At 47.7% G+C, this 57,671-nt stretch carries 46 protein-coding genes and 1 tRNA gene (1 of these 47 running past the window's edge); 13 read left to right on the top strand and 34 right to left on the bottom strand.

Features of this window, described 5'->3' with window-relative positions; all coding sequences use genetic code 11:
* The 5 genes from GC097_RS13635 to GC097_RS13615 form a co-directional block, all read right to left on the bottom strand.
* On the bottom strand, window positions 1–381 hold the 5' portion of the coding sequence (locus GC097_RS13635) for a chromate transporter (protein ID WP_171683847.1). It extends 828 nt beyond the left edge of the window; the window shows 381 of its 1,209 coding nt (coding positions 1–381); its start codon is at window positions 379–381; its stop codon lies off the left edge, out of view.
* A gap of 207 nt (window positions 382–588) precedes the next feature.
* The gene (locus GC097_RS13630) at window positions 589–1,473 is read right to left on the bottom strand and encodes a hypothetical protein (protein ID WP_171683846.1); all 885 of its coding nucleotides are present in this window, start codon (window positions 1,471–1,473) and stop codon (window positions 589–591) included.
* Between the two features lie 184 nt (window positions 1,474–1,657).
* Window positions 1,658–2,074: a hypothetical protein gene (locus tag GC097_RS13625; protein ID WP_171683845.1), complete on the bottom strand. Its 417-nt coding sequence runs from the start codon at window positions 2,072–2,074 to the stop codon at window positions 1,658–1,660.
* 531 nt (window positions 2,075–2,605) lie between these two features.
* Window positions 2,606–2,866 carry a hypothetical protein gene (locus tag GC097_RS13620; RefSeq protein ID WP_171683844.1) on the bottom strand — a complete coding sequence of 87 codons (261 nt, stop codon included), beginning with the start codon at window positions 2,864–2,866 and terminating at the stop codon, window positions 2,606–2,608.
* Between the two features lie 169 nt (window positions 2,867–3,035).
* Window positions 3,036–3,704: an O-methyltransferase gene (locus GC097_RS13615; protein ID WP_171683843.1), complete on the bottom strand. Its 669-nt coding sequence runs from the start codon at window positions 3,702–3,704 to the stop codon at window positions 3,036–3,038.
* A gap of 131 nt (window positions 3,705–3,835) precedes the next feature.
* Here GC097_RS13615 and GC097_RS13610 point away from each other — a divergent pair, with 131 nt between their 5' ends.
* The gene (locus tag GC097_RS13610) at window positions 3,836–4,741 is read left to right on the top strand and encodes a LysR substrate-binding domain-containing protein (RefSeq protein WP_171683842.1); all 906 of its coding nucleotides are present in this window, start codon (window positions 3,836–3,838) and stop codon (window positions 4,739–4,741) included.
* Between the two features lie 333 nt (window positions 4,742–5,074).
* On the opposite strand, the gene GC097_RS13605 is transcribed toward GC097_RS13610, so the two are convergent.
* From GC097_RS13605 to GC097_RS13595, 3 genes are all read right to left on the bottom strand, one after another.
* Window positions 5,075–5,452, bottom strand: coding sequence for a response regulator (locus GC097_RS13605; RefSeq protein WP_171683841.1), 378 nt, complete (start codon window positions 5,450–5,452; stop codon window positions 5,075–5,077).
* Between the two features lie 246 nt (window positions 5,453–5,698).
* The gene (locus tag GC097_RS13600) at window positions 5,699–6,799 is read right to left on the bottom strand and encodes a response regulator (protein WP_171683840.1); all 1,101 of its coding nucleotides are present in this window, start codon (window positions 6,797–6,799) and stop codon (window positions 5,699–5,701) included.
* Window positions 6,792–9,914, bottom strand: a complete 3,123-nt coding sequence (locus tag GC097_RS13595) for a hybrid sensor histidine kinase/response regulator (RefSeq protein WP_171683839.1) — start codon at window positions 9,912–9,914, stop codon at window positions 6,792–6,794. Before GC097_RS13595 ends, GC097_RS13600 begins: the two co-directional genes overlap by 8 nt.
* 158 nt (window positions 9,915–10,072) lie before the next feature.
* Here GC097_RS13595 and GC097_RS13590 point away from each other — a divergent pair, with 158 nt between their 5' ends.
* Window positions 10,073–11,086 (top strand): ABC transporter substrate-binding protein, encoded by a 1,014-nt coding sequence (locus tag GC097_RS13590; protein WP_171683838.1) that lies wholly within the window; start codon window positions 10,073–10,075, stop codon window positions 11,084–11,086.
* A 42-nt stretch (window positions 11,087–11,128) separates the two neighbouring features.
* Here GC097_RS13590 and GC097_RS13585 read toward each other — a convergent pair whose 3' ends face one another.
* On the bottom strand, window positions 11,129–12,505 hold the full coding sequence (locus GC097_RS13585; protein ID WP_171683837.1) for an MFS transporter: 1,377 nt from the start codon (window positions 12,503–12,505) through the stop codon (window positions 11,129–11,131).
* Between the two features lie 119 nt (window positions 12,506–12,624).
* Here GC097_RS13585 and GC097_RS13580 point away from each other — a divergent pair, with 119 nt between their 5' ends.
* Window positions 12,625–12,972: an ArsR/SmtB family transcription factor gene (locus GC097_RS13580; protein ID WP_171683836.1), complete on the top strand. Its 348-nt coding sequence runs from the start codon at window positions 12,625–12,627 to the stop codon at window positions 12,970–12,972.
* 53 nt (window positions 12,973–13,025) lie between these two features.
* Here GC097_RS13580 and GC097_RS13575 read toward each other — a convergent pair whose 3' ends face one another.
* The 8 genes from GC097_RS13575 to GC097_RS13540 all read right to left on the bottom strand — a co-directional run bounded on the left by GC097_RS13575 (window position 13,026) and on the right by GC097_RS13540 (window position 23,820).
* Window positions 13,026–14,996 carry a heparinase II/III domain-containing protein gene (locus GC097_RS13575; protein ID WP_171683835.1) on the bottom strand — a complete coding sequence of 657 codons (1,971 nt, stop codon included), beginning with the start codon at window positions 14,994–14,996 and terminating at the stop codon, window positions 13,026–13,028.
* A 16-nt stretch (window positions 14,997–15,012) separates the two neighbouring features.
* On the bottom strand, window positions 15,013–15,849 hold the full coding sequence (locus tag GC097_RS13570) for a response regulator transcription factor (RefSeq protein WP_171683834.1): 837 nt from the start codon (window positions 15,847–15,849) through the stop codon (window positions 15,013–15,015).
* The gene (locus tag GC097_RS13565) at window positions 15,833–17,641 is read right to left on the bottom strand and encodes a cache domain-containing sensor histidine kinase (protein WP_171683833.1); all 1,809 of its coding nucleotides are present in this window, start codon (window positions 17,639–17,641) and stop codon (window positions 15,833–15,835) included. The genes GC097_RS13570 and GC097_RS13565 overlap by 17 nt, the downstream gene beginning before the upstream one ends.
* A gap of 111 nt (window positions 17,642–17,752) precedes the next feature.
* Window positions 17,753–19,003 carry a Gfo/Idh/MocA family protein gene (locus tag GC097_RS13560; RefSeq protein WP_171683832.1) on the bottom strand — a complete coding sequence of 417 codons (1,251 nt, stop codon included), beginning with the start codon at window positions 19,001–19,003 and terminating at the stop codon, window positions 17,753–17,755.
* A 49-nt stretch (window positions 19,004–19,052) separates the two neighbouring features.
* A complete protein-coding gene (locus tag GC097_RS13555; RefSeq protein WP_171683831.1) occupies window positions 19,053–20,240 on the bottom strand; it encodes a glycoside hydrolase family 88 protein in 1,188 nt (395 codons plus the stop codon).
* A 91-nt stretch (window positions 20,241–20,331) separates the two neighbouring features.
* The gene (locus tag GC097_RS13550; RefSeq protein ID WP_171683830.1) at window positions 20,332–21,864 is read right to left on the bottom strand and encodes a type 2 periplasmic-binding domain-containing protein; all 1,533 of its coding nucleotides are present in this window, start codon (window positions 21,862–21,864) and stop codon (window positions 20,332–20,334) included.
* Window positions 21,865–21,967: 103 nt separating this feature from the next.
* The gene (locus GC097_RS13545) at window positions 21,968–22,837 is read right to left on the bottom strand and encodes a carbohydrate ABC transporter permease (RefSeq protein ID WP_246294214.1); all 870 of its coding nucleotides are present in this window, start codon (window positions 22,835–22,837) and stop codon (window positions 21,968–21,970) included.
* Window positions 22,838–22,842: 5 nt separating this feature from the next.
* Complete coding sequence (locus GC097_RS13540) at window positions 22,843–23,820, bottom strand: ABC transporter permease (protein ID WP_171683828.1); 978 nt, start codon at window positions 23,818–23,820, stop codon at window positions 22,843–22,845.
* Window positions 23,821–24,084: 264 nt separating this feature from the next.
* Between GC097_RS13540 and tgl the strand changes: the two genes are divergently transcribed.
* Window positions 24,085–24,897 carry a spore coat transglutaminase TGL gene (gene tgl, locus GC097_RS13535; protein ID WP_171683827.1) on the top strand — a complete coding sequence of 271 codons (813 nt, stop codon included), beginning with the start codon at window positions 24,085–24,087 and terminating at the stop codon, window positions 24,895–24,897.
* Window positions 24,898–24,994: 97 nt separating this feature from the next.
* Complete coding sequence (locus GC097_RS13530; protein WP_171683826.1) at window positions 24,995–25,489, top strand: hypothetical protein; 495 nt, start codon at window positions 24,995–24,997, stop codon at window positions 25,487–25,489.
* Between the two features lie 96 nt (window positions 25,490–25,585).
* Here the strand turns inward: GC097_RS13530 and GC097_RS13525 are convergent, their stop codons facing one another.
* Window positions 25,586–26,494: a winged helix-turn-helix domain-containing protein gene (locus GC097_RS13525; RefSeq protein ID WP_171683825.1), complete on the bottom strand. Its 909-nt coding sequence runs from the start codon at window positions 26,492–26,494 to the stop codon at window positions 25,586–25,588.
* Between the two features lie 199 nt (window positions 26,495–26,693).
* Here GC097_RS13525 and GC097_RS13520 point away from each other — a divergent pair, with 199 nt between their 5' ends.
* On the top strand, window positions 26,694–27,971 hold the full coding sequence (locus GC097_RS13520) for an MFS transporter (protein WP_171683824.1): 1,278 nt from the start codon (window positions 26,694–26,696) through the stop codon (window positions 27,969–27,971).
* Window positions 27,972–28,029: 58 nt separating this feature from the next.
* Here GC097_RS13520 and rpmF read toward each other — a convergent pair whose 3' ends face one another.
* The gene (gene rpmF, locus GC097_RS13515; RefSeq protein ID WP_047680282.1) at window positions 28,030–28,206 is read right to left on the bottom strand and encodes a 50S ribosomal protein L32; all 177 of its coding nucleotides are present in this window, start codon (window positions 28,204–28,206) and stop codon (window positions 28,030–28,032) included.
* 210 nt (window positions 28,207–28,416) lie between these two features.
* Between rpmF and GC097_RS13510 the strand changes: the two genes are divergently transcribed.
* Window positions 28,417–28,596, top strand: a complete 180-nt coding sequence (locus GC097_RS13510) for a hypothetical protein (RefSeq protein ID WP_171683823.1) — start codon at window positions 28,417–28,419, stop codon at window positions 28,594–28,596.
* Here the strand turns inward: GC097_RS13510 and metE are convergent.
* A complete protein-coding gene (gene metE / locus GC097_RS13505) occupies window positions 28,593–30,878 on the bottom strand; it encodes a 5-methyltetrahydropteroyltriglutamate--homocysteine S-methyltransferase (RefSeq protein WP_171683822.1) in 2,286 nt (761 codons plus the stop codon). The two genes, GC097_RS13510 and metE, sit on opposite strands and share 4 nt — an antisense overlap.
* A 109-nt stretch (window positions 30,879–30,987) precedes the next feature.
* Complete coding sequence (locus tag GC097_RS13500; protein WP_171683821.1) at window positions 30,988–31,890, bottom strand: LysR family transcriptional regulator; 903 nt, start codon at window positions 31,888–31,890, stop codon at window positions 30,988–30,990.
* A gap of 129 nt (window positions 31,891–32,019) precedes the next feature.
* Here GC097_RS13500 and GC097_RS13495 point away from each other — a divergent pair, with 129 nt between their 5' ends.
* From GC097_RS13495 to GC097_RS13480, 4 genes are all read left to right on the top strand, one after another.
* Window positions 32,020–32,280, top strand: coding sequence for a hypothetical protein (locus GC097_RS13495; RefSeq protein ID WP_171683820.1), 261 nt, complete (start codon window positions 32,020–32,022; stop codon window positions 32,278–32,280).
* A 157-nt stretch (window positions 32,281–32,437) separates the two neighbouring features.
* Entirely contained in the window at window positions 32,438–33,448 is a 1,011-nt protein-coding gene (locus GC097_RS13490; RefSeq protein ID WP_171683819.1) for a YeiH family protein, read from the top strand.
* A 159-nt stretch (window positions 33,449–33,607) separates the two neighbouring features.
* Window positions 33,608–34,024: a hotdog fold thioesterase gene (locus tag GC097_RS13485; protein ID WP_171683955.1), complete on the top strand. Its 417-nt coding sequence runs from the start codon at window positions 33,608–33,610 to the stop codon at window positions 34,022–34,024.
* Between the two features lie 615 nt (window positions 34,025–34,639).
* On the top strand, window positions 34,640–35,806 hold the full coding sequence (locus tag GC097_RS13480; protein ID WP_171683818.1) for an RCC1 domain-containing protein: 1,167 nt from the start codon (window positions 34,640–34,642) through the stop codon (window positions 35,804–35,806).
* 110 nt (window positions 35,807–35,916) lie between these two features.
* Here the strand turns inward: GC097_RS13480 and GC097_RS13475 are convergent, their stop codons facing one another.
* The 4 genes from GC097_RS13475 to GC097_RS13460 form a co-directional block, all read right to left on the bottom strand.
* Window positions 35,917–36,840: an AEC family transporter gene (locus GC097_RS13475; protein ID WP_171683817.1), complete on the bottom strand. Its 924-nt coding sequence runs from the start codon at window positions 36,838–36,840 to the stop codon at window positions 35,917–35,919.
* 95 nt (window positions 36,841–36,935) lie between these two features.
* Window positions 36,936–38,462, bottom strand: a complete 1,527-nt coding sequence (locus GC097_RS13470) for a tripartite tricarboxylate transporter permease (protein WP_171683816.1) — start codon at window positions 38,460–38,462, stop codon at window positions 36,936–36,938.
* A gap of 1 nt (window position 38,463) precedes the next feature.
* Window positions 38,464–38,925, bottom strand: a complete 462-nt coding sequence (locus GC097_RS13465; RefSeq protein WP_171683815.1) for a tripartite tricarboxylate transporter TctB family protein — start codon at window positions 38,923–38,925, stop codon at window positions 38,464–38,466.
* Window positions 38,926–38,991: 66 nt separating this feature from the next.
* A complete protein-coding gene (locus tag GC097_RS13460; RefSeq protein ID WP_171683814.1) occupies window positions 38,992–40,068 on the bottom strand; it encodes a tripartite tricarboxylate transporter substrate binding protein in 1,077 nt (358 codons plus the stop codon).
* 218 nt (window positions 40,069–40,286) lie between these two features.
* On the opposite strand from GC097_RS13460, the gene GC097_RS13455 reads away from it, so the two are divergent.
* Both GC097_RS13455 and GC097_RS13450 read left to right on the top strand, forming a co-directional pair.
* The gene (locus tag GC097_RS13455) at window positions 40,287–41,894 is read left to right on the top strand and encodes an ATP-binding protein (RefSeq protein ID WP_171683813.1); all 1,608 of its coding nucleotides are present in this window, start codon (window positions 40,287–40,289) and stop codon (window positions 41,892–41,894) included.
* Window positions 41,891–42,610: a response regulator gene (locus GC097_RS13450; RefSeq protein ID WP_171683812.1), complete on the top strand. Its 720-nt coding sequence runs from the start codon at window positions 41,891–41,893 to the stop codon at window positions 42,608–42,610. The genes GC097_RS13455 and GC097_RS13450 overlap by 4 nt, the downstream gene beginning before the upstream one ends.
* A gap of 199 nt (window positions 42,611–42,809) precedes the next feature.
* Here the strand turns inward: GC097_RS13450 and GC097_RS13445 are convergent, their stop codons facing one another.
* From GC097_RS13445 to GC097_RS13405, 9 genes are all read right to left on the bottom strand, one after another.
* The gene (locus GC097_RS13445) at window positions 42,810–45,536 is read right to left on the bottom strand and encodes an alpha-mannosidase (RefSeq protein ID WP_171683811.1); all 2,727 of its coding nucleotides are present in this window, start codon (window positions 45,534–45,536) and stop codon (window positions 42,810–42,812) included.
* A gap of 3 nt (window positions 45,537–45,539) precedes the next feature.
* A complete protein-coding gene (locus GC097_RS13440) occupies window positions 45,540–48,647 on the bottom strand; it encodes a beta-galactosidase (RefSeq protein ID WP_171683810.1) in 3,108 nt (1,035 codons plus the stop codon).
* Complete coding sequence (locus GC097_RS13435; RefSeq protein WP_171683809.1) at window positions 48,644–49,963, bottom strand: glycoside hydrolase family 125 protein; 1,320 nt, start codon at window positions 49,961–49,963, stop codon at window positions 48,644–48,646. Before GC097_RS13435 ends, GC097_RS13440 begins: the two co-directional genes overlap by 4 nt.
* A 53-nt stretch (window positions 49,964–50,016) precedes the next feature.
* The gene (locus GC097_RS13430) at window positions 50,017–50,919 is read right to left on the bottom strand and encodes a carbohydrate ABC transporter permease (RefSeq protein WP_171683954.1); all 903 of its coding nucleotides are present in this window, start codon (window positions 50,917–50,919) and stop codon (window positions 50,017–50,019) included.
* A gap of 42 nt (window positions 50,920–50,961) precedes the next feature.
* The gene (locus tag GC097_RS13425; RefSeq protein WP_171683808.1) at window positions 50,962–51,900 is read right to left on the bottom strand and encodes an ABC transporter permease; all 939 of its coding nucleotides are present in this window, start codon (window positions 51,898–51,900) and stop codon (window positions 50,962–50,964) included.
* 72 nt (window positions 51,901–51,972) lie between these two features.
* The gene (locus GC097_RS13420) at window positions 51,973–53,451 is read right to left on the bottom strand and encodes an ABC transporter substrate-binding protein (RefSeq protein WP_171683807.1); all 1,479 of its coding nucleotides are present in this window, start codon (window positions 53,449–53,451) and stop codon (window positions 51,973–51,975) included.
* 152 nt (window positions 53,452–53,603) lie between these two features.
* A complete protein-coding gene (locus tag GC097_RS13415) occupies window positions 53,604–55,124 on the bottom strand; it encodes a response regulator transcription factor (protein WP_171683806.1) in 1,521 nt (506 codons plus the stop codon).
* A complete protein-coding gene (locus tag GC097_RS13410) occupies window positions 55,117–56,946 on the bottom strand; it encodes a sensor histidine kinase (protein WP_171683805.1) in 1,830 nt (609 codons plus the stop codon). The genes GC097_RS13415 and GC097_RS13410 overlap by 8 nt, the downstream gene beginning before the upstream one ends.
* Window positions 56,947–57,558: 612 nt before the next feature.
* A tRNA-Gly gene (locus GC097_RS13405) sits at window positions 57,559–57,630 on the bottom strand.
* Between the last annotated feature and the right edge of the window lie 41 nt (window positions 57,631–57,671).

Below are 57,671 nucleotides of genomic sequence, written 5' to 3'. Positions count from 1 at the left end.
CCCGTGAATCCAGCCTGCGCTGCCAATATCGAATCCTTGCAGCAGAAAGGCGAACAGCACCAACGCAATCACCGATGGCAAAGTAAAGCCAAGCCATGCTGTCAATCCGCCGAGCAACCCGGCGCGGATGACCCCAATGGCTATGCCAACCTGACTGCTGGCAGGACCGGGCAAAAATTGGCATAGCGCGACCAGATCCGCATAGCTTCTTTCGTCCATCCATTTACGGCGCCGTATGTATTCGTTATGAAAATACCCGAGATGAGCAATCGGCCCTCCGAATGAAGTGACACCCAATTTGGCAGATACAGCCAATATTTCGAGAAGAGCTCCCGGATTCCTTGCGGGCTTAGGTTGGACAGCCGCATCATCTTTTTCCACGAATCATCATACCCCCATACCTTTTTCGAACCCCAATGCCGCTTAATAACTATGCACAAAAAATAAACAAGCGGCTACTTATCCATAATAGCTAATCTTCTTTTGAGCGGCAAACATATAAAATTAACATAAAGCCTCCCCACCTCATTTAGAAGGTAGGGAGGCATTGTTGCAGGAGCTTCACTGGGATTGATTAAAGCTGGTTTACTATGCAAATTCACTGCGTAATCGTTCTTCAAAATATTCATCCATATACGTTTTAATGAAACCGTCGCGTTTTTCCGTATTTTCTTCCTTCTTGAAGAGGCCGCTCCTTCTTAGCCGTTCTTGCTCCGGCTGTTGACTCCACAGATCGCGGGCTTCCTTTTCAAGTGCGAGGTTGATTCTACGAATTGTCAGATATTCGTTGGTTCTTTCGCTGCGCTCTTTTTCATAATCCGGCGCAGGGGGAATAAGCTTCTGTATTTCCTCGTTTTGCCGCTTCAGTTCTTCATAATGCAGAAGTTCAAGCTTCCTCTGATCTTCGTGCAGGACCTTCACTTCTGCCACAATCTCGCGCTGACGGCGCTGTTCCTCCTCCCTATCAGGCGGTGCCGGCAGCATCGTTCTTAGCTCCTGGTTTTGGGATAACAATTGCTTATTTTGGTGTGACAGATCCGTTACAAGACTACTTAAGTGGGAAACGCCTTCTATTAGCGGTTTCATAGCGGTATGGATGCGTTCTTCAAGCAGCACCGCAAGCCCCTCCTCAAACATCTGTTTCATAGCGTCGGAAGAACGTTCGGATACCGCTGGAGGAGCAGGAGGGACGACAGGAACGGGTAGCGTTCTTGTCGCGTTCTTGCGAACATGGTTCATGGTTGAGCTTGCAGCAGTCTTCATGCTTTGACCAGCATCCAGACGCTGTTTTAAGATTTCAAATATATCAATGTCATGTTGCGTAAAAATCCGGTTGCCATTATCCTCTTTGCGGAATTTGTACCCTCTTGCTTCGAGAGCCATCGCATATTTGCGTAAGCTTGAATCGCTTACCCGAAGATGTTCGTGTACTTGTTTTGGACTATAAACCAATTCTAAATCTAAATTCACCATTTGATCATCTCCTCATCATTTCCAAGGTTACATGCTCCTAATAGTATTCTAGATTCATATAAATGAAATTACAGTCGAAACGAGAGTGTCGAAATCTGTGTTATTGAGTGAAGATCAGACCCTTGATTTAAGAGCATTTATCAGCGTATTCTCCGTATTATTTTAAGGCTCTGTACCCTATCACTTATGGTAGGGTTGGCCAACCTTCCTTACTTGAACTTGAATAACTACTAATTAACCATTTGTTATTAATTAACTCTAAAGTAATGAAATCTGTATAGGCTTTCTGTTTATCTTTAACTTGAACTTTAACTTTTGCCTCCTTATGTAAAGGATCTAGATCTTTGATCTTTTCTATTTGATATCCCAATATTTCACCGTAGTAAAATCTGTAATTGGCGAGGCTACCTGCATTATTATTTTTCATAAATTCAGAAACACCGTCCATGCCTTTTGCGTAAACATCATAAAAATGACTCAACGTTTCTTTGGATAATCGATTCTTCATTGAGTTAGGATTGTCTTTCATATCATACATAAACACAGAGATAGATAAAATAATTACGACACATACAGACACAATGATCATATTTTTTCGCATCATTCTTCTCCTTCCTCATTATATTGATTGTCCCACTGGTTGCCCAAGAGGTCACTACGTGCTGCTAGCCATGTAAATACCTGGACCTTTCTTTGTTACTTCTAAACTTGCACGCAGATTAAAGCGACCAGCACCTTCATATTAATAAATTGTATATACTTCCATTATTTAGATATCTCTTTGGAAGATATATTCGACTGAGTGTTAACCCTTACCTGCAACTAGCAAATAACTAATACCGGTTCAGCTTGTGGGAACTTCATTCCCTTATTTCGACGAAATGTGAAATTTCAGGTGCCAAAGGGGAACTGCAGGTTCTTATTTCAGCTCAATTCGCTAACGATCTGTTCAGATGGTGAAATAGCGGACTCTAGTTCCCTTTCCCTCGCCAAAAGGGCTGTTTAGGGAGAAATAAAGCCCTGTAGTTCCCCCTACCTTCCTGCGGGGCATGGAGACTAGACGTTTCTGCTAATCCGCTGCATTTCTTTCCGTTTCGGGCGGATTAACGAACAACAAGCAGCAGGAGCTCGCTTAGGAATATTTCCCAAGAAATATTCCTGCCAAGTTCATGCCAGCGGCAGAGGACACTTCCGCCATAAAAACAAACAAGCAGACACCTGACGGCACCTGCTCATTTGTTAAATTATATGCCTCCGCTGGCCTTCCGAGGCTGACGGCGCTTCCTATGGCTACCGTGTCAGCAGCCCCCACTCCCGAGAGGTTGGACGCCTGGTATGCCTCTCCTCTGCGGACCTCATTGTCGTTATTTCCGATAAATGAGCTTAATCTCATCAGGGACGGACTCCAGATTCGTTACTAGACCAATCGACAGCATAAACACGCTCTGATCTCATGAATAACTGCTCAAGCGTCCGCTAGAATTCATCATTAGCTGAAATCCTTTGAATAAAGCCTACACTGTCCGTTAGCACAAGCAACTCACAAGCAACTCGCCTAAACACTATTTTACAATCCCCAATACAAAGCCATCATAACCTTTACTGCCAACAGTCTGAATAGCCGTTGCGTTAATCTTCGGTTCCTCAGCCAACAGATCATAGAACTGCCTTACTCCCTGGACGCGGGGATCTTGACTTCCTTCATTAATAATCTCGCCTTCGCGAATAACATTATCGCCAATAATGACAGTCCCAGGATGGGAGAAATGCAGCGCCCATTTTAAATAGTTAGGATTATTAGGTTTGTCGGCATCAATAAAAATCATATCAAAAGGCTGAACGCCTTCCTCGTCCATCTGCGCCAATTGTTCCAAAGCATCCCCTACCCGAAGCTCAACCATATCGCTCAACTGCGCAAGGGACAGGTTCGCCGCTGCCACCTGGGCATGAACCGGGTCGAGTTCCAAAGTTACTAATTGTCCACCGGAAGGCAATGCACGCGCCAACCAAATTGTACTGTATCCCCCCAGTGTCCCGATCTCCAGGATTCGTTTGGCGCCTTGCATTTGCGCTAATAAATTCAACAGTTTACCTTGCGTAGGTGTAACATCATATGCAGGCAGCCCTGCTTGTTGATTCGCAATCAGCGCTTTTTCCAGTACAGCGTCATGTGGAATCAGGCGCTCCGTAATATACTGATCTACTTTTTCCCATGTGTTCGATTGATTCATCCTTCTCATTCCTCCTCTTTGCTCCTTACTTTCTACTCCATTGTATGCCAGTTTGAATCATAAGAATAATATATCTTTTTCACTTATTTATACTTATAATATATAAATAAGAAGCAAAGGGAGTATACAGGATGAATTTGCATGCACTGCGTTTATTTCATACGGTCGCAACGACTGGAAGCGTGACGCGCGCTTCCGAACTGTTAAATATAAGTCAGCCCGCCATTACCGCTCAGATCAAAAAATTCGAGAAGGAAATGATGCTCCCATTGCTCAAACCTCAGGGAAGAGGAATCGCTCTCACAGATGCCGGCGAGGAACTTGCGTTACTTGCCAAAAGACTCTTCGCGGTTGAACAGCAAATCGAACAATTCGCCCACAATTACCGTAACGGGACGAACGGGTGCATTCGATTAGCCGCAACGTATTTACCCGCTCACTTCCTCATCCCCGCTTGGATAGCCAAGTTTAAGCAGCAGTATGAGCAAGTCGAAATGATCATCACCACAACCAACTCAAGTGATGCCCTCAAACAACTTTTGCATGTAGAGGTTGATATCGCAATTTATGGAGGGATCGCCGAGGCTTACCCGGATACGATTCAGACGGAAGAATTGTTCCAGGACGAGCTGTGGTTTGTCGTTGCTCCTCATCACAAATATGCAAATCAGCAAGTTTCTCTCTCCGAAATGATGAAGGAACCTTTTGTCATGCGTGAAGAAGGAAGCTCGACGCGGGAGAGATTGTTATCCTTATGCCGGACGTACAATTCCTCCGTTCCCACCATTTCTTTGCAGTTTAACGGACTGCATGAAGCGATTACTGCTGTTATTGCCGGGTACGGCGCGAACTTCGTCTCGTCATTGGTTGTCCGTGAATATGTGGAACGCGGAGAGCTGTCCCGTGTTTACGTGGAAGGAATCCATCTAAAAAATTCAATCGCCATCTGCACACGCAAAAATGAGCCCTTATCCGCTTCCACGATGAATCTTATCCGAATGATCCGCCAAAATCCCTATAACAAATCGTTCTTGTGATCTGTGAGCGCTTCATCATTGGCGCGCCGTTAACTGAGCGGGAACTATGATCCACTATTTTCCAGAAACTCGACACTTTTGCAAGAAGGAGGGAACTGCGATCCTCTATTTTATCAATTTCCGGAAAAAATACGCCATTTTTTCGCAAATAAGACCCTGTAGTTCCGTTTGACACATGAAATTGAGGATTTAGCTCAAATAGCGACATGTAGTTCCCTCTCACACTTTACCAAGACGCAAACTATGCTCCAAACAAAAAAAGGCCATCCCAAAAGCAGAACATTCTACTTTCGGGACTGCCTGAAAATGATCCTTGCAGCTGTGTGCTGAAGATTATCGCGCTATTTTCGGAAGAAACAACTTTTTCATCGCATCGGCAAGTCTTTCCTTATTGAAGGGTTTGACGAGAAAGTCTTTAGCGCCTGCTTGAATCGAATCTACGACCAGCTTCTGCTGCCCCATTGCCGAACACATAATGACTTTGGCTTGCGGATCGAAATGTTTAATTTCAATAAGCGCCGCAATGCCATCCATCTCAGGCATTGTGATGTCCAATGTGACTAAATCCGGTTTGAATCTCTTGTACATCTGTACCGCTTCCAGGCCGTTCCTGCCCTCCGCCACGATCTCGTACTCCAAGTCCATAAGCATATCCTTCAACATAGCTCTCATAAAAGCCGCATCATCAACAATCAAAATTCTTTCCTTCACCGTTCATCATCTCCCTTTTTTGAAAAGTGACAGCCCTGTATCATTGTCATCGATCCTTCGATTGTCCTCCTTGGATTTTCGATATCAGGTTCCATAATATTACAAATTACTCATTGACTAGCATGTTAACATACGCTTCTCTCAAGATTCTCACAAGATTTTCGACACATTCCGATAAAAACACCAAAGGACCCTCCCGAAGCAGAATAATCTACTTTCAGATAAGCCCCTTCGCCTTCATGCAACCTATAAATACGCGGACACTCTATCTCTCATTGCTTTCGGCAGCTCGACGCCCAGTTCTTGCCGGTATAGCGCATCAAAACTGCTAAAGTGCTTGAGTGCTCGCTCCGGCCTGCCGCTGGAAGCGTAGACGTCCATTAGCAATTGATTCATGTCTTCATCCAGCGGATAGATTGACAAATACACATCCATCCGTTGTTCCGCCTTGCCCCATGCCTGATCGGCCATATCCCGGCTGGCCAAACTTCTCAGAAGAGCCGTATACTGCTTGGCATAGCCTTCCTCCAACTGAGACTTCCACAGATAATCTTTTCGATCTAAAAGAGATCCGCGGTACAGCGAGCATGCGCGTTCCGCTTGAGCGTAATCGTGCGATCCTTCCCGCACGGCTATTTGAAATTCAATTAAATCATAACGAGCTTGCAAGGGATCCAGCATATAGCCATCATTCGTTTTCACGATATCCATGCCTATCTCTTGTTCTTTGAGCAGCTTTTTCAGACGATAAATCGTATTGTGCAAGTTGTGAGAGCCTCTGTCTTCCGGCATATCCGGCCACAACATATCGGCCAGCTGCCACTTGCTCATATCTTGTTTCGGATGGCACAGGAAATACGCAAACAATTCCTCCGTCTTTCGCGTCGGCCAACGGACAACCGTACCGTCCGGACTTCTGACGTCGAAGCCCCCAAGACAGCGTACCAGCGCCCCGCGTTCTTGTTTTTCCTCCGCTGCTGCGGGACGCTCAAGCTTGAGCAGCCGATGGGTCAACCTTTCAATGGCATCCGGAGTGACCGGCTTTAACAAATAATCGAACGCGTATACTTTAAATGCATCTACCGCATAATCTTTATAAGCCGTCGTAAATACGACTCGCGTATGCTCTGAGATTTCATTCAATCGCTGAGCGAGTTCAAGTCCGTTCATCTTGGGCATTTCCACATCAAGGAACGCAATGTCGGGCCTCAGTTCCGGCAACCGTTCAAGCGCCTCATGCCCATTGCTGAAAGCCCCGACAATGTCATAATGGCCGTTGCGCCCGATAATGACTTTCATAAGCTCGAGAACCGGCTTTTCATCTTCAACTATGATGACTTTAAACAATCTCAGCCCCCCTTTCTTCCATAGCGGCATATTCAGTAGATGTGAACGGCAAATACATCACAACTTTCGTTCCGCGTCCCAACTCGGAGCTTACCGTTACGGTCGCGCCCGGAATGGCATCCAACCGCTTGCGGATGTTTGAAATGCCAATCCCGCCCGTACTTGACCTTCCGCTGGCGATCCGGTAAAGCAAATCGTCGGGAATCCCCACGCCATCGTCATGGACGGACACCTGCAAATAGCGATCCCCTTCCTGGATGGATAACGTGACGGTGCCGTGTCCGTCTTTCTCGAACAAGCCATGACGAATCGCATTTTCGATAAACGGCTGAATACATAAGGATGGAATAGAGATATCCTTAAGATTGTCGTCTACATAATAAATCACATCGAACCGTTCGCCGAATCGCGCTTTTTCGATCTCGACATAGGCGTCAATCAATTCCAGTTCACGCCCTAAACTGACGTATAACTCATGCCGGTCCATGTCCAAAATGTATCGCAAATACTGGCTGAGCTTCGATAACAAATAGGCGGCCTTCTCCCCGTCCGTATAACAAAATGAAATGACGCTGCTCAGCGCATTATACAGAAAATGCGGTTTAATCTGAGCCTGATGAAAAGCAAGCTCGCTCAGTATCGCCTCTTGAATGGACGTCTTCATAGCAATCAGCGTATGAATGCGGGCAAGCAGCGTTTCCGCTTCAAACGGCTTCGTCAAGTAATCGTTAGCCCCTGCCCTGAAGCCGAGAGCGATATCTTGGGGCGTATCCTTGGCGGTCGCGAACAATATCGGCAGGTCGAGAATGGAGTGGTGCGCGCGCAGCAAACGGCACAACTCTATGCCCGATATCCCGGGCATCATGACATCGAGAATAACCAAGTCTATCTGCGGATACTCCTTGATTTTGGCCAACGCTTCTTTGGCCGAGAATGCTGTAACCACGTTGTACCGGTATCTTTTTAAAATGTTCAGCAATGTGTATATGTTGGAAGCTTCGTCATCCACAATCAAAATCGTAGATTCATGCTCTTCCAGTATGTCCAGCGTATCGCGGCTCTGCACGATTCTGCCTGAGTCTGCGTTCATGTCCGAATCGGAAGTTCCCTCGTATAATGGCGCTCGCTCATCGGCGCTGGGCAGCGAAAAAGTCATACGCGTTCCCTGACCCGCCTCAGACCACTCGACTCCGATTTGCCCTCCCATGCGTTCGACGAGCTTTCGGCTTATGTACAGCCCAACCCCCATGCCGGTGTACCCGTCATCCGGCAAAACTTGATCGAGTTGTTCGAAATACCCGAAAATTTCCGAGTGCCTGTCGCGGGGAATTCCAGTGCCCGTGTCCTCGACCGAAATCGATACGATTCCCTTACTAACACTCGCTGTAATGACGATGCTTCCTTGATTCGTATGTTTGATAGAATTATGAATCAAATTGTACATAATTTGGCGCAATCGATTCTCGTCCGCTTCGGCCCATACATTCGGAGGAACCTGATTATCCAGCCGAACGGCTTTGCCGGCGAGCTCAAATTGTAAAACATCGAATACGATCTGCGTAACTGTCCTTACATCCACAACGGTCATATGCAATCGAAGCTCGCCCTGCTTCAGACGAGAGACGTCAATCAAATCGCGCATCAGCATCGAGAGTTTGATCGAAGTATCTTTGATCAGCCACAGGCTTTGCTTTTGCTTAGAAGATAAATTATGTTCATCATCATCCAGCAAATGGGAGGTAATATTCATAATCCCGTGAAGCGGAGTTTTGACCTCATGGGAGGTATGCATCAAAAACTCGTCTTTCCGTTGGTTGGAGACCATAAGTTGATGCGTCAGCAGCTCATTTTTTTCGTAGGCGTTTTTAAAACGTACGGCCAGTAAAATGTTCATTAATGTAATGAAACAAATAACCCCTACTTTGCTCATGAGATCGGAAGCAACTGCGTTCTCCGCATAAAGCGAACCATCAATCAGAAACACTAACAAAGAAACGATTGCAGCAATGAACAGCAGGATTTCTTTCCTTTCGGATGAGCCTCTCTGACTGCGCAAGTACAAGTGAATCATTCTGGTAAGTATATAGAGCGGAACAAGTCCAATGTAGACAAAAAAGGCATATCTGACTTCATTGTAGAGTGAATAAGGCAGAACGAAAATGACCGCTACATACATCACAATCGGCGAGGTTAGCCACAGCAGCTTTCGTCGAGGGATTAGCCGGTTGTCCAGGGAACAGAAAAACAAAATACTTAAGAGCGAGCTTACGAATTGGCTTACATCCAACGCTTTGTAAACGATATCGAATGGAATGCCCGGCATCAGCCGCTGGAAAATCTTTTCGCCAAACAGCAATTGAACGGCGGAGAGGGAGAACAAATACAGCCCGCTGAGCAAATAGGTTTTCTCCTGCCGGCGCAGAAAATAGAAGCTAATGTGATATGTTCCGAACATAACCAATATAAAAATGACCACCATATCGCTACCGATCAGTATGTTATCCAACTGCGCAATATCCTTATGTCCTCCGAACTGGATCGAGTTGACGATTCCCCCGGTGAAAAACTCATAGTTGGACACTTGAATAATCACTTCAATTTCCTTGGCATCGGTATGAAAAAATGCGCTATACGGCGTATTGCCGGGAGCATGCGCTTCTTTCACCTCGGCAGGCCGGCCGCTCTCTCCCTGCAGCTGCCCGTCAATATACAAACGGTGCGACATCCGGATGCTTCTCAATTTCACTCCATAGATATCGTCGCCGTTCGCATGAACAAGTACCTTGAGGCGGTAGGTTGCATAACCTTTCCTGCTCATGCCGCCTTCCTTATTCTTCCCTTTCCAAGTGCCGGGTACGGCTAAATACGCCGCATCCGGTCCAGGTCCAGCACGAAAATCTGCCGGTTCCAGAAGCTTTCCTTCGTAGAACTCCCACTCTCCATCCAAGGAGACCAATCCCTGTCTATGAAAATCCCAGCTTGTTAAATCCAACACGCCATGTTTCGCGGACTGTGTCGCCTTATTCGGAATAGATTGGGCATATATGCCTATGAATAAGAGAACAGAGAGAGAAAAAACAACGGCGAGAGCAATGAGCTGGCGAAGCTTGTACATGAAGACTCCCTCTTTCTCAATAAATAACCAGTAAGACTTCTTATCCTATCATTTCATACTCCCAAAAAACTCACAAGCCTTGACAAGGAGCACGGTAACGAATACAATTCATTTGGTAATGATAATCGTTCTCATAATAATTGGAGGTTAGAGTATCCATGGTATCAAGAAATAGGATTGGGGTACGCAATTTTGGGGGAAGACTGCTCGTTCTGATCATGGCGTGCATGCTCATTCTTGTCGGTTGTGGACAACAAACAGAAACCAAGACCGCTGATAAAGCGGCAAATAATGAGCCTAAAGCGTCAACGTCGCCAAGTGCTCCCGTCGAATACACAGTTAAGCACGCTATGGGCGAAACTAAAATTACAGGAACGCCTAAGAAAATCGTTGTTCTGACGAACGAAGGAACGGAAGCCGTGCTGAGCTTAGGTATCAAACCTGTTGGCGCCGTGAAATCTTTTACAAGTACCGGGGACTGGTATGACCATATCAAATCGGATATGACGGACGTAAAAGTCGTAGGCGACGAGAATCAGCCGAACCTGGAGCTCATTGCCTCCTTAAAGCCGGATCTCATTCTCGGCAATAAATTGCGACAAGAGAAAGTTTATCAGCAATTATCAGCGATTGCCCCAACGGTATTTTCCGAAAAACTAATGGGCGACTGGCAAGTTAATTACCAGCTGTATGCCGAAGCTTTGAATAAAAAGGCGGAAGGCGACAAAATCATCGGCAATTTTGAAAAGCGAATTTCCGATTTCAAACAAAAAGCCGGAGATAAACTTAATACGAAAGTATCCATCGTTCGCTTCATGCCGGGTAAAGTGCGGATTTATATGAAAGACACCTTCTCTGGCGTCGTGTTGAAAAAGCTTGGATTACAGCGCCCTGCTTCGCAGGATCAAGATAAGTTCGCCGACGATGTACAAAAGGAACGCATTCCGGATATGAACGGCGACGTGCTGTTCTACTTCACTTACGAGAACGATAAAGGCGAAGGAAACAAAATTGAGCAGGAGTGGATGAATGATCCGCTTTGGAAAAACATTGACGTCGTGAAAAATGGAAATGTACATAAGGTAAGCGACGCCGTTTGGAATACGGCAGGAGGCATTAAAGCCGCTAACTTGCTGCTTGACGACTTGGAAACTTATTTCTTGAAAAAATAAAAAAAATGACTCGGGGAACCTATTCCCGGGTTATTTTTTTATTTAAGAAATTGTCACCTGCTGCTTTCGCAATGCGGATCGAAGGTATCCGAGCGCACACACAATTGACAGAATAACAATAAGTGTTAGCCCCCAATAAACATTGCTGTATGCATGTGCCAGAGGGAGATCCTTCTGCCAAACAAGAGCGCTGGCTGTCGCGGCCACACCAAATGCGCCGCTGAAAAATTGTAGAAGCTGAAACAGCCCAAGTCCCGAGGCAATCTGCGTAGGGAGAAGTAATCTCGACATTTCATTCGATATACTGCTCGTTAAGATCGTGTAACTGACGCTCATCAACATATAGATGAACATGATCGAGAAAAATGAGGTGCCCTCAAACAACGCAAACAGGATGACCGATGCCAGAAGAAGCAATGGCGTGTACCGGATAATGGAGCTATTCCCGCGTGTATCAATGATACGCCCAACTTGACGGGAAATGACCATCGCTAAGAAGGAACCAGGGAAAATCACCAGACCGGCTTGGATCGCACTCAGGTGATACTGTTTAACAAGCATTTGAGGCATGAGGAACAAGGTTGCAAAGCTGCATAAATACGCTGCGATTCCCACGGCTCCTAGAATGAGAAATGAGCGGTTGGCGAATAATGACGGGAGTACAAAAGGATCTTTTGCAGAGCGAATGCGCACAATAAATAAAGCTATCGAAATAAGTCCGGCCAGGAGCGCTATCCAAGAATGATTCGTTAAATATAAAAGAAGTCCGGTAGTACCTATACCGATGAATAGTGCACCTATAACGTCGAAAGAACCTTTACGCGGCTCTTCTCTAGGAATGAGCCTGATATAAAGAGGCACTAACAGCAAAGTGACTGCGGTTATGACAAACAAAAGATGCCAGCCCAAAAATTCCACGATAAATCCGCCGACAACGGGACCGAAGCCTAGCCCAAAAGCTACCGAAGACATAATCATGGCCATTGCTTTCCCGCGGCGTGCCATCGGTATATAACGGGATATTAAGACTAAAGACAATGCAGGGATCGAGCCCGCTCCCGAAGCTTGAACAATGCGCACGATGAGCAGCACCGCAAAGCTGTTGCTGAATAGTCCGGCAATAGCGCCGAGACTCAGCGACAAAATTCCGATAATGAACAATCTTCGTATCGGAACGAAATCAGCAAGCCGGCTGTAAGTAATGGATGAGATCGCGAATACAATAGAGTAGCCCGTAACAATCCACGAAGTCGATGATGCCGATAGTTGGAAAGCTTTTGCTACATCCGGCAATGCTAAATTAAACATCATCGTATTCATGATGACGAGTACGATCGTTACGCCAAGCAATAGGAGAACAACTCCTTCTTTCATTACGCTTCCCTCTTGCGCATGATTTGAAACGTTCAATTTTTTCATAGCAGCTGTTCGCCTCCACTTCAATTTCTAAAATTCGATAATTATCGAACAATAGAATAATAACATGGGTTATGCTATAATTCAATCATAAACTCGAAAAAAGTAAGGGGGGTCCCTTCATGAAATTTTTATATCATCCAGACCGTGCAGATATTCATTTGTCCACCGTTTTATATGCGTTAAGCGATCCCGTGCGTTTGTTAATTGTTTCAGAACTCCGTGATGTGAGCGAACGGGCTTGCGGAGACTTCGAAGTTCCTGTTGTAAAATCGACAATGTCCCATCATGCTCGCACTTTAAGAGAGGCCGGCGTGGTGAATGTTCGCGTCCAAGGGACCCTGCGGCTTATATCCTTGCGAACTGAGGATCTGGAACAGCGCTTCCCAGGATTGCTTTCATCCATACTGTCTGCTTACGATACTTCCGATGAGAAAAAAAAGCTTCTTCATCCGGAAAACGCGAAGTAATTAGACATCAGCAAAAATCCGTATTCCCTGAGCGGATACGGATTTTACAATGCCTATTCTTCTCTCCTGCATGCGTTCAAGCTTGAAGTGCAAAGCGGTTCGTCGCCTTTCGCACAAGCCCGAAACACGGAAACAAATGACGTCTCCCTCACCTTGCGCACTCTGCGGATCAACGTGCTCCGGCGTTTGACATGCGCCATCCCCGGTGATTCGGCCAAATACCACTCCTCCTGTGCCAAGTTACCGGAAAAACGGCCGATACCATACATCTGCAGCCGCTCATGCCCAGCATCCGTCTCGTTCCATTTCCACTCCAGCATTCGAGGATCATCGGGCAAACCGGTTAGCCTGCGGATTTCCTTCAAATAAGAGTATCCGTCGGAATCGGACAGCTCCACAGAAGAAACAGGCTCATACCCGATGGACGATGGAAGGACCGGAACGCCGGGGGTATGAAATACCCAATCCACATCCTCCTCACGGTCGCAAAAGACCTTGCATTCATCGATGAACAGACCGCTCGCAAGCGTGATGATTCTCTCCAAGCGTACACCCGCATAGGCGTCCTCCACCTCAGCGCAAATTCGAACCGTGCCGTCTCGCTCGTCCGTCTTTACATCCCGCAAAACTCCCGTAGAAGGACTCTGTGAGCGGCCTCCGACCACAATGGTATTGTGAGCAATCGTTTGCCGGAACCAAGCATCGTGCAGTGGGTGGCTGTACCCCAACATGCCGGCATCCGTCAGCCAACAGCGGCCTCCTGCATAATAAATCACGTTCAGTTTGTCGAAGTGGCCGTGCCAACCGCCATGCTCTCCATAATCGACTAGCGCCGCTTGCGCCGAGGCTCCTTTTCCAATTGTCACATAAAGCATGCCTGGCTTATTTAAGTTGATCACACGGATATTCTGAATGGCCGCTTTGCCGCCAGACTCCTCCGCTTCCAGGATATCTCTGCCATAAAGCAGACTGTACAGGGAACATCTTTCCGAGTGTTGAAGGGTGTCTTCTCCTAAGCCGTACACTGCATAAGCGAATTCATACAAGTCTGCATGCTGCCTCAGGTCGGTTTCCATTGAATCGTGAATGGCCGGAAACGTGTAGTCTGGCAAATGAGCTTCAAGGGGGATACGAAACATGAGCTGGAATTTCCTGTCCTCGTTTAGCGACACGTCGAATGCTGCGGCAGAGTGAACTGTCGCGATCAGCGCGATCAACGTATAGAAATGATACCCCCACGATCCTTCAAACCAAAAGCCTTCTTTTCCCACACTTTGTTCCATTTGAAAATGAAACCCATTGTGAGGATCGTTCAACGCCCTCTCGAGCAATTCTCTATCGCCCAACGCTTCGGCGATCACAGCAGCCGCTGCATTGTGATAGCTCTGCCAGTTCGACTCCCCGCGCGGATTTCGCTCTATCACGGCAATTACAGGCCAAAACAGGTTCAACTCGATGCCCCGCATCTCCGCATCCGTCCACATTTGGCAGCACTTAAGTATCGTGAAAGCTTGAGCAAGCGGAATCACCCACATTGCTTCGCTAAGTGTCTGATTTTGTACCCTTGCTCCGTATCTTCCCGCTTCGCTGCCGCTTTTACCAAAAATATCATGCAAATCATAAGCAGCATAATGTTGTGCATAAAACAAAATTACCTGCTTTGCCCACTCGGCATATGCGATTTCATCGGTTGCGGCGTACAGCAGAGCAGCGGTCAGAGCACGATTGCTGCATGCTGCATGTTCCTCAGCAATAACGACCTCGTCATATGGCGAACCGCTCATCTCTCGCTGACAAAGCGGGCACTTGTGGACAACACGCGTGACCGTCTGAAGACGGGTTCCGTCAGCCGGGCAGACATAGGCATGACTCCAGCCTCCTCCGGAGAGCGGAATAACCGGAGGAACTTCGACGACGGATTTCATCTGTTTCATTTGATAAGCAAGTGCCTTCCGCACGGTTGTTTCGGTTCGGATGCGCGAACGAAATTGTTCCAGCCACGCCGCTGAGTGCAACGGATACATATACGTGAACCTCCATTTAAAGGGTTTCCGGATTAGCAAGCCCACTCAACTGATGATGGGATAGCTTATACTCCTTCGGACTCATGCCGACCATTCTTTTAAATACTTTATTGAAATGACGGTAATTTTCCATCCCAACCTGTTCGGCAATTTGAAATGTTCGAAGATCGGTTGTCAGCAGCATGCGTTTAGCAGCTTGAACCCTCATCGTCATCATATATTGGGTGTACGTTTGCCCTGTCGTTTTCTTAAACAAAGAACTGAGATAAGGAATGCTGTATCCTACTTTCGCAGCCATGTCTTCCAAGGATATCGATACGGACAAATCAGCCCTCAGCTGTTCGATTACATTCAACATGATCGCATTGACAGGACTTCCTTGCTCATAGCTCACTTCCGCTATGCCTGCGTCGGTATTTTGTTCGTTTGCTTGTATTTTTTGCCGATCGTCTTCCCGCCTGCAAATTCGCGGAATGAAGTTTTTGAGTGTGTCGGCGAGCAGGTTCTCTTGGAGCAGACAATCTTCCTTAATCAAGTAGGATGACGCGCCTAATTCAATGGCCTTTTGAGCAAAATGGAAATCTTTGTGACAAGATAAAATAATCGTCTCCGGCATATCCGGTTGCAACTGTTTCAACGCTTGAAGCATTTCAATTCCGCTCATCACCGGCATCGTTATATCAGTAATCAGAAAATGAGGTTGAAATTGTTTGAACAGTTCAAGCCCTCTTCTTCCGTTGACAGCCTCTCCTACGAGCTCAAACCATTCCTTTTCTTGGGCAATCATTTGTTTGAATACATCGCGGGCCGGTTTCTCATCCTCAACGATCAATACCTTATATGGAGCCGTCATGCGAGTGTTCCTCCTTAGCGAATTCCAATCGATGCCTTGGAATAAGGATGGACACGATTGTCCCTTCTCCTTGAGCATTACTTTCAATTCGAAATTGAGATTGCTCCCCGAACAGCAGTCTGACGCGTTCTGATACATTTTTAATTCCTATGCTTTCCCCGCGATCTTCGTGCTGAATATACCGTCGCAGCTGTTCTAAGCGGTCCGGCTCCAAGCCTAATCCATCATCTTCAATTTGGAGCATGACCGTTTCTTCCGTGAACGGAACCGCTCGAACAACAATGGTCCCTTGATCGGTTTCTTTGCCGAAAATACCGTGAAACAATGAATTTTCGATCAAGGGCTGCAATAAGAGCTTCGGAATTAGCATGCCTTTCAATTGTTCGTCAATTTCCGTTCTCACAATAATTTGGCAATCATACCTCAATTGCAGCATGGCGATATAATCGGTTATGTAATGAAGTTCCCCGGAAAGAGGGACAAGCTGTGCATAGTTTTCCATCGAGTAGCGCAGCATGGAAATGAGTCTGTGCAGCATGCTTCTGATTTTGTTGTAATCTTTCAACATGGCGAACATGCTGATTGTATTTAATGTGTTGTATAAGAAATGAGGATTGATTTGGGCCTGCAGCGCCGTTATTTCACTGCGTCGTTTCAATTCTTCCGATTGCTGTAAATTTTCCATCAGCGTATTCAGGCGAAAGGCCATATTATTCAGCATCATACCCAGCTCGCCAATCTCATTTTTCGGATAATCCGAATACGAGTTGGAGAAGTTGCCCTGCTGAATCGATCTCATATGCCGTTTGAGCCGCTGAAGCGGCCGATACAGATTGTAACCGATCACTAGTGCACCGATCAGTCCAAAAAGCATAAGCATCATTAACAAGATCAATGCCGTTCTCGTAATAAACCGCGCACTCTCCGACAATTGATCAACCGGTATTTCAGAAATGACACTCCACTTATGAAAGTTACCGGACTGTTTAATCGAGAACAGGGAGTGATCAACGACGAACTGTTCGCTATGTTTGCTTTCGTTCCAACCCTCTATGGCCTGTTCGATCCGCTTGGAAATTTCTGTTGAAGAAGCCGTGCTCGTCGTGGCAATGACTTTGTTCTCGCTCGTGACAATGTATACGGCTCCGTCGGGACCCAGATTGATGTTATGAATCGCCTTTTGCAAAGCTTGCTTCGGCAGCGTAATGATCAGCATTCCTCTGTAGCCTGTCCCATTGGAATATGTGAGTTTTCGCATAAAGAAGCTGTTGTCGGCAAGAAAAGAATTCTCCGTGCTGGGCGTATCGATTAATTGAAATGCCTTGTTCGATGCTTCCATAGAGTGGATAAGCTCCTCATAACGTGATTGCGCTAAGGGAGCTATCGAATCCGTTGTAGAAATGACTTCACCGGAATCGACAGAATAGATGCTGATATCCGCTATATCCCCGATCGTCGTTTTTCCCGTATCCAACGTTCTCAGCAATTCCTGCATCTGAATCACGTAGTCGAAGTAGCTGTCCTTTGCATTCAAAGCGTTGGTGATGACCGGCGAAAGTCCGTATTGGTTGCTTAATTGTTGAATACGCACCATCGTATTATCGATTTGTTCGTTCAACTGGTTAACGACTTGAAAATTCAGCGCGTTCACTTTCGCCATCACCGTTTGGTTCGAAACATGTACCGTTACATAGGCGAAAATAGATAAGGGAATAGCAGAAACCAGAAAAAGGATGAAAATAACTTTAACAAAAAAACTTCTTCTAATAAAACGCAGAAATGATACTCTCATTGTATAATCGCGGCCTTTCCCTATCATCCGAGAAACGATATCAATGCTCTCTTGGAGTCTATTTTAGCACATGGCGGATAAGGCCATACATGATCATTCTGCTAGTTCACTTTAAGAAAGCGAGCCGGCAAACTCAGCCAGTTCGATCGATTTCCCCTGATTCAAGCGGGAGTGTTCCGCTGCAAACGCCATCAGATGACTCCGAACGGAGGCCGCAGCGGACGTTAAGCTTTCTTCTCCATTGTAATCGCGCACTTCTTGTAAAAAGCTGCGGACGATTCCGCTATCGCCGCCGCCATGCCCGCTCGTTTGCTTCGGAAGCATAATCTCCGTCTTCTCATGCGTGACAAAATCCATCAGGATAATCTTGTCATCCTCACCGCGAATTTCACCGCGGGTGCCCATAATTTGAATACGGCGCTCCTGATCGCGAGTAAAACCGCTCATGCTGAAAATAGCGGTAGCGCCGCTCGCAAATTCCATATTCACAACTTGGTGATCTACGACGTTATTATCGCATTTATACACACATCGACCGTAGCCGGTCTCCTTCAAGCCTTGCACAATGCTTTCCCGAGATAAGTCTGCCGTGAAATGTCTTGCCCAAGCTTTACTCTCGCCCAAATAGAAGCGAGGGGCTGAATACGGACATGTTGTTTCTACGGCGCAGCCGTCAATACAATATTCAGTGGAGCCTTCCGGCGCATTGCCGGAATGAAAATGCATTAGCGAGCCATACGAGCTGACCCGTACACACGGCTCATCCATCAACCAAGACAACACATCCATATCATGGCACGATTTGGCCAAGATCATCGGGCTCGACACATCCGAATTGTTCCAGTTGCCGCGAACGAAGCTATGCGCCATATGCCAATAGCCGACGTTCTCATTGAGCTGGATCGATGCCACTTGCCCGATGCGTCCTTCCGTAATAAGCCGCTTAATAGCCGACCAGAATGGCGTGTAGCGAAGAACGTGGCAAATCGTAAGCAGCCGGTTATTTTCTTTAGCCGCTTGCTCCATATCGATACATTCCTTCGGATCGGGTGACATCGGCTTTTCCAACAGCACATGGTACTTGTTACGTAAAGCCTTCATCGTCGGATAGTAATGCATCCGGTCCTGCGTGCAAATCACAGCGATATCGGCCAGCTGCGGCTGTTCAAGCAGTTGCTCCCACGAATCATAGCACCGCTCCGGCGGGATACCGTGCTCCTGTGCGAATTGCGCCAAGCGATTCGGGTCTGGCTCCGCTACGGCGACAAACTTTAATTCATGCGGGTAGTCCAGTGCGTAAGGCGCGTAACTGAAAGAGCCCCTGGCTCCCGCTCCGATTAATATGGCAGTTAGCTGTTTCATGCAAAAAATCCTCCTTGATTCCTATTGGTAGATGTCATCCTCATTTTGTTTACCAATACAGCTTCCAATCTCTTGTTGCCCGGACCAGCGCTTCAAAGTAAAAATAATCGCCCCACAGGCAGCATTCGTCGACTCCTGCATTTAAGGGCTTGCTATATACGCCATGCAGCAGCAATCCATTGGATTCCGGCGTGCTCACGGTCGAATAATTGTCCATCAAAGACAAAAGAATGGAACTTGCAGCATTCTCATAAATAGCTTTATAGGGATCCGCTGCGGATAAATGCTTGTTCAGTTCCATGATGCCGCACACGGCAATAGCCGCAGCCGAGCTGTCCCGCAATTCGGAACCGCTCGTAAAAATCAAATCCCAATGGCAAACATAATCGTTCGGCAGCCGGTTTATGAAATAATTCGTCACTTTTTTCGTTAAATCGATAAGTTCTGGATCTTGTATGTATATAAAGTTAAGCGGGAACCCGTAGACAGCCCAAGCCTGACCGCGCGACCAGCAGGAATCGTCCGAGAACCCTTGAGCGGTTTTGCCGTAAAGCGGAGCGCCGGTGTCAACATCCATATAATACGTATGAAAACTGGACGCATCTTCACGAATCAAATACGCTGCAGCTTGTTTGGCATGCGTGGCTGCGGCATCGAAATAGGCCTGATTCTGCGTTATTTCCGCCGCCCAATACAATAGCGGAAGATTCAGCAAGCAGTCGATAATCATACGTCCCCGCTGCTTCGGATTGCTCAAGCTTCCCCAAGCTTGGATAATTCCTGCCTGATCCAAATAGCGGGTCATGAGCAAATCCGCCGCACGAAGTGCCGTTTGCTTCGCTTCCTCATTACCGGTAAGCTTGTACGCAGCAACACAGGATAGGGAATATAAAAAACCTAAATCGTGCGTTTCGGTACCGATTTGTTCGTCTGCGCGCTTTTTGAAGGAGCTCAATTGAATTTCGGCGGCACGCCGGTACTTCTCATCGCCTGTAACTTCATAAGCGAGCCACAGCATCCCTGTCCAAAAACCAGGCGTCCACTCGTAATTATCTGCCGGTGTATATCTAAGATTTGTGCTGACGATATCGGGAAACTGGTCTGTGAATATTTCCAAATTGCCGTCGATCTGCTTCAATACATGCACGATGGCCGCATCGCATTGATCTTTGGTTAACTGCGGCGGGGTCCTGAACCGATCTGCATTCTGTATGCCTTCATCTTTCACATGCTTCATCTCTAAAATCTCCTTCGTTTTTACAAAACCTAATTAAAATATATGGAGAATCACCCTGATCTTCGGGCAATTCTCCATTTGGCAAGCAAACTCATTTCTTTATTGCGTTATATTGCTCCATGTATTCTTTACCCGCAGCTTCTCCATAGTTTTTCACCCAGTTGTTAATTTCCGTTTTCACATCATCAATGGTGCTTTCGCCAATGACATATTTCAGAGCAGCCGTGGAAACTTTCTTCAAATGATCGGTATTTTTCGTAAGCGTAGGGGAAGTCATTCCGCCGAACGGATTCGTTATCCCGATGCTCTCGAAGCTATCCGTGTAGGCTTTCATCTTCGTCCGCACGGGGTCAGTCGCGTCCGATGACACATAGTAATAAGGATCGTAACGATTGTCGAGCACCCAAACAGCCGGAGTCTCGGACTGGAACAGCTTAACCTGATCGGCTGTACGCTCCACCTTGCCGTCTTTGTAGCTGGTGGCGTGCTGACCGATAATCCCCGCTTTGCTGAACGCATAGTTTTCCTCACTTGCGCTAAAATCAAGGAAATCAACGAGTTTCTGAACTTTCTCCTTCGGCGTGCTGGATGGGATGACCCATAATCCCCAGAGACCGGCAGCTTTTCCGATGCCGCCTTTGCCATCGGGACCTTTCAAGAGCGGCAGCATGTCCACTTCCCCTTTGGCGTCCACTTTCCGAATTTTATCAAGCGGCGAATTCGGAGCATCGCTTAATTCACCGACATGATTGGCTTTTATGCCGGCAATGCCTTGCGTCCATTTTTCAACGGCTTGCTGGGACTTTAACACGGTTGCATTCTTCTCGATTAACCCGCTAGCCCAAGCGCTCTTTAACCATTCTAAATATTTGATATAGCCCTCTGATTGAATCGCAAACTTCGGTACTCCGTTATCGATCGTCCAAGCATTCGGCATCCCGAAGGCGTATTGAACGGACGCCAGCCAATCGAAGACGACATAGGTATTTGTCGCATAAGTAAGGAGTGGGATTGTTTTTCCGCCGCCGGCAGGATCTTTCTCTTTAAATGTTTTTAACACTTGTGTGAGTTCTTCCACTGTCTCCGGCTTTTTCAAGCCGTATGTATCCAGCCAGTCTTTGCGGTAAAGGAACGCTCCTTGCGCGCTGTACAACTGCCTTGGTCTCGGAATCCCGTAAACTTTGTTATCTACTTTCGTTTGAGACCAAGTAATCTCCGGAATCAGGTTCAAGTTTTTCTTATCTTTCATATAAGGCGTGAGGTCATAGAATGCCCCTTGCTTCACATAGTTCGTGAATACGGCGTCTTTGCCGTTATCGAACAGAATCAGATCATATTGCGCCGAATCGGCCATCGCGATGCTGATTTTATCCTTATAGATGTCTTCCGGAACAAGTTCCAATTCGAGCTGAACATTGCCGCGCTTCTCGATATCTTCCTTCGCCTTGTTCCCCTTCAGCACCGGAGGCTCCCCGTTATAAATGAGCATCGCTTTGATTTTCAGTGGTTCTTTGTTCGCGCTGGCAGCCGGCCCTTGTTTCTCTTCGCCTTTGCCGCAGGCAGCCAAAAGACTCATTGACATCACAACAGCAAGTGAAACGTACAACGTTTTTTTCATTTTCATACCTTACCACCCTCTCCAATGTTCAACGATAACAATCCACACGTAAGCGTATCCCTTGATGATCCGAACCTTTCTTCTTCACCTCCTATGTGAAGTTCACGCTTTATTCTTTAATAGATCCAATCATAGCGCCTTGGGCAAAATGTTTTTGCAAAAACGGGTACACGACCACAATCGGTATCATGGAGATGATGATTGCGGCCATTTTAATCGTATCTCCCAATTGTGCCGCAGACTTCTCATTCATACTAAACTCATTGTTAATATTGGATGTGCCCACGACGATCATCTGACGCAGAAGAACCTGCACAGTCCACATACTGCTCTTGCTCAAATAAATGACAGCGCTGAAAAATTCGTTCCAGTGGCCAACCATAAACATAAGCCCGAACGTAGCCATAATCGGCATGGATAACGGAAGCACCAGCGACCATAAGATCCGAATTTCGCCCGCTCCATCCATTCGCGCAGCTTCTTCCAGGCTCTCCGGCAAGCCTTGAAAAAAAGTTTTCATGACCATAATCGTAAAAGCGTTAGTAGCACCAGGCAAAATAAGCGCCCAGTACGAATTCAGCATGCCTAGCGATTTAACCAGCAAATAATTAGGAATAATTCCGGCACTGAACAGCATTGTGAAAAAGATCAGCAGCATCATGACCCGGCGGCCCGGTAAAAACTTCTTGGATAAGGCATAAGCCAGCGTTACCGAGAAAAGAAGATTTACAAAAGTACCTAGCACTGTAACGTAAACAGAATTGCCTATCGCGTTAACGAACCTGCTAGTAGACATCAAGTATTTATAGCCTTCCAGCGAAAACTCCTTAGGAATGAGAAAGAAGTCCCCGCCGATCGACTCCCCACCTCCGCTGAAGGAAACGGCTAAAATGTATATGAATGGAATGATGATCAGCAAACTAAAGACAAGCATAAGGAAGCCAATCATGACATCAAACATCGAAAAACGCATTCTCATTGACATTAAAAAACACCGTCTTCCCCTGCTTTTTTGGCTAAATGATTGCTAAGCAATACAAGAATGAGCCCTATGATCGAGTTGAACAATCCGGCCGCAACACCGTAACTGAAGTGCGACTCCGTTAATCCGACCCTGTAAACGTACAGATCAATGACATCGGATACCTCTTGATTGAGAGGGTTCGTCATGAGGAACACTTGCATGAAATTCGAGTCCATGAGATGCCCGAGACGAATCACCAGCAATATAATAATGGTGCTCTTAATGCCGGGCAGCGTAATGTGCCAAATTCGTCGCCATCGCCCGGCACCGTCCATGGTGGCCGCTTCGTAGAGCTCCGGGTTGACGCCGGCGATTGCCGCCAGGAAAATGATCGTGCCCCAACCTGCATCCTTCCAAATGCTTTGGAATACGGCCAGTGAGCGAAACCATTCTGTGCCCGTCATGAAAGCTAATTCCTTACCGATCATTGGGGCTAAATAATGGTTGATCACACCGGAAGGACCGAAGAAAATAAACGTGATCCCTACGACAACAACCCATGAAAGAAAGTGCGGCAAATAGACGACGGTTTGAATAATTTTCTTAAAAGCGATCGAACGCAGCTCACTAAGCATAATCGCCAAAAGTATGACGAACGGGAAATAAAAAAGCAAATTGAACAAACTCAACATCAACGTGTTCCGTAACAGAACAAAAAAGGATTCGTTCGAGAAAAACTCACGAAATTGTTGTAAACCTACCCATGGGCTTTTACTAAAACCAAGAAACGGACTGTAGTCTTGGAACGCCAACAGCACTCCCCACATTGGAAAATATTTAAACACGATGAAATATAGCATTCCGGGAGCCGCCAACAGATAAAACCATAAGTATTTTTTGAGATTTTTTTGAAACGGAGATCGCTGTGTTTTGGAATAACCGCTCTCAATTTGTTTCACTGCGCTGGTCTCCAGCTTATCGAGCTGACTCAAACTCATGCATGGTGTGCCCCCTCAGAAGGATTCTATAGATTTTGCGGATTCGAAAAGGAAGCGCTTACGTTTAATTTAATGTTACACAAATGAAGTCCGAAGTTACATGTCCTCTTTTAATGGAAGTGTATCCTTAATTAAGATTATCATCGATCATTGTCAAAGAGAGCGCAAATAAATCCGCGATATGCGGATCGCGCACCTAAAATCAATATTTCACATAAAAATAAAGGAGTCACTCTTATGATCTTTTAAAATGAGGAGAAGTCCATGATCGTAATCGAAGGTACCAGCAAAGTAACCTTTGGAGAAGGTACGTTGTCCGAGTTGGAATTAGCGATTTATGAAAAGAAACAAAACAGCTCTACGGAGTATCGGTATGATTCGGTGGATACCCTGCTGTTTGAACTGTACATGCGGACCCAAATCATGGAGGCCTCAAAAGCGCTGAGTGCAAGCGGCGTCTATTTTGCGGATTTCAAACACTCTATGTGCAACCCGGCCTATTGGCATATTACAGATCACGGCAGGTTCCAGTTGAAAAGCGGCGTTGCTCCGCAAGACGCGGTGCGGGATATATTCACGAACGGAACCTCTTATGCTTTCGAATGCTCCATGGCAGTCGTAGTTGTTTTATACAAAGCCATATTAGAATCCATAGATTCCAGTCATTTCGATATGCTGACATCGGATCTTTTATTATTTGATTACCATTCCAACAACAATTTACACCTTATCCAACGGATCGCTAATGAGGAAGCCGTGACGGGTGATGTCCTTTATTTTGAAAATCCTGAGTATGAACCTATGGTTCCCTGGGGAAAAGGGGAAAACGTCGTCATGATGGAAAACGATCACTTTTTTGGACATGGCTATGGCCTAGGGATCGCATCGAAGGATGTTGTTATTAAGGTCCTGAACAAGCAGAGAATCCCGGGCAGCACACAATCTGCCTTTCTGACGGATCGTTATGTGCATCCGGACTTCTCCTACTTTGCGCTCTTTCAATGCCGGAACCGGGATAAACCTATTGTTGCGAAAGTAGGGGATTGGACATATGTCCGCAAATGCCGGATTCATTAACAAAAAAGTTTGTTGCGCCCAATTTGAATAGACATGTGCCCTATTTTCCAATTCCTGCATAGGATGATGTATGCCTATACCGAAAGGGGAAAAAAACATGACACAACGCAATTCATTAACGGAGGCTAACCTCACGAATTATCAAACGGCAACAAGAACGGAGACACTCCTTCCAGCTCAACAAGCTCCGGCATTTACGGGAGATAATCTCCCTATTTATCAACAACCTTCTGCAGCTCCTGTAGCACCTGGTGTCCAGTATCCTGCTCAGCCACATCACGCCTATCATGCCCAACAAGTTCCTTATCACCCTGTACATCATGCTCATCATCATGCTTATCATCATGGTTATCATCATCCTATGCATCACCACGCTTATCACCCTGTACATCAGCTTGCTTACCATCCTATGCATATCTATGCCTATCAACCTGTACATCACCATGCCTATCACCCTATGCATCATCATGCCCACCATCCTATGCATCACCATGCCTACCATGCTCAACAGCACCATGCTCATCATGCACATCATGCACAGCACCCGCACCATCATGTTCAACATGCTCATCATGTTCCGGATCCGCAATAGCCTTTTGCCGTTTCCGTATCTTCAAAACGATTGGCCGCAAGCCCAAAAAAGACCCGGACACACGAATGTGTCCAGGTCTTTTTCTAATCTGCGAACTTAGCTGCCGTTATCCTCCAAAACAACATCCAACTGCCCCTTCAATCGTTCCGATAAGCCGGGTCTGAGCGCCAAGTACGGACCTGCATCCGTGAGATGAACACTTACCAATCCCGCCATGCGAAGGGTCATGAGATGATGGTGCACATTTCCTTTAGCGCCGCCGATTTCCTTCGTTATTTCTGTGAAAGAGCGTCTTTTTTCCGAAAGCAGTTGTAAGATATCCAGACGCTTCTCATCCGACAGCGCTTTGGCTGTTGCGGAAACCGTGAAAGTCGTGGGTGCTTCGATGGCAATTGGGTATAATACATAAATCTTGTCCAAATATACAACAAAAGTATGCAGCGGCCGAAAGTGATAAGCGGGTATCAAGCATACTTTCTTTACCTGACTCAGCTCAATACGCATACCGGTCACAAACTTTTCCACTACATCCTCTGGTTTCATGCTGGCCTTAAGGGCTTCCTCTATTTGTAACGCTCCTTCTTTTATACCCTCCATGCCCTTCCACTGTGACATATATTGTTCCTGCCAAGCAGAAAGGAGGTCGACAAAACGATCGCGTTCTTCGCCTAGATGAAGCCAGACAGGCGTTTTGCTGCCAGCCATATATGCGGCCAAGCGTTCGTATAAATCTCCGACAGAAAGAGTGCTTATCCAGTCCAGAAATGCTTTCATGGAGGAGCTGTCCGGGCACTGATCTACAAGGACTGTGAGCAAATCAACAAACGTTAGTTCCTCAACGGCCTCCAATTTTTCTAAAAAATCAGGCTGCAAAAACTGCTTAACATGTTCGATCCACTCAGGACCGGCATACAGGTATTTGATGTTCTGTCTTCTTTTATACAAAAGAAAGCTAAGTAAGCATTCATGTACTGGTGAGAAATCCGTCTCTATCTGATAAGACATGAGATGATCTTAAACCTCCTTCTAACCATTCTTTTACTCAGAATACCACAATCGGCAAACAGATCATAATGGTTTCGGGTTGAAAAAAAGTGAAATTAGTTATTATTATGAATAACTTGAATTATAGTTCTTGTTTTATTGAACTAATGGTGTTACTTTATTGTTAGGCCATTATTCTAACAGAAAGAGGAAAACGCCAATGAAAACAAATCCTTTCATCGACCTTTTCAAAAATAAGAACTATGCACGACTCTTCGCGGCACAGCTTACCTCCCAAATTGGATCGGTAACGGGCTTAACCGCATTCGCCTTCTACATGCTGGATCACTTCAGCTCGCAACCGGCTTACGCAACGATTACGGAAATGATGTACTCGCTGCCGACACTTGCTATCTTTTTCTTGACCGGTGTGGCAGCGGATCGCTTCGATCGGCAAAAAATTGCAGTAAACTGCGATATGATCAACATCGGTTTGAGTCTCACCTTGCTCGGTGCGATTGCATGGGGGTGGATGCCTCTCGTGTTTGCCCTATTATTCCTTCGAAGCGCAGTCAGCAAAATGTTTCACCCCGCCAATGCGGCCTTGGTACGGGGAGTGCTTCATCCTGAGCAGATTCCATCGGCTATGGGTATGAATCAGATGCTTATGAGTGCTTTCATCCTCTTAGGCACAAGCTTAGGCGCAGTATGCTACTGGCATTTAGGGATACTGGCTTCCGTGGCGATTGACATGCTAAGTTTCTCCATATCGGCTGTATTCATTGCACGCTGCCGGATTCCTTTGGAAGTCAGGCTGCCGAACGGTCCGTCGTCTTGGAAATCATTTAAGTTAACGCAGATTGGCAGCGACTTTATGGAAGGATTGCGTTATGTACGCCACAACCCCATTGTGCTGGCTCTCTTAACCGGCATCCTCATTCTTGGCCTTGCCAACGGCGGAGGCAGCGTCATGTACCTGTTCAACCTGAAATATAAGCTCGCTCCCGACACTTACGAGTCTCTGCAAATAGGCATGACCGCCATTCTTGGAGCCGGCATGATTGTGGGCAGCCTGATATCCGTTCGTCTTGTCAAAAAAATACCGCTTCATCAAATGATCATCCTCAGTTTCTTCTTGGGCGCGGTCGTACACGGCCTGCAAGCGGTCGTCACAGAACTAGTACCCTTTATGGCGCTTTATCTGGTGTATGCTTTATCCGTTCCGCTTTGCAATGTAGCCTTCTTCGGGTGGCTTGCCCAAGTCACCGAGCCAAAGATGATGGGCAGGGTCCAAGCGCTTATTCAACCGCTAATGATGATTACATTTACGGCTATGCAAGGCCTGATCGCTTTTGCATTCCCGAAACAGCTTTCATTGGAAGCGATTTACTACACCGTTGGAGCCGCCGAATTCGTATTAGCCCTGTATTACCTGCTGCTGCTTCCTTCTCTTGCCCAGCAGCATGCTTTGAAGAAGATGAAATCCCTTGCTTCTTAAAACGCAAAAATGACACTCTAAATTGCTTAGAGTGTCATTTAAGATGCTGTTCATATGATTATTGAGCTTGTACGATCTCTCTACCTTTATATGAACCGCAGTTTTTGCAAACATGATGTGCCTTTTTCAATTCTGCACATTGTTCACACTTCACCATTCCTGGCACAGCCAGTTTAAAGTGAGTACGGCGCTTATCGCGACGTGTTTTGGACGTTCTCCTTTGAGGAACAGCCATGGTCAAAACACCTCCTGTTACTTGCATAAATCAACAAAAGCTATCATAGCTTTATCCCGACACTTTGTCAATGCCTATTCTGTGAAACCGACGAAACCCCTTTAACAATAATTTAATATTCAGGGGCCGTTTTCACGTGCAATTGATAACATTCTGCTTACAAATGCACCTTACAATTGAGTTATCTTATTGTGACGGAGGCATCCCAATATGACAACCAAAATAGTTCTTGCATTTGCCTGTTTGCTGTTCTTGTCTGCTTTAGGCGTTAATGCAACAGAGAATGAGAGCTACATTGTTCGTCCATATTCACCTGATCATTATGATTCAACCAAACAATTCGAATATGAATTCGAGTGGCAGCATGGTAAAATCGCCGCCAATCCTTAGCTTTCGGTATGATTGGAACGCGCTATCTGTGTAGCTTCAACCATGTTCTTCAACGATGCGACGGTTTCTTGCAGCCCGCGCGTCTTCAGTCCGCAATCGGGATTAATCCAAAACAGCTTCGGATCCAATACATGCAAGGCACGCTCGATCATGCTCGTCATTTCCTCTACACCGGGAACGCGCGGACTATGGATATCGTATACGCCTAGACCAATGCCCTTTGTATAGGTGTTCACCTCAAAGCTATGAATCAGCTCCCCATGGCTGCGGGAGGTCTCAATGGAGATCACATCGGCATCCATCGCTTCAATCGAATGAATCATGTCATGGAATTCGCAATAGCACATGTGGGTATGAATTTGCGTTGTATCCTGTACCGTGCAAGTAGCCAAACGAAAAGCTTTGACAGCCCAAGCAAGATATTCTGCTTGTTCCTCTTCCTTAAGCGGCAAACCTTCTCTGACCGCCGGTTCGTCGACCTGAATCATGCCAATCCCCGCCCGTTCAAGTGCCTCTACTTCTTGTCTAAGCGCATATGCCAGTTGATAAGCGATTTGTTCACGAGGAATATCTTCACGAACGAACGACCAATTCATGATGGTAATAGGCCCGGTTAACATCCCTTTAACAGGACGTTCTGTCAGCGACTGCGCGTACTTCGTTTCTTCAACGGTCATCTCGTTCAGGAACGCTACATCCCCATAAATAATCGGCGGTTTCACACAACGGGAGCCATAGGACTGCACCCAGCCATTTTGTGTAAAGGCAAAGCCCGCCAGTTTCTCCCCAAAGAATTCAACCATGTCAGTCCGCTCAAATTCCCCATGAACGAGAACATCAAGGCCGATTTCCTCCTGCAGCTGTATCCAGATGTCGATCTGTTTTCGAATAAAATCATCATACTGCTCTTGGGTCCACTCATTTTTACGCCACAGTTGGCGCGCCTTGCGAACCTCGGCAGACTGTGGGAAGCTCCCAATTGTCGTCGTCGGAAAAATCGGCAGCTGCCATTTGTTTTGTTGAACGGTATTGCGACTGACGAAAGGCGATTTCCGTTCCAGTTGCTGATCCGCGATGGCGGCAATCGCTTGCTGGATGTCGTCCCGCTTGCGGTTTTTTGAAAACTTGAAAGTCTGATAGGCACGTTCGTTTTCTTGGAATTCTTCTGGTATTTCATGCAAATTCCGGGAAGCCGCTTTTGTTAGAAGGACAATCTCATCCAACTTTTCATCTGCAAATGCAAGGGCATCCTTCAATTCGCTCGAAAGCTTCGTCTCATAGGCGACGGATACGGGAACATGCAGCAAGGAGCAGGAGGATTGGACCACGATGCGCTCAGGATTTACAAATCCGGACAGCTCCTCCAACAGTTCCAGCTTCTCGCGAAGGGAGCTCTTCCAGATACCGCGGCCGTCGATGACGCCTGCGCCTAAAACTTTGTTTTCCGGAAAGCCCAAAGCTTTAATGGAGGATAAGTTGCCTGATTTTCCGTGAACGAAATCGAGTCCGATTCCTTGGACAGGCAGTCCGATGACCTCTTTATATTGCTCTGCCGATTCAAAGTAAGTTTGGAGCATGATGTTCAAATTCGGTACTGACGCAGCGAACGTCGCATAAATCGTTTGCAGACGATTTACATCCGCCGAACTTAACTTCGTTGTGAGAATCGGTTCGTCGATTTGCACCCACTGAACGCCCTCATTCGCAAGCTCCTGCAGGATTTGCTCATAGAGAGGAAGCAGGCGGCTCAGCCACACATCCGCTTCGGCTTGGCGATACCCTTTCGACAGCTTCAGGAAGGTGAGCGGTCCAACGATAACTGGCTTGCCCTCGATACCGAGCTTCTCCTTCGCTTCGCGATAAGCTGACAGCGGCTTATTTTCAGTAAGCACAGGTACTGATCCTTCGAGTTCAGGCACGATATAGTGATAATTGGTGTTAAACCACTTCGTCATCTCGCTTGCCGCAGCGTCTTTCGTCCCACGGGCAATCCCGTAATAGACCGACAATGGTACGGGTCCGCCATTATAAGAAAATCGTTGCGGCACAATCCCGAACATGGTTGCCGTATCCAAAATATGATCGTAATAACTGAAATCATTGACCGGAATAATGTCAATCCCCTTGTCCCGCTGCTTCCGCAAGTGGTTCAAACGCAGCTCCTGCAGCTGCTGCTCCAGCTCTTCTTCTCCCAGCTTGCCTGCCCAGAAAGCTTCTAGCGCTTTCTTCCATTCCCGGTCTGCACCTATACGCGGATATCCTAAGTTACTGCTCTTCATCATCTTGTGATCCCCTTTTCGAATTGTTACGAGTAAGATATCACGGATAGGAAGATAGCGTGTAACTGGATAAAACTATAGCTAGATATAGCTATTAGCTATATCTGGATATTTAACACGATAGGGCAATCTTAAGTTCTTGTATATACGCCGCTCCCAGCTTTGAAAGCGAAACATTCCGATGTGAAATCCAACCCACATGAATGCTTTCTTCGCAATCCAAGGGAACGGGAATGATCTCATTCCCATTCAAATCGGCGCTTAAGACACCCGTGGATATGGTATATCCATTCAATCCGATTAACAAATTGAAGAGTGTCGCCCTGTCATTCACGCGAATGCTTTTTTTGTGCATCATCGTGCTGAGAATTTCCTCTGAGAAATGAAAGGAATTGTACTCGCCTTGATCAAAGGATAAATACGGGTAATCTTGGAGCTGATCGATCGTCACGATGGATTGTTTGGCAAGCGGATTCTTAATGCTGATGAAAATATGGGGCTTGGCGGTGATTAAGCTGTTAAATTGCAAGTTTGCCGTTTTTAGCAGCTTGTTGATGACTTTCCCATTGAACTCATTTAGATACAAAATCCCGATCTCGCTGCGTAAATTTTTGACATCTTCAATAATTTCATACGTCTTGGTCTCGCGCAGCGCTAAATCGTACTCCTCTTGTCCATACGCTCGAACCAAATTCACGAAGGCGTTGACGGCAAACGCATAATGTTGTGTGGAAACCGAGAAATGCTGCGGGGAAGGCTTCGCATTCAGATACCGGCTTTCCAGTAATTCCGCCTGTTCGACAACTTGCCGCGCGTAGCTTAGAAATTCAATCCCTTCTTTCGAAAGGGAGATTCCTTTATTGGATCGTTCAAATATCGCAAGGTCCAGTTCTTCTTCCAGATCTCTGATCGCGTTCGAAAGGCTGGGCTGGGAAATAAACAACCGTTTGGCAGCCTCATTGATGGAACCACGATTCGCGACCTCAATCACATATTTTAGTTGTTGCAACGTCAACGCGATTCCCCCTCTTCCTGTTATCCCCAGTTTACTATAACCACTTGAAAAATACACAACAAACGATTATGATAAACATATAAATACCGACCCGTTTACTGAGATTAATTGAGAGGTGCTGGTAATTTCATGTTCGATCGTTGCCCGGCTTGTCAAACAGAAGTACGTCCCGGACAGTTTACCTGCATGCAGTGCAGTCATGAGCTCAAGCCGAACGGCATCCAGCTTGATGCCCTTACGTATTGGGACTCATCCAAAACCAAGCGAACTTTTAAATACACCGCAACCATCCTTCTAGGCATATCGCTAACGGTTATTTTCCACCATATCATCCCTTCTGTTATCGGATTGGGCGCCGCTGCCATTATGTACCTTAGAGACTACAAATAACATATTGTTCTACAGAACCGGGAGACCGGTTTTTTTGCATTTCAACGATATAATTTGGCATTATGCGCATCATAAGAAAGAGTGATTTGCCCATTTGGCAAGCTGGCGTATATGATGAGGGTGCTATCAACGATCTACTAAGGAGATGCACTTTACTATGAAATGGTTTCGATCTTATGGCCCCGGTCTGCTCCTTGTACTCGTCCTTGCAGCGGCAGCTCAGTGGATAGGAAGTCTTATTCCGCTTATAGGCGGACCGGTATTTGGCATCGTGTTTGGCATCATTCTCAATCATACTTACGGGAAACCAGCAAACTCACTACAAGGAATCCTTTTTACTTCGAAAAAAGTGCTCCAATGGGCCATCATTTGTTTAGGTGCCGGACTGAGCTTATCCCAAGTTTGGAAAACAGGATTGGAATCCCTCTCTGTCATGCTTTTTTCATTAACCGCTGCCTTTTTAGCCGCTTACGGGATCGGCCGATTGATGGGGGTTCCGCTCAAGCTGCAGAGCTTAATCGGCGTCGGAACGGCTATCTGCGGCGGATCGGCGATAGCTGCCGTATCCCCTATTCTTGAAGCCAAAGAGGATGAAATCGCTTACTCCATATCAACCATTTTTTTGTTCAATGTCGTTGCCGTCCTCGTGTTCCCGGCACTCGGCCACTTTCTCGGGCTAACCCAGAAGGGCTTTGGCTTATGGGCTGGAACCGCCATTAACGATACGTCATCCGTTGTGGCGGCCGGCTACATTTTCGGAAATGATGCGGGAACTTACGCGACGATCGTAAAGCTCACCAGAACAACGATGATCATTCCGATTTCCCTCTTGTTTACGGTGATCAAGGCCGTGAATAAAAAACGGGAAGCAGCCGAATCAGGGAAAACGTCTCATTTTCAATTCATGACTATTTTCCCGTGGTTCATCATCTGGTTTCTCATTGCTTCATTCCTTTATACAATTGGTGTCATTCCCGCTGGAATCCAACCGTATATCGGCGATATCGGCAAGTTCATGATCGTCATGGCGCTTACCGCCATTGGCTTGAACGCGGATTTTCGGAAAATGATCCAAACGGGATACAAACCTATTTTGCTTGGCTTGATCGTTTGGATCGTCGTTGCCGTCGTGAGTTTAATCGTTCAGTATTCAACAGGAAATGTGTAAACAAAGCGCGTTGTGCGGTAAAAACGGCCAATTTTGTCCCAACCGGCATGATCAAGCAATGGGGCTGCGTATACTGAAAAGAAAGGTTGAAGTTGCTGTCTACACCCGAAGGAGGTCATGGCGATGATCGTGGCGGAAGAAATTTACCGGTCGTATGGGATGGATAAGGAAGCCTTCATTGCATTCATGAAAGAAAGAAGCCGGAACACGGCCATTCATGCGCTGGGCATTGAAATTGTAGAGCTTAGGCTTGATCGCGTCGTGATGACGATGCCTGTCGGACCTTCATCGCGTCAGCCCGCAGGGATTTTACATGGCGGAGCTTCCGTACTGCTGGCTGAGACCGCTGCCTCTATCGCATCTGAAATCAATATCGATCCAGACAACTATGCGGCAGTTGGGCTCGAAATTAACGCTAACCACCTCAAGAGTAAACGGGACGGCATCGTAACCGCCGTGGCAACCCCACTGCACAAAGGCCGGAAAACGATGGTCTGGGACATCAAAATTTCCGATGAAAATCAACAATTCATCTGCATCTCGCGCTGCACGGTGGCGATTATTGAGAAAAGATAATAAATAAGAGCTGCCCCCAGTCAAATAAGGGAAAGATTCCCTCTAATTTGGTTGCAGATGCTTGGCAGATCCATTTAACTGGAAAACCTCCCACTATTTGCTCCGATTTCGTGAAAATCTACGAAATCCGGTCAAATTAACGGGAGGTTTTCCTTCTTTCTTCTCTGCGAGGTTATCTATCGAGCAAGTTAACGGGAGATTTTCCAGTTAGCTTCCGCTGAAAAACGGCGTCTCAGCTGACACATCAGGGAATCGGGGGCAGTTCCCTTCAACCTTTTACCCCCGCCACCTCGTTTTACTCAATCGCAGCTAAGCAGATGATTTTTTCTGCGGCATCCATATTTGCCAAACAACTCATCGGTTTCGGTCGCATTCGGAAAGTAATCTCAACAAAACAGTTGGGATTTTTTTGTGTTTGATTAATATTTCTACATTTTCATACAAATGTTATCAATTTTCGCTATTGATTATAATTCATATAATTGTATTATTATTTATGTAATTAGTTCCATTATTTTACACTGATAGAAAGGAGAACTAGTTTGACTGTAATGTTGGAATCTATGATTCTAACGAATCGCGTTTTCATTTAATCGAGAGAAGGAGAGAACTGTAATGATGATGAGAAAAAAAGGAGTTATTTCACTACTTACTTTCATGTTAATCGCCATGCTGGTCGTACCTGCAGGCACAGCGCTGGGCAATCCAACTAACCCACCTCAATTAAAGACGGTCCTTACAACAGGATGGGGTCATTCGTTATTTTTGAAGGCAGATGATACTTTATGGGCCTGGGGCGATGGGAACTTCGGACAATTAGGTAACGGTTCAGGTGCGAGCAGCGCTGTTGCCGTTCAAAACACACTTGTTCAAAATATTATTGATGTTGCGGCAGGAGATGCACACCACAGTTTGGCGTTGCGCAGCGACGGCATCGTATTCGCGTGGGGGACTAACGGTGTTGGTCAACTGGGAGATGGCGCGACATATATAAATCGTAACAACCCGGTCCAAGTGAGTAATTTAACTGATGTCATCGATGTCGAAGCTGGTTTCTACCATAGTTTAGCGTTAAAGTCCGATGGAACCGTATGGGCTTGGGGGAGCAACGTTTACAGTGAGCTGGGAGATGGCACAACCACAAATCGTTCAACTCCTGTACAGGTATCAGGACTCAGCAATATCGTCTCCATCTCAACTAAAAACTATCATAGCCTTGCCATCAAATCGGATGGAACGGTATGGGCTTGGGGTTATAACACGGATGGTCAACTGGGAGACGGAACAACGACGACTCCGTTAACTCCGGTGCAGGTGTCCGGTCTCAGCAATATATCCTACGTATCGGCCGGCTCCACTCACAGTCTTGCCATAAAGTCAGATGGAACGGTATGGGCTTGGGGCAATAATACAACCGGCCAATTCGGAGACGGCACTACGACGAGTCACACGACTCCGGTTCAGATTCCAGGTCTGAGCAACGTAAAAGTAGTAGAAGCGGATTGGCATCATAGCTTGGCTATTAAAAATGACGGAACGCTATGGGCATGGGGTTACAACGATGCTGGTCAACTGGGAGACGGAACGACTGGCTCGACATATCTAAGCCCTGTTCAGGTAGCAGGTCTAAGCGGGGTAACGGCCGTGTCTACGAGTGCAACTTTCACTGTGGCACAAAAGTCAGACGGAACGGTATGGGCTTGGGGTCAAAACTATTGGCGCCAACTTGGAGACGGTACAAGGACTGACCATTATTCGCCGGCACAAGTCACCGGTCTGTAAGAGGCTGTCTCACGAAATTTAAATGATAGTATCCCCTCCTGGCTGACAACGGTAAAATTGTTGACCTGAGGGGATTTTCCTTCCTTAACACTAAGGTCTGCGCTTTGCTGTTAAAAAAGTATTTGTGCCGCATACACAATCGCGGTTACCGTCACACTGCTTAGTATAGTGGAAAGCAGTACGGCCTGAGCGGCGTATTCCGGGTGATTCCCGTACTCTAAGGCGAAGGCGGCGCTGTTTCTAGACGTTGGAAAGCTGCTGGCGATAAGCAGCGCTTGCGCAGTCGTCCCTTCCAACTGGAACAGCCATAGGAATGCAAATGCAATGGCCGGCGAGATGATCAATCTGCCCAGCAAACTGAGGATGAGAGCCGGACTTAATCGTTTGAAGGGCAAGAATGCGGATTGTGCGCCCAGGGTAACAAGGGCAATCGCCAGAAAAGCGTTGGCGACATTCTGCAGCGGATTCCAGATAAAAGCGGGAATGGGAACGGCAAGCGAATGCATCAGCAGGCCCAAAACAAACGCGTAAATCATCGGATTCCTCAAAAGCTCTTTCAATAGCTTCTGCCCTTGGGTTTGCGCCGACACCGCATTCAGCAATCCGTACGTATTCGTAAGCAGATTCTGATAGATGGAAACGACGACTTGCACGGAGAGTCCGAGGGGATTGTTCTGAAAAACGAGCTGGGAAACAGGGAGCCCGAAATTGCCCGAATTGCTCAGAACAACACTGTTCGAAAAGGTCGAAGACAACGCTTTGTCAAATTTGGCCAATCTCCCCGTCGCCTTGCTGAATAGGATGAGCGCAAAGCTTTGCAGCAGCAGAAATCCAACAATCTTAAGCAATAGGGAAGCATCGAATTTGCTTTCATAAATGTTGGTAAAACTAACAGCCGGCAGCAGAAAAAATGCATTAAGCTTGGACAGCGTGTTCATATCAAATTGAAAAACGCGATGCATTAGTACTCCTGCGCCAATGAGCAGAAATACGGGAACGATGACATTGAGAACGATCAAAAACAGAACATCCATAGCGATTCTCCTTAAGTTAGCGAAACCCCTGATTAGGATGGAAAGCGGCTGATTACCAGCAGAGCTCGACATCTAACAGGGGTTATCGCTAGCTTCTATCCTTCCTCGTTTACAAGTACATTCCTGCCTCTTAACTTCAAAATCAGCGGAATGCTGATCCACAAGAGACCGATAATGAGAAATGCCAGCGAGACCGGCTTTTGCAGGAAAATCATGAAATCGCCATTCGAAATCGTGAGCGCTCTGCGCATATTGTTTTCCATCATCGGTCCAAGAATGAGTCCGAGCACCAGCGGCGCTAACGGGTAATCGTTCTTAGCCAGGAAATAACCCACTAGTCCGCAGCCCATAATGAGCAGCAAATCAAACGTCGAATATTGGACGGCATACACACCGAACACAGAGAAGACGATAATCAGCGGAATCAAATATTTCGTTGGCGTTTCAATCACTTTGGCAAATACTTTAACCAGCGGCATATTGAGAATGAGCAGCATCAGATTGCCGACAAACATACTGGCAATGACGCCCCAAGCGAGCTGCGGGTGATCCTGGAATAACAAAGGGCCCGGCTGAACATTGTACATAATGAAAGCACCCATCAGAATGGCGGTTGTGCCGGAAGAAGGAATCCCCAGCGTCAACAGCGGGATCATCGCGCCGCCGGAAGCGGCGTTATTGGCGGATTCCGGCGAGGCTACGCCCTCGATAGCTCCCTTGCCGAACTTCTCGGGATTTTTGCTGATCTTTTTCTCCACGATATAGGCGAAGAAAGAGGCAAGAATCGCGCCTGCGCCTGGCAGCAAGCCGATGAAAAAGCCAAGTACGGAACCGCGGGCAATAGGCGCCGCACTATCTTTCAAATCCTGCTTCGTCGGCAGAATGCGATTGATTTTGGCGAGTTCGCCGTCGTTCCCTTCTCGCTGGAGGATAGTTTTGAACACTTCCCCGACTGCGAAGGTACCTACGGCAACCGTCAGGAACTCCAGACCCTGATACAGCTCAGGAACGCCAAATGTGAATCGTTCTACCCCCGATACGTTATCGATACCGATCGTCGCCAGCAATAGACCGAAAGCGGTCATCATGAGCGCCTTCACCATCGATTTGCCGGCAAGTCCGCTGATCGCAAGCAATCCGAGCACCATGAGGGAGAAATATTCAGCCGGGCCGAACTTGATGGCAACCGCAGATAAAGGCCGCGCGAGGAAAATCAGTCCGATGAGCGAAATAATCCCGGCGGCGAAGGAACCGATGGCCGATATGGCAAGCGCCGCTCCCGCTCTGCCCTGCTTGGCCATTTGGTACCCGTCCAGCGTTGTGACGACGGAAGACGATTCTCCCGGCGTGTTCAGCAGGATCGAAGTCGTCGAACCTCCGTACATCGCACCGTAATACACCCCTGCCAGCAAAATGATAGAGCTCGTTGCCGCTTCCTCTGGTCCTAACCCCGCTGTCATGGTAGCTGTGATCGGAATCAAGAGGGCTACGCCGCTCATCGGGCCGATCCCGGGAAGCACGCCGACCACCGTACCGATCAATACCCCCAAAAAGACAAAAACAACATTGTGCCACTGCATCGCAGTGCCTAAACCATGCATGACATACTCAATCGTACTCATGTTATGCCCCCCCTAGCCATGTTGGAAATCCGGGAAGCGATCCGTCCAGCACATTCACATATAGATAATAAACGCCGTAAGAGAATCCCCCAGCAATGAGCAGGGATACCCATACTCTGCCCTTTTGCATCGTTTGGAAGCCGATCATCAGAAACAGGAACGTGGAGATAACGAACCCGATATCTTCAAGAAAATAGGCATACAAGACAGCCGCGATAAAAATAATGCCAAATCTTTTGTAGTCCAAATTTTCCGCTCGTTTTTCCGCGCGCTGCTTGCGGAACGTTTCATAAATAAGGCGGACACTCATCAAAGACAAGAACAATCCCAACACCATCGGAAAAATATTGGCGCCTACGTTACTTCCGTAAGCGCTTGTTGAAATGCCTAAGGAGCCAATAACAAACGCAATGCCTATAGCGAAAAAGGCGATGCCTGCATAACGGTCAAACGAAGTATTCATTTCTCTGCCTCCTACCCTAAGGGCGAGGGGAGAAGAGGCTGTCTTCTCCCTAGTTTCTTTAGGTTTTTATTTCTGCATGCCAAGCGCTGTCAGCATGTCTTTCAATTGAGCTTCTTGCTGGCCTAGATAAGCTTTGAAATCATCGGCTTTTTTATAATCCGTTTCCCAGCTGTTTGCTTGCATTTCTTTCTTCCATGCATCGGACTCTACCATTTTCTTGATGGCAGCCTCCCAGAAGCTTTTCGCATCTGCACTCATGTCCTTTGGTCCGAAAAATCCGCGCCAAATCAAAAACTCTGCATCCACGCCTTGTTCTTTCATCGTTGGAATGTCCTTGTAACTGCCGCCTAGACGGGATGGTGCCGCAACAGCCAGTATGCGGATTTTTCCGGCTTTCACATATTGATCCAAGGATGACGCATCGGTACCAAGCACGTCTGCATTTCCGCCAAGCAGTGCAGTTACGGCTTCACCGCCTCCGTCATAGGACACATATTTCACCTTTTTCGGATCAATGCCGTATTTGAATGCCGGGAGGATGGAGACCAGATGATCCATCGATCCTGGCGCCGAACCTCCAGCTACCGTAAGCTTCGTAGGATTAGCCTTCATATCGTCGAGCAAAGATTTCAAATCTTTGTATTTTGAATTTGCCGCTACTGCAACAGCCCCGTAGTCTTTCGTCAACTGAGCCAGCGGCGTCGTGTCATTGTAGCCATAGGGCGTGTTTCCTTCTTTTTTCAAATGGTTAATCAAAATCGGAGGCGAACTGACGAACAGCTTGTAGTTGTCTTTCACATCTTTGGTCGCATATTCCGCCAGGAATACCGCACCGCCGCCGCCCGGCTTGTTTTCAACGGAAACCGGTTTGTCGATTGCTTTCGTTTCCGCCAATACTTTGGCGATCGTACGTGCAGTCATATCCCAGCCGCCACCAGCGCCGGACGGAGCTATGATACTAAGTGCTTTCTCAGGATAGTTGGATTTAGCCGCTGCAGGAGCTGCTGTCTCTTTGGCTTTGTCGGCCGGCACTGATGACGTCGCCGCGGGTTTAGCTGCGTTATTGCCGCAAGCCACCAAACTAACTGCAAGAATACTGATCGTCGTTACTTTCCAGGAAGCTGTCAAAATTTGTTTTATCAAAAGAACCCCTCCACATTCATGTCTTGTATACGCTTTCTATAAAGCGCTTTCAGAATAACACCTGCCTGTATCCATTGGGAAGTTAAACAAAATTAGTTGTATTAACGCCGTTTTGGACATTTTGTTCATATTGTTCATGGAAGCGCTCACGCAATAACCGTCAAAATATGAGCGCTATATGATACAATACAAGCAAAAACAGGGGGCTTGTGTAGTAGATGAGGCTGCAAACGAAGCTAATCTTAATCATTTGTTCGCTTCTTTTCTTGGTAATCATCTGTTTAGGCAGTATATTTTATTACATTATGACCGCGGTGCTTGAGGATCAGATCGGGACACGCGCCTTAAAAGTCGCAGAAACCGTTGCCGATATGCCCGACATTCGTCATGCTTTTCAAACGGCCGACCCGCCGGCCATCATCCAGCCTCTCGCGGAAAGCATTCGTGAAAAAATCGATGCCGAGTACATCGTGGTCGGCAACCGGGAAGGCATTCGCTACTCGCACCCGCTTCCTGAGCGTATCGGCAAAGAAATGGTTGGCGGCGACAATGGGCCTGTTCTGGAAGGAAAGTCGATTATATCCAAAGCCATTGGCTCCCTCGGACCTTCGCTTCGCGGCAAAACACCCGTCTTCGATGATCGCGGCAATGTAATCGGCATTGTATCCGTTGGCTTTCTTACGGAGGACATCGATACGATAACGGACGCTTACAGGTCGCGAATCGAACAGGTTTCCTTCGTTGTGCTTGTCATGGGCTTGATCGGCTCCATCCTTATTGCGCGCAACGTCCGAAGCTCCATCCATGGGCTGGAACCCAAGGAAATCGGCGAACTTTATACCGAGAAACAGGCGATTCTGCAATCCATTCGCGAAGGTATTATCGCCATAAACCGGGATGGCATCATTACGATGGCGAACCGTTATGCCTTGCAGCTGCTGCATCTGCCGGTCACCGCTAAAATTACAGGCAGACAAATCGAAGATGTAATCCCTAACACTCGCCTTTATGAGGTCGTCCGTACAGGACAAGCCGAGTTCGACCATGAAATGCTCATCGGCGATCATGAGGTCATCGTCAGCCGGGTGCCGATCGTAAACCGCAAACACGTTGTCACCGGCGCCGTTTCGAGCTTCCGGAGCAAATCCGAATTGTACCGTCTCGCCGAGGAATTGTCGCAGGTGAAACAGTTCGCGGAAGCGCTGCGCGCCCAGACGCATGAATTTTCAAATAAACTGTATGTCATATCCGGGCTCATCCAGCTGGAGTCGTATCAGGAAGCCGTCGATCTCATCTCCAAGGAATCGGATGTCCATCAGAATTGGGTGCAGTTCATCATGCACGAAATTCCCGATCCCATGATCGGAGGACTGCTGATTGGCAAATTCAATCATGCGCAAGAACTGAAACTAACTTTTGAAATTGACCGGGAAAGCTCCTTTGCGGATATCCCTGAAGAGATCGATCGGAATGTGCTCGTTACCATTATCGGCAACTTGATTGACAATGCGATGGAAGCTGTTTTGGCAGCCGAGGGAAAGACAGAACCATCTGTTAAGTTATTTTTGACCGATCTGGGGGAAGATTTAATTATCGAATGCGAGGACTGCGGTATCGGCATACCGGATGAAGTGGGCAGCGCGGTGTTTGAGAAAGGTTTCTCAACCAAGGCAGGCGAGCATCGGGGGATCGGCCTAGCCTTAGTCAAGCATGCCGTAGGCAAACTCAACGGGTATATCACATTTCATAAAAATCCCGCAGGCGGCACAATCTTCACCGTTGCCGTCCCTAAATCCAATTCCCGCAGAAAGGAGTCCTTATCTTGAATCCGGAACTCCGACAGCCGAAAATTGAAGTTTTAATCATCGAAGACGATGTGAAAATCGCCGAAATCAACCGAAGATTTATAGAAAAAGTAGACCCTTTTCACGTTGTCGGAATCGCTACAGACGATATACAGGCCAAAGAACAGCTAGAGATTTTGCGGCCGAATCTAGTGCTGCTGGACGTGTATTTTCCCGGCGCAAACGGTCTGGACTTGCTTTCTTATATCAGCCAACATTACCGGGACATCGACGTAATTATGATTACGGCGGCCAAAGAGGTCGAGGCTATCCGGGAAGCCATCCGCAGCGGAGCTTTCGACTATATTATGAAGCCGCTTGTTTTTAACCGGCTCAAGGAAACTCTACTGCGCTACCTGGAGTTCCACCGCGAGTTGAATCGTTTGAATACGAGCGCCACGATCGATCAAAGCGATGTGGACCGCTTGATGTCCGGCTCCGCCAAAAAGGATTTCCGCACGGAGATCTCCTTCCTCCCCAAAGGCATCGACAAGTTGACACTTGTGAAAATCGTTCAGGCGATTTCCACTGCCGCGGGCGGGATGACCGCAGATCAAATCGCCAAAGAAATTGGCGTCAGCCGTTCGACGGGACGGCGCTATTTGGAGCATTTGGTCAGCTCCGGCGAAGTATTCGCCGATCTGTCCTACGGCGTCGTCGGACGGCCTGAGCGGGTGTACCGGAAGAAGGAGACGTGACTGGGAAAAGACTTGTGATCCGATCCTATAAGGTTGGACTCGACATAAAAAGAAGCTAAGCGGCTCGTACCTGCTTAGCTTCTTTGTTTTTGGTGCTTCTGGCGGAACTACAGGGTCTTAGTCCCCCCTTCGAAAAATAAATACGAAAGGCTGTCCCCAAAGCAGAATATTCCACTTTGGGGACAGCCTTTTTCTAACATTACTTCATCCCGATCGTCACGATTTCACAAGCCCCTACCGGCAGAGACAACCGGCCTGCAGCGTCCGTATCAACGCGCTCGCCGTGCTCTTCCATGATCGTGCTCTTATAGAAATAGTAATACGGAATGTTGGAACTGAGCTGCAGTTCGGCTGATTGCGATCTCATGTTGTACCAACGCAGGAGCAGATCGCCTGTTCCTTCATTTAACTTCAACGAAGAGAAAGCCATGTCTCCGCCTTCCCACTGGAATGGCGCGTACGTTGGTGCGATTCTTCCGGGATGAACACCCGTTTGACATAACGTCCACGGGATTTGGAATTGATAAGCCTCCGCATAAGCGCTAGCCTGCATGTCGTGATCGCTGTACGGAATGATAGCCATCCGAACCGTGTGCGTTCCTAAGCACTGCGCTTCCGGCGTAGGGAACAAGCCCCAGTCGCCAAGCTCGCCAACCGCACGAAGCAAGGTCACTGCAATCGTATTGCGTCCGTCCTGCACAATTTCGTATTCGTTCAAACCGAGATTGGCCACAACAAGACCTGCCCCCGCTTCACTCACATCAACAAATGCTTGTTGGTGCTGCGTGTTGCTTGGATTCTCCCATTCCGCTGCCGGGACGTTATCCCGCTGCGGGATTTCAAACATGGAATCCACCTGATGAACGCTCGTATTCAAATCCGTCGGGAACAGCATCCGGAGACGATGGTCTTTCGCCTGATTGTTGAAAGACGACTCAATCTCGACCCCTTTGCCGCTGCGGCTCAAGGTGACAACCGTACGGATGGTCATTGGCACCATGCGCGTGGAACGCTGCGCTTTGCGATGCGGGAAGTAGACCAGATCGCGCTGTTCTTCCTCCAGCTTTTCATCGGCCGACGCAGGAATTTCCCATTCGTGAACGATTTCAAACGAAGCCTGATAGGGCGTATCTTGCAGCACACGAATTTGCGCGGGAGCACCGCGGGTCGTTAACGGCGTTTCGCCATCCGGTTGTTTGTACATGTACTCATTGCCGATATCTCCGGTATTCTCGTAAATGCCCAAATCGCGGTACGTACGGCCGCTCTTCTTATCCGTGAGCGTGAAGGAGCCGTCCTCCGCTATTGTGACTTTCAACGCGGCATTTTCCAACACACGGTCCCCGGTGAGGAGTGAGGACGGAGCGACCGCCGACTCTCTTTTCACCCAAGCGAAGGTTTTCAGCCCCAAAGCAGGAACCTTCTCCGCCTCGAAAGTCAGCTTCACTTTGCGGCACATATACGGCTGACGGAATTTATCATCGGGCAAATCGTAGCCGAATTGCAAGCCGAGATCTTCCACCGTGCACGGAATCGCATGGCCCTGCTCATCCACCAGCACACGCCCCGAAACATCCGCTTCTTTCGCAAGGCGGCTTGCTTCTTCCAGCGTGTATCCGTCACGGAAATATAGGCGCAGCGCATCTATTTCGATATGGACGACGCCTGTGCGCTCCCAGCCGGACGTATTAAAAACAACCACAGGCAGCGCGTCTTTGCCTGTTCCTTCAAAGCTTGACGTGTCAATCGCTTCAGCAATCGCACGTGAACTGTCAGCCGTAATGGCTTCCGCCACGTGACGGCTTTTCTCGAAGCGAGTGACCATCTCCCGGTGCACTTCATCCACGCTGCAGCCGCAAATGCTGTCATGCGGATGGTTCTGCATCAGTGTTTTCCACGCGTACGTGAACAGATGATGCGGGTACTTTTCCCCCGCTTCAAGGGCGTGCGCGATGGCAGCCAGTGGTTCGGCGACTTTTTCCAATATCGCTTGCCCCACCTGATTCATCTGCTTCAAATAGACGCGTGCGGAAGCGGTGTTCACCAACGTCGACCAGCCGTCTGTGCGCTGGCTGCGAAGCTCGCCTTTTACCGTCGAAAGCTCATGCTTCATGGAACGCTCTACGGACTGCAAATAATCGATGAAATTCGAATGAATGAAAACCGTATCCGGGTACAATTCCCGCGCCGTTTGAATCGCTTCCGGCAAATCAAGCTGCACCGGTTGATGATCGCAGCCATTCATGAAGAGCAGCTCGCCTGTCGAGGCGTATTTTTCCGCATCCGTCAGCTTCCGCTCCCAGTATGCCTTCGCTTCGTCCCGATCCACAGGAATTTCATTGCCGTTCGAGTACCAATTGGCAAAAAGAATGCCGAGTACTTTGGAACCGTCCGGCCCTTCCCACATCAGCTCGGAGAACGAGGATTCATAATCGCCGTCCGAGACCGTATTGTTAAAGCCTGTCGGCTTCACGCCGCGGCCGAATACCGCATTCGTAATGCCGGATTGCCGCATCAACTGCGGTGTTTGGCCTACGAGGCCGAACGTATCAGGAAAATAGCCGACCTTCGCGACGGCGCCATATTTCCTTGCATCCTGATGCCCGATTTGCATGTTACGTACATTTGCTTCACCGCTTGTGAGGAACGCGTCCTGCAAAATATACCAAGGACCGATAATAATCCGGCCATCTTGGATATATTTTTCCAGCTTCCCTTTTTGATCGGGTCTGACCTGTAAGTAATCTTCCAAAATAATCGTTTGACCGTCCAAATAAAAACTGCGGTAATTCGGATCGTTATCCAGCTTCTCCAGCAAAGTATCCACTAACTTAACCAGGCGGACATGATGCTTCTCATAGGGCAAATACCATTCCCGATCCCAATGGGTGTGGGAAATGATATGGGCTGTTCTTTTTGTACTCATAGCCTAACTCCTTTCAATATGGACTTCATCCGGCCGGTATACAGAAAGAATGTTACCTGCGGAATCCGCTGCAAAGAGCACCGAACGCTCTTTCTCCAAAGTAAATGCATAGACCGCTCCGTTATCCGTATCTCGAACTTCGATTTGGGCATCCCATGCAAATTCGGATACGAATACGTACAAGAAGCCGTTCTTGTAACGAAGCTTTCTTCCATATACACCTGCGATATCGCCGCCTTGCTTCCATTGCAAGCCGCTTTCGCAGCCTGCGGCTTCGATGGCGTATCGATATAGGGCAGCCAGCGTGTCCGTCCGTTCGTTCAATTCAACCGGCAGCGGACTCCAGATGAGTCGGCCTTTGCCCAGCGGGATGTCAACAACCTCATCCCCCATGCGGCCGGAACTTGCAGCACGCACTTCTTTCACAGCTTCGGCGATGCGGCGCCGCCCGAAGGATACCGGCAGTTCTGCGCCTTGCAGTCGAAGCATTTCTTCCCGGCGCACATTGTAAAGCTCCCCTTCGCCAAGCTCATCGACGAGGCGAGTCGCTGGCTTCCAATAGGCATCGAGGCTGATCGGCCCCGTTGCAAGGAGCGTCGCCCCCGAACTCTTGACGATATCGATCATCTTGTTCCAAGCTTGTTCATCGATATTATGCGCGCTCGGCAGCACAATCAGTTTCGCAGGTTGCTCCGTCAACATGTCCAAATGATATTCCGAAGCCGCGCGCAGCGGCATGTTCAGCTGATAGGCGAGCACGCGTGTCATCTGCGTTGTGGCATCGAACGCCATTTTCCGGTTGGAAAAGTCATTCGAATACGGGAAGATCGCCACGATGTCTTCCAGCGCCCGCTCCTCGAACAAATCCCGAATCTCCGCCATGAACCGCCCGAAATCGTAAGAAACATCAGCCTCCGGTTTCTCTGTACCGTCAGCGCGCAGCGCTCCGATATGCGACTCGTTGGCATTATCCATATAGAAATTGGTATTCCATATCCAATGAATGGCTCCGGCGCCTCCTGTTGCAAAGGCATAGGCGTATTTGCGCTCCAACATGCTGCGCAGCTCGTTCTCCGAACGTTTGGCGCGGCCATCCGGCGTCTCCACGTACATGATCCCTGTTTCTTGGATGACATTAGGTTTATTGTGCGTTTTTGCAAAAATACCATCCCACACAAGCTGGTCGTTCAGCCACCACGAATGCACGGTTGTATAATCCACAGCTTCCTCATAAAACAACGGAGAAGGCCGCTGCGCGCCCAGCGCTTCATCCTGACCGACCACGACGAGATGGTTCGGACAGATTTCTTTAATCGTATCGTAAAGCTCCTTCGCCCAGCGATTATGCATATCCATCGAGAACAGGCAGTAGTCCAGCCAGCGCGTCCCTTTCTTCGCCCGGTGCATATCCTGCACGTCGAAGTTAATATCCGCGGCCTCTGGAATCGCTGCCGCCTCGAATGTCGGGAGCTGTTCCGGCGACATATTCCAACGCTCTTGAAGCAGCTCAATGCTGCCGTGCCTAGCTTTAAGCCAATCTATGAATGCTGCCTGCTCGAATGCGTCGCGGCTCGAACGGGGTCCGTCTGAGAAAATTTGCGCTGGATCAAACATCGAGGGCTCATTAATCAGGTCCCAATCTACATGCGTCGAAGCTGTGTGACGTGACACGATAGAGCGGATAAACCGCTTCTGAGCTTCCACGCTTTGCGGGTCCAAGTACGGGTTGACGCCTTCCCAAGTCTCCGGTGTGAAGGAGAAGAAGGTGAACGTCACCTGCAAGTTGTGTTTCTTCGCCGTCAAGAAGAAGGCGTCGATCGCTCGCAGCACTTCTTCGGAAGCATGACCGTCCACCTGCATGATATTGCGGTATGCTGTCCATATGCCTGTGCGAATCCAGTTAATGCCCGCTTTGGCCATCTGGGCCATATCCCGGTCCCACACATCGGCGTTCGGCAGGAATAGGAATTTGCGAGCAACATCGGAGGTCATGTACGTCATGCCGACCACCGGCAGCGGACGTCCGTCTTTGATGAAATAATCTCTGTCGCAGACGATCGGCGTTCCCTCTTGGAGGAGATTGGCATCATAGCCCCAGAACCCCTGGCGCAGCACTCGCATCTCGCCATCCTCTGCCTCCGCTTTGCATGTCACCCGGTACAAGCCAGGCTCAATATCTACAAGCACAGGAATACGCATAAGATTAAATTCCTTGTTCACTGCAGCCGTCACTTGATAGCTCCAACCGGCTTGTGTGCCATCTTCACGTTCTACCTGAATGTCGAATGTCCATGCTTTGGCCGAAGCGCCATGCCTTCCCATGTGTTGGGTTTGAAGCGTCAGCACCGCACGCTCCCCTTGCTCATAGCTCGCATAATTCGGCTTGATCCACAGCTCGGTTACGCCTTTGGCGCTATATGCCGCCCAGGCCAGCAGAGCTTTGGCTCCGCCACCCTTCCAGAACGAAGCGCTGAGCGGGACATTGACGAATATCCAGCGCGAGCCGACAAACTCGCCGCGCGAGTTTTCCCATAGAACGACAGGCGCAGCGACCTCGCGGCCTTCCTTGCTAATGCCTTTCAAAAGGGGATAAATCTGCGTGCTCATCGTACCCGCAGCTCCCATTTGATGAGGCAAATCGCTGTTCCGCGTCGTATGCGGCACCATGTTCCACGTACCCGCAACCGCAAACAGCGATTCCTGCCCTTTCAGCAGCGGCACGGCTTCTAAAGCCCTATAGCTGCTAATCGGAGCCGAATCGACACGAAGCATTTCATGAATGAACAACTGTTGATGATAAGCCGTTTGCTCCTCTTCCACATGCCAAGAGCCTCCCTGCCGGCGAACCGGCCGCTTGAAGGCTGCTCCGCCGACGCTGAGAAGACCTCCGCCGCGCTTTAAGAACGCGAGAATGTCCGGCCAGGCGGACTTGGGGAAATAAGGGGCATGCAGATTGACGAAGCATCCCCCATCTGCTTGGCGAAGCGCTTCGCCGAGCCCGTCTGCTCCGACAACAAGCGCGCCCTGCGCCGCCAACTCTTCGGTCGGAACTTCAAACGAAGAAGCGCCCGGAAAAGCAGCATCGGCAAAAATGATCACAGAACGACTCATAGCAAGCCTTCCTTCATCGCTTTATATACAAGCTGGGAGAACAAACTGTTCGACCAGGCGAACCATTTTCGCGTAAAAATGGTTGGATCGTCGACATGGAAGCCTTCATGCATGTATCCGGTGTCGGCGTCCGTCGCTTCGAGCATGTCGATCATCGCCAGCTTCTCTTCCGCTGTCGAAGCCGTTATTCCCTGCATGGATAAAGCCATATGCCAAATGTAATTGTCCGGCGTGTGCGGGCTGCCGATCCCTTTCGCTACTTTACCTTCGAAATAGAACGGATTTTCCTTGCTGAGCGCGAACCGTCTTGTGTTCTGATAGATCGGATCGTCTGCGGAGACATAACCCAGATACGGAATCGACATAAGTCCAGGCGTTCCCGCGTCATCCATCAGGCAGTAGTTGCCGAAACCGTCTGTCTCGTAGGCATAGATCGGTCCGAACACCGGATGGCGATAGATGCCATACAGTTGGATACCGTGATCGATGTCCGCTTCCAGCGCTTTCAAATCATGCAAGAAGTCGATATCCCGGAATACCCACTCCGCGAATTCTTGCATATGACGAAGGGCCACAACCGCAAACATATTCGCAGGGATGTTGTAATGAAAATCGCAAGCGTCGTCGCTTGAACGGAAACCCGACCAAACCATGCCTGTATAGTTCACCGGCATCCCCAGCCCGTTATTGCGCAGCGAATCGGTAGGAATTCCGTTATTGCGGGTAAAACGATAAGGCGACTGCTCGAAGTGATGCTGTTCCGTTTTGAAGAGCTCGTAAATTTTGACCATCGCCGCTTTGAATCCGGCATCGAAAATATCCGTTAGCTCCGTTTCCTTCCAGTACGCGTAAGCCAGACGCATCGAGAAGCACAAGGAATCGAGCTCGAATTTCCGCTCCCATACCCATGGCGACATGTCCGTTTGGTCCGCTTTGTTCCAATGCCAGTCGTTCGCCGACTCGTTAAAAGCGTTCGCGTAAGGATCGATGTGAATATATTGAATATGCCGTTTAATCAATCCGCTAAGGATGCGCGCCAGATCCGGATCGTGCTTCGCGAACGGCACATAGTGCATCACCTGTTCGACTGAATCGCGCAGCCAAGATGCCGGGATATCCCCCGTAATGACGAATGTCGTTCCGTCGTCCATCAGCTTAGTCGTTGTCTCCAGCGTGTTGGGGAAGCAGTTTTTAAATAATTGCAAAAGCTTCGGACGATGCGCCAACTTCTCTTCGGCTTCCGCCAATACGTCTTGAATGGACTTTGGCAGTTCCAGCTTCGGCATAGCAATTTTCGGCAGTCTGAATTGTTCCATGGTCAGTCCTCCAAATTAATTTGATTAACAATAGTCATATGAATTCGAATGAATTACTCTTTCACGGCGCCGACCGTCAACCCTTGAATAAAGTAACGTTGGAAAAACGGATAGGCAAAAATAATCGGTCCCGTTGCAAGGACAACCATCGCCATCCGCGACGTATCCTGCGGCAGCGATTGCAGCAAGCCTACGCCAATAGAAGGATTGCTTGTATTCTGCAGCAAGAACTGCATGCTGTTCTCGATACGCATCAGCATCGATTGCAGCGGCACAAGATTAGGCGTATCGATGTAAAGCAGCGCATTAAACCAATCGTTCCAGTACCCCAGCGTACTGAATAAGCCGATCGTGGCCAGTCCCGGAAGCGAGAGCGGCAGCACCAATCTGACGAAAATGCCGAATTCGCCGGCCCCGTCGATTTTCCCGGATTCAATAATCGCGTCAGGAACGGACGTGCTGAAGAAAGTCCGCATAATCATAATGTAGAACGCATTGCCTGCCAGCGGTAAAATCAAAGCCCATAATGAATCTTTAAGCCCCATGAGTTGCGTAACAACAATATAAGTCGGTACGAGTCCACCGTTAAACAGCATCGTGAAAAAAGCGAAAAATCCGAAAAAATTGCGGAATTTAAAACTTTTGCGTGAAATCGCATAGGCAAACGTCGCCGTCAAAAGCAAGCTTACAATCGTTCCAACTACCGTTACTAGAATCGTTACACCATAAGAAAGAAGCAGCTGATCCCCGGCTTTAAACAGATACCGGTACGCTTCCAAACTCCACTTCTCAGGAAAAATCCGATAACCGTTGCTGCTTAGCGACTTCTCATCCGTAAAGGAGATGATCGTTACAAAGATAAAGGGAAACACACAGGCAAATGCAAAAATCCCCGCGACGAGGTTAAACAATATATTCAAAACAGGCGGCAATTTATGAAAATCGCGACTCTTCATCGGTTTGGCAATCACTTGGACATCCTCCTTTCCGAAAGCTTATTAGAACAGTGCATTATCTTTATCGAATTTTCTAACCACATAGTTCGACGTCATGACGAGAATGAAGCCAATGACAGATTGATACAGACCTGCTGCCGTACTCATCCCGATTTCTCCGGTTGATTTGAGGCCGCGGTATACATAAGTGTCGATAACGTTCGTTACCGAATATAGCGTTCCCGAATCTCTTGGCACTTGCAAAAATAAACCAAAATCGGCATAGAAAATACGACCGATTGCGAGCAAAGTCAGAATCGTCATCAGAGGTTTCAGCATCGGGAAGGTGATGTGCTTAATTTGCTGCCATTTGCTTGCTCCGTCAATCATCGCAGCCTCATAAAGCGACTTGTCAATGCCCATAATTGCTGCCAAATAAACAACGCTGCTATAGCCTACGGACTTCCATAGGTAAACCAAGATGATAATAAGAGGCCAGTATGTCTTGTCGTTATACCATTGGATCGGATCCACCCCGAAAGCGGAGAGAATATGATTCAGCATCCCTTTATCAAAGTTAAGGAAACTGAACACGAAGTAGCCTACAATAACCCAGGATAAAAAGTAGGGCAGGAACATCCCCGTTTGGTACAGCTTCGCCAGTTTTTTGTTGGCAATTTCCGATAAGACAATAGCTAACCCTACGGAAAGAACCAGTCCTACAACAATAAATACGATATTGTACAGCAGTGTATTGCGTGTAATGATATATGCGTCATTCGTACTGAAAAGAAATTTGAAGTTTTGCAGTCCTACCCATTTGCTTTCCACAATACTTGCCCAAAAGCCATCTCGGCTATAGCGATACTGCTTAAATGCAATCACCATGCCGGCCATGGGTAAATAAGAGAAGAACAGGAACCAGAGCGTCGCTGGCAATGCCATCAGCAGCAGCACTTTGCTTTGTTTAACATCTTTTAAGAATGCTCCTATTCTTGTCATACAATCACCCCTTATGATTAGATTGGAAAAAGATCAGGCGAATGTTCACCATTCGCCTCATCCCCAAACCACTTATTTCTTGTTTGCTGTTTTCCATGCATCGATTTGACTTTGCGCTTCTGCCATGATTTTATCCAATCCGGCTGCTTTGAATTTCTCGTTAGCCAGTGGAATGAATTTATCAGGATCAACTGTGCCTGTCATCAATGTTGCCCAGAACTCTTCTTTCACGTTTTGCACCGCGGCGATTTCTGCCGTTACTTTCGTAGGATCGAAGTTGAATCCAAGAAGCGGTGAAGGGATACCCGTATCGTTGAACTTCTTGAACTCGTCCCATTTGTTATCAGGGTCTTTTGGATCTTTATACGTAAGCAGCACGTTGCCTAGCGAGAACGTCGGCATGTCATAGTTTTTGGAATCCGGCAAGTTTTCCATTTTGTCTTCGCCAATTTTTTTGTAGTGAACGCCTTCGATACCGGAATCAACCATATTGCGAAGCACCGGATCCGTATTCAGCAGGTTCAGGAACTCCATCGCTTTTTCAGGATATTTGGAATTCGCCGAGATCGCCTGCATGGAACCCATAACGGACCAGTTGTAAATCATCGCAGGGCTAGCTTGCTTCGAAACAACCGGATAGCCATAGCTCGCAGACCATAGGTTGTCCGCAAACGGTTGGTTCGTTGCTTTATCCATGAACCATTTTCCTGTAACTTGCACATCATTTAGCGAGCTAAGCGTGGCAGCTTCAGTAGGAATGTAGCCTGCTTTGTAGTAGTTGTTCATCGTTTTAAGAGCTTGCTTCATTTCCGGCGTATCCAGAATGTTAACTACCTTATAATCCGTGTTCTCGAGCTTCACAGCCATCGGCATTTTCTCAATCACATAGTCATAAGGAACATAAGGCATGAACGTTTTGTCCACAGCAAACGGGTAGACATTCGGTTCTTTTTCTTTGATCGTTTTGAGCAGCGGCTCTACGCTTTCGAGCGTGTTGACTTTATCCAGGCTCAAATTGTATTTGTCGACCAAATTTTTGTTGAAGCGCCATACGTCCTGCGCCGGAAGCTCTTTATTGGCCGGCACGCCATAGTTATGCCCGTCCACTTTGGAACCGCTTAGAAATGCTGGGTCCAAAGCTTTGACGATGCCTTGTCCATTTTTCTGGAGAAGCTCGTCAATCGGTGCGAATGCGCCTTTACGCGCGTTTTGTACATAATCGAATGCCCACGAAGAGGTGAACATAATATCCATCGGTGTTCCGGAAGCGGTCATAACTTGCATTTTTTGGGCATAATCGCCCCAGTCGAGCATGTTCATTTTAACGGTTACGCCAATTTTCTCGGCTGTGTATTTGCTAACTTCCGTCATCACGCGATTAACATCTTTTTGCGGTGTACCAATGGTGTACCAAATTAACTCAACCGGTTTATTTGGAGTTCCCGTCGATTTCGTGTCGGTGGCATCTTTGCTTCCACACGCACTAAGTGTCAAAGAAACTGCAAGGGTTAGTCCAAGTGTAGTAGCTAGGCGTTTCTTCATCTTGCTCATTGTGTATCCTCCCTGTGAAGTGCTCTAATGTATATAAGCCCGAGGGGCTATATTTACAGTAACTCATGAAAGCATTTACAAATAGACGATAAATTAAATGATCCATGTAAAAATCAAAGAAAATAACAAAGAGGACTGACCTCCAGTTTTCCCTAGAGCAGTCCTCGATAATCCGTCGGCGATATCCCGACATACTTTTTAAACTGTTTATAAAAATAGCCCACTTCCCAATATCCCACATCTTTGGCGATGACAAGGACTTTGGCATTCGTCGTTTTCAGCAGTTCTTTCGCTTTCTCAATCCGATACCGGTTAATATATTCCGTGAACGACTCGTTGATCTCTTTGTGAAAAAGTTGTCCTAAGTAGACCGGATGAATATTGTAGAGGGCCCCCAGCATTTTGAGCGACAGCTCTTCCGCATACGATTGTTGAATATATTTCAACACTTGCTGCACAATCGGGCTGCGAACGTCTGAAATCAAAAGTCCAACGGTGGTTTCAGCAATATCCAGAATCGCTTTTTCCAAGTCTTCCAGGGTGACAGCGTTCCTGATTTGGTGAAAAGCTTGATTGTAGACCTCCGGTTCCTCGGAATGTCGGATCGCTTTCAACTCCATTTTGAAATGAATGACCATCTCAAACGCAATGTCCTGAAAATCTTGGGGCGTGATTCCCGGCAGCGACTGAATCCGCTTCAAATCGCTCTGGATGAGCTGGCAAAGATTCGCTCCATCCTTGGCGACGATCAGCTTGGCATAGGCTGGCCAATCAATCAGGGAGAAATTCGCTTTGGGATTCCCTTCACGAACCGCAAGGTCATGATCATCGATCAATTGAAGCTCAGGATAAATCCAAAAATACTCCTGCGCCTTTTTGGCCGCCGCGTAACTTTGCCCCGCTTGCTCAGGAAGATGCTCCACGCTGCCTATTGTAATACGGAGCGGACGATCCGGCATCCCGTCTTGAAGCTGCCGGAGCAGTTGGGTGAGCTCTTGCCGGCCTAGGTCGGCGTCATCCATAGCCGCAAGCAGCACGATATCCCCATCCAAATCGAAGAACGAGGTCAGCCAGTCGCAAGATTCCACCCGGGTAGAAATGGATTCAAACGTTTCCGAAGCATCCGACTCCGTTCTAAGAACAGAGGCAACCATATAGGCGCGATCGAGGTTGATGCCTAGAAGCTCTGCCCGTTCATAAAATTCCAGCGGGGCGATCTGATGCGTTAACCAGCGATGCAGCGTGTTATCCTTTAAAACTTGCTTGCTGTATGCCTGTACCAAGCGAGTCTCCTTGAAGGTGTTCAGCTTCTCCACCGCATTGTTCAGGGTCGCCTTCAATTCTTTGATATTGATAGGCTTCAGCAAATAATTCTCGATGCCGAGCATCATGCCCTCTTTTAAATAAGAGAAATCATCGAAACCGCTGAGCACAATAAACAGCAAACCCGGGTGAACCGTTCTGGCCTCACGAATCAACGTCAGACCGTTCATCACGGGCATGGAGATGTCCGTTAACAGGATATCGACCGATGTTTCCTTTAAAGCATCCAAAGCCTTCTGCCCGTTGCTCGCATGCCCTACAATTTCAAGCCCGGCCTCGGCCCAATCGATAATGTCGTACAAGCCTTCGATGATGAACGGCTCGTCATCCACAATAAACACCCTAAACATTGAAACCCTCCTTCCCCGCGTCCATAGGCAGCCATATATCTACCGTTGTGCCTTTTCCTGCCTCGCTTCGCAGCTCTAAGCCGTATTCGCCGCCGTAGAGCAGCTTGAGCCGCTGATTAATACTGCGCAGGCCGAAAGACTCCCCTTCCTTTTCTTCCGTTTCCAGGAAAGTCTCCAGCTCGCTCAATCGCTCAGGCGTAATGCCGTTGCCGTTGTCCTCTACTTGCACATGAATGAACTCCTCCACCTGTGTCACTCGGATTTGAAGCTTGTTGTCGCTGCTTTCGCTGCGCAAGCCGTGGACAATGTAATTCTCAATAACAGGCTGCAGCGACATTTTCATGACAGGAAAGGAAGCCAGCTTCCGATCACACTCCATCGAGTACGTAAACTTATCCTTATAGCGAATCTGGAACAGCTCCAAATATAGCCGGCATGCTTCAAGCTCATCCTTCAGCGTGTACGTTTTCTTTTGCTGGACGAAACTTCGGAATAGCATCGACAAGCTGTAGATCATCTCGCCGACGTCATGTGCGCCTTGGGTAATCGCCCGCATGCGAATCACTTCCAGCGTATTGTATAGAAAGTGAGGATTGACCCGAGCCTGCAAAGCCGATAATTCCGTATGCTTTTGCTTAATATCCGCCTTGTACACACGATCGATATACTGGTTCAATTCATCGATCATCTCGTTAAAGCTGCGGGAAATTTGGCCCAGCTCGTCCTCCCGGTTATCCGGAATCCTTGCGCTCAGATCGCCCTGTCTGACCTTACGCGTGAATCGAATAATCTGGTTGGTTCGTTTGGCCACATTCCATACAACCAAGGACGGAAGCAGAATCGTGAAAAATATGCAGATTGCGCTAATCGTAAAAATCGTAGTCCCAATTCGCCGCGACGAAGCTGCCAGCTCATCTTTAGGCATTAGGCCGACAACGATGAAATCTCCTTTGCTTTGCGTCAACTTCGTCACATAGGCTGTTTGATTCACATCGCTGTTCTCATAAAGTGAACCTAGCTGATCCATGTAAGGATAGGGCTTGCCGTAATATTTATCGGAGGAGTCGAACACGACGCCACCATCCGGCGTTACAACGAGAATGGTTCCCTTCAGCTCTTCCTTTTCAGTCGATACGACTTTCCAGATGCCATCCGAACTGAAAAATACGATCTGTTGACCAATATTTTTCAGCGTTTGCTTATCATTGATCGGGGATCGAACTGCGTATAAATGGTTATCCCATTGATCCGCGGCTTCGCGCAGCCATACATTGGGCAAGGAAACGCTTTTGCTGTCAAGCGCCATCGCCTCTGGAATGTAAGAATGCGTTGCATTCGTCGAGATCATCCGCAATTGGCGATTGCGGCCCAGCACATACAGTACTTGTTGATCCACGCTGTACAGCATCAGATTCTGGATATCCTCGTCGTCTTCCAGATGATTTTTGAAATACTGCAAGCCGTCATTCCACGTACTGGTTCCCCCAAGACTGTACTTGTACTGTTCAAGACTATGCTGTACATATTCCTGGAATGGATGCTGCAGCATGAAAGTAACACCCGCAGCCAGCGAGCTGTCCCGATATAGCCCGAATAGAATGGACTGCGTCGACTCGTATTTCTCCCCTAAATAATTGTTTACGTTCGTCATTGTTTTCTTCTGTACATCCAACTCTCGATTGATCGCGGCTTGCGACACCGAACGATACATGAAATAAGAAAAAGAAATTATCGTGATAACCGTAATCAGAGAGAACAGGAGCAGCAGTCTCATGAACAAGTTTTTTTTCAAATAAGTCAAATATGTTTTCACGAACCCCATTCAACCATCATCTCCTGATTTAATCCGGTTCATTATAACATGTCGGAAACGGCATATGAAAATGCGGGGGATCTATCGCAGATGCTTGAGGGTTCCAAACCCGTGCTTTACGAAAAGGCGAGGTACATTAACGGGAAAATCCCCCTCTAAATGGCTCGGATGATGGCCTTGCAGGGAATTTAGAAGGAAAACCTTCCGTTAATTTGAGCGGATTTCGAAGATTCTCGGCAAATCGGTGCAAATAGAGGGAGTTTCTCCTGCTAAACATATCTGACAAGCATCTGCAATCCATTTAGCGGGAAATTTTCCCTTTATTTTGCAGCGTTATAGGAACTCCATTCCCTTATTTAGAGGAATATTGGGATTTTGGCTGCTTAAGGAGAACTACAGGGGCTTATTTAAGCGCCATGATAGTGATTTCTAACCGAAATTGTGAAATAGCGGACCGTAGTTCCCACTTTTCGGATGAGTCAGCTATTTTCGTTGCAATAGCGTCCTGTAGTTCCCTTCTGAACGAGGTGTACCTTCCTGCGTCAATAAGGTGTGCCTCTCGATCGTACAAATGACAAAAAAAGCCTTATGAATCAAGGCTTTTCTGTAGAAAGGTTATGAAGCGGAAGACGGGATTCGAACCCGCGACCCTCGCCTTGGCAAGGCGATGCTCTACCCCTGAGCCACTTCCGCATGTGATCCACTTAGAGGAAGTTGAATCCTATGGTGGTCAT

The sequence above is a fragment of the Paenibacillus planticolens genome (assembly GCF_013141725.1).
Classification (GTDB): Bacteria; Bacillota; Bacilli; order Paenibacillales; family NBRC-103111; genus Paenibacillus_E; species Paenibacillus_E planticolens.
The sequence above is the reverse complement of the archived record's forward strand: the minus strand, read 5'-3'. Positions and strand labels throughout refer to the sequence as shown.

Excerpts from the sequence above, each read along its gene's own strand:
- GC097_RS13630 (WP_171683846.1), bottom strand. The coding sequence starts at position 1,473 with ATGGTGAATTTAGATTTAGAATTGGTTTATAGTCCAAAACAAGTACAC.
- GC097_RS13625 (WP_171683845.1), bottom strand. The coding sequence starts at position 2,074 with ATGCGAAAAAATATGATCATTGTGTCTGTATGTGTCGTAATTATTTTA.
- GC097_RS13620 (WP_171683844.1), bottom strand. The coding sequence starts at position 2,866 with ATGAGATTAAGCTCATTTATCGGAAATAACGACAATGAGGTCCGCAGA.
- GC097_RS13615 (WP_171683843.1), bottom strand. The coding sequence starts at position 3,704 with ATGAATCAATCGAACACATGGGAAAAAGTAGATCAGTATATTACGGAG.
- GC097_RS13610 (WP_171683842.1), top strand. The coding sequence starts at position 3,836 with ATGAATTTGCATGCACTGCGTTTATTTCATACGGTCGCAACGACTGGA.
- GC097_RS13595 (WP_171683839.1), bottom strand. The coding sequence starts at position 9,914 with ATGTACAAGCTTCGCCAGCTCATTGCTCTCGCCGTTGTTTTTTCTCTC.
- GC097_RS13590 (WP_171683838.1), top strand. The coding sequence starts at position 10,073 with ATGGTATCAAGAAATAGGATTGGGGTACGCAATTTTGGGGGAAGACTG.
- GC097_RS13585 (WP_171683837.1), bottom strand. The coding sequence starts at position 12,505 with ATGAAAAAATTGAACGTTTCAAATCATGCGCAAGAGGGAAGCGTAATG.
- GC097_RS13580 (WP_171683836.1), top strand. The coding sequence starts at position 12,625 with ATGAAATTTTTATATCATCCAGACCGTGCAGATATTCATTTGTCCACC.
- GC097_RS13575 (WP_171683835.1), bottom strand. The coding sequence starts at position 14,996 with ATGTATCCGTTGCACTCAGCGGCGTGGCTGGAACAATTTCGTTCGCGC.
- GC097_RS13570 (WP_171683834.1), bottom strand. The coding sequence starts at position 15,849 with ATGACGGCTCCATATAAGGTATTGATCGTTGAGGATGAGAAACCGGCC.
- GC097_RS13565 (WP_171683833.1), bottom strand. The coding sequence starts at position 17,641 with ATGAGAGTATCATTTCTGCGTTTTATTAGAAGAAGTTTTTTTGTTAAA.
- GC097_RS13560 (WP_171683832.1), bottom strand. The coding sequence starts at position 19,003 with ATGAAACAGCTAACTGCCATATTAATCGGAGCGGGAGCCAGGGGCTCT.
- GC097_RS13555 (WP_171683831.1), bottom strand. The coding sequence starts at position 20,240 with ATGAAGCATGTGAAAGATGAAGGCATACAGAATGCAGATCGGTTCAGG.
- GC097_RS13550 (WP_171683830.1), bottom strand. The coding sequence starts at position 21,864 with ATGAAAATGAAAAAAACGTTGTACGTTTCACTTGCTGTTGTGATGTCA.
- GC097_RS13545 (WP_246294214.1), bottom strand. The coding sequence starts at position 22,837 with ATGAGAATGCGTTTTTCGATGTTTGATGTCATGATTGGCTTCCTTATG.
- GC097_RS13540 (WP_171683828.1), bottom strand. The coding sequence starts at position 23,820 with ATGAGTTTGAGTCAGCTCGATAAGCTGGAGACCAGCGCAGTGAAACAA.
- tgl (WP_171683827.1), top strand. The coding sequence starts at position 24,085 with ATGATCGTAATCGAAGGTACCAGCAAAGTAACCTTTGGAGAAGGTACG.
- GC097_RS13530 (WP_171683826.1), top strand. The coding sequence starts at position 24,995 with ATGACACAACGCAATTCATTAACGGAGGCTAACCTCACGAATTATCAA.
- GC097_RS13525 (WP_171683825.1), bottom strand. The coding sequence starts at position 26,494 with ATGTCTTATCAGATAGAGACGGATTTCTCACCAGTACATGAATGCTTA.
- GC097_RS13520 (WP_171683824.1), top strand. The coding sequence starts at position 26,694 with ATGAAAACAAATCCTTTCATCGACCTTTTCAAAAATAAGAACTATGCA.
- rpmF (WP_047680282.1), bottom strand. The coding sequence starts at position 28,206 with ATGGCTGTTCCTCAAAGGAGAACGTCCAAAACACGTCGCGATAAGCGC.
- GC097_RS13510 (WP_171683823.1), top strand. The coding sequence starts at position 28,417 with ATGACAACCAAAATAGTTCTTGCATTTGCCTGTTTGCTGTTCTTGTCT.
- metE (WP_171683822.1), bottom strand. The coding sequence starts at position 30,878 with ATGATGAAGAGCAGTAACTTAGGATATCCGCGTATAGGTGCAGACCGG.
- GC097_RS13495 (WP_171683820.1), top strand. The coding sequence starts at position 32,020 with ATGTTCGATCGTTGCCCGGCTTGTCAAACAGAAGTACGTCCCGGACAG.
- GC097_RS13490 (WP_171683819.1), top strand. The coding sequence starts at position 32,438 with ATGAAATGGTTTCGATCTTATGGCCCCGGTCTGCTCCTTGTACTCGTC.
- GC097_RS13485 (WP_171683955.1), top strand. The coding sequence starts at position 33,608 with ATGGATAAGGAAGCCTTCATTGCATTCATGAAAGAAAGAAGCCGGAAC.
- GC097_RS13480 (WP_171683818.1), top strand. The coding sequence starts at position 34,640 with ATGATGATGAGAAAAAAAGGAGTTATTTCACTACTTACTTTCATGTTA.
- GC097_RS13475 (WP_171683817.1), bottom strand. The coding sequence starts at position 36,840 with ATGGATGTTCTGTTTTTGATCGTTCTCAATGTCATCGTTCCCGTATTT.
- GC097_RS13470 (WP_171683816.1), bottom strand. The coding sequence starts at position 38,462 with ATGAGTACGATTGAGTATGTCATGCATGGTTTAGGCACTGCGATGCAG.
- GC097_RS13465 (WP_171683815.1), bottom strand. The coding sequence starts at position 38,925 with ATGAATACTTCGTTTGACCGTTATGCAGGCATCGCCTTTTTCGCTATA.
- GC097_RS13455 (WP_171683813.1), top strand. The coding sequence starts at position 40,287 with ATGAGGCTGCAAACGAAGCTAATCTTAATCATTTGTTCGCTTCTTTTC.
- GC097_RS13445 (WP_171683811.1), bottom strand. The coding sequence starts at position 45,536 with ATGAGTACAAAAAGAACAGCCCATATCATTTCCCACACCCATTGGGAT.
- GC097_RS13440 (WP_171683810.1), bottom strand. The coding sequence starts at position 48,647 with ATGAGTCGTTCTGTGATCATTTTTGCCGATGCTGCTTTTCCGGGCGCT.
- GC097_RS13435 (WP_171683809.1), bottom strand. The coding sequence starts at position 49,963 with ATGGAACAATTCAGACTGCCGAAAATTGCTATGCCGAAGCTGGAACTG.
- GC097_RS13430 (WP_171683954.1), bottom strand. The coding sequence starts at position 50,919 with ATGAAGAGTCGCGATTTTCATAAATTGCCGCCTGTTTTGAATATATTG.
- GC097_RS13425 (WP_171683808.1), bottom strand. The coding sequence starts at position 51,900 with ATGACAAGAATAGGAGCATTCTTAAAAGATGTTAAACAAAGCAAAGTG.
- GC097_RS13420 (WP_171683807.1), bottom strand. The coding sequence starts at position 53,451 with ATGAGCAAGATGAAGAAACGCCTAGCTACTACACTTGGACTAACCCTT.
- GC097_RS13415 (WP_171683806.1), bottom strand. The coding sequence starts at position 55,124 with ATGTTTAGGGTGTTTATTGTGGATGACGAGCCGTTCATCATCGAAGGC.
- GC097_RS13410 (WP_171683805.1), bottom strand. The coding sequence starts at position 56,946 with ATGGGGTTCGTGAAAACATATTTGACTTATTTGAAAAAAAACTTGTTC.